We start from the raw sequence: 57,671 nt of genomic DNA on the forward strand, positions 1-57,671 counted from the left end.
ACATGCCATCTGTAACAACTTCTGTTCCGCTTGTAAAAGCAGCTCCATTTAGTTTCGCTACTCCTTCGTCGAAGCTGACCGTGACTTTATCCTTGTATATTCCACCATCCGAAACTCCGGTTACGATTGGTGCTACTTTATCAATTACAAAGTTCACCGTCGTTACATTTCCTGCTGCGTCCGTTACGACGAGCTTATACGAGCCATCCTGAAAAACTTCCGTACCGCTTGTAAAAGCAGTTCCATTCAACTTCGCTATTCCTTCGTCGAAGCTAACTGTCACTTTATCCTTGTAGACGCCACCATCCGAAACTCCGGTTACGATTGGTGCTACCTTATCAATCACAAAGTTCACTGTTGTTACATTTCCTACTGAGTCCGTTACTACGAGCTTATATACACCATCCTGATCAACTTCCGTACCGCTTGTAAAAGCAGTTCCATTCAAGGTTGCTGTTCCTTCATTAAAGCTAACTGTCACCTTATCCTTGTACATTCCACCATCCGCAACTCCGGTTACGATTGGTGCTACTTTATCAATCATAAAGTTCACTGTTGTTACATTTCCGGCTGTATCCGTTACGACGAGCTTATATACACCATCCTGATCAACTTCCGTACCGCTTGTAAAAGCATTTCCATTCAATGTTGCTGTTCCTTCATCAAAGCTAACCGTTACTTTATCCTTGTACATTCCACCATCTACAACTCCAGTTACTACTGGTGCTACTCTATCAATTACAAAGTTAACTGTTGTTACATTTCCTGCTGCATCCGTTACGATGAGAATATAGCTACCATCTGCATTGACCTCTGTACCGCTTGGAAAAGTAGTTCCATTCAAGGTTGCCGTTCCTTCATTAAAGCTAATCGTGACTTTATCCTTGTAGATTCCACCATCCGAAACTCCGGTTACGATTGGTGCTACTTTATCAATTACAAAGTTCACTGTTGTTACATTTCTGGCTGCATCCGTTACGACTAGCTTGTACGAGCCATCCTGAATAACTTCCGTTCCGCTTGTAAAAGCATCTCCGTTCAACTTCGCTGTTCCTTCATCAAAGCTAACCGTTACTTTATCCTTGTAGATTCCACCATCCGAAACTCCGGTTACGATTGGTGCTACCTTATCAATCACAAAGTTCACCGTTGTTACATTTCCTGCTGCGTCCGTTACGACGAGCTTATAGACACCATCCTGATCAACTTCCGTTCCGCTTGTAAAAGCATCTCCGTTCAACTTTGCTGTTCCTTCATTAAAGCTAATTGTCACCTTATCCTTGTAGATTCCACCATCCGAAACTCCTGTTACGATTGGTGCTACCTTATCAATCACAAAGTTCACTGTTGTTACATTTCCTACTGAGTCCGTTACTACGAGCTTGTACGAGCCATCCCGATCTACTTCCGTACCACTTGTAAAAGCAGTTCCATTCAATGTTGCTGTTCCTTCATTAAAGCTAACTGTCACTTTATCCTTGTAGACGCCACCATCCGAAACTCCGGTTACGATTGGTGCTACCTTATCAATCACAAAGTTCACTGTTGTTACATTTCCTACTGAGTCCGTTACTACGAGCTTATATACACCATCCTGATCAACTTCCGTACCGCTTGTAAAAGCAGTTCCATTCAAGGTTGCTGTTCCTTCATTAAAGATAACTGTCACTTTATCCTTGTAGATTCCACCATCCGAAACTCCGGTTACGATTGGTGCTACTTTATCAATTACAAAGTTCACTGTTGTTACATTTCCGGCTGCATCCGTTACGATGAGAATATAGCTACCATCTGCATTGACCTCTGTACCGCTTGGAAAAGTAGTTCCATTCAAGGTTGCCGTTCCTTCATTAAAGCTAATCGTGACTTTATCCTTGTAGATTCCACCATCCGAAACTCCTGTTACGATTGGTGCTACCTTATCAATTACAAAGTTCACCGTTGTTACGTTTCCTGCTGTATCCGTTACTACGAGCCTATAGACACCATCCTGATTAACTTCCGTACCGCTCGTAAAAGGATCTCCGTTCAACTTTGCCGTTCCTTCATTAAAGCTAACTGTCACTTTATCCTTGTAGATTCCACCATCCGCAACACCGGTTACGATTGGTGCTAATCTATCAATCATAAAGTTCACTGTTGTTACATTTCCGGCTGTATCCGTTACGACGAGCTTATATACACCATCCTGATCAACTTCCGTACCGCTTGTAAAAGCATTTCCATTCAATGTTGCTGTTCCTTCATTAAAGCTAACTGTCACCTTATCCTTGTACATTCCACCATCCGCAACTCCGGTTACGATTGGTGCTACCTTATCAATCACAAAGTTCACTGTTGTTACGTTTCCTGCTGCGTCCGTTACGATGAGAATATAGCTACCATCTGCATTGACCTCTGTACCGCTTGGAAAAGTAGTTCCATTCAAGGTTGCCGTTCCTTCATTAAAGCTAATCGTGACTTTATCCTTGTAGATTCCACCATCCGAAACTCCTGTTACGATTGGTGCTACTTTATCAATTACAAAGTTCACTGTTGTTACATTTCTGGCTGCATCCGTTACGACGAGCTTGTACGAGCCATCCTGGTTAACTTCAGTCCCGCTTGTAAAAGCAGTTCCATTCAAGGTTGCCGTTCCTTCATTAAAGCTAATCGTGACTTTATCCTTGTAGATTCCACCATCCGAAACTCCTGTTACGATTGGTGCTACCTTATCGATTACAAAGTTCACCGTCGTTACATTTCCTGCTGCGTCCGTTACGACGAGCTTGTACGAGCCATCCTGAATAACTTCCGTACCGCTCGTAAATGAATCTCCGTTCAACTTCGCCGTTCCTTCATCGAAGCTGACCGTTACTTTATCCTTGTACATTCCACCATCTACAACTCCGGTTACTACTGGTGCTACTCTATCAATTACAAAGTTCACGGTTGTTACATTTCCTGCTGCGTCCGTTACGACGAGCTTGTACGAGCCATCCTGAATAACTTCCGTCCCGCTTGTAAAAGCATCTCCGTTCAACTTTGCTGTTCCTTTATCAAAGCTAACCGTTACTTTATCCTTGTACATTCCACTATCCGCAACTCCCGTTACGACTGGCGCTACCTTATCAATTACAAAGTTCACGGTTGTTACGTTTCCTGCTGCATCAGTTACGACGAGCCTATAGACACCATCCTGATTAACTTCCGTACCGCTTGTAAAAGCATTTCCGTTCAACTTCGCTGTTCCTTCGTCGAAGCTAACTGTCACCTTATCCTTGTAGATTCCACCATCCCCAACTCCGGTTACGATTGGTGCTACTCTATCAATCACAAAGTTCACGGTTGTTACGTTTCCTATATCATCCGTTACCACAAGCGTATAAGTACCATCCTGATTAACTTCTGTTCCACTCGTAAATGCCGCCCCGTTCAAGGTCGCCGTTCCCTCATTGAAGGTAATCGTCACTTTTTCTTTGTATTTCCCACCATCCGTTACTCCAGTAACAGTTGGCCCTGTTTTATCAATTGTAAAGCCTACTGTTGTTACATTACCCGCTGCATCGGTTACGATAAGCGTATAATTACCATCCTCCGTTACCTGTGCCCCACTAACAAATGCCGCTCCATTCAGCGTCGACGTTCCTTCATTAAAGGAAATTGTTACATTAGTATTGTAGCTTCGACCCTGGATTACTCCGGTTACTTCTGGCGCTACAGTGTCTATCTCGAAGTCGACTATTGTATAATTCTCTGCCGCATCTCTTACAATCAACCTGTAAAAACCATCCATAGCGATCTCTGTCCCGCTAGTAAAGGGGTTACCATTTAATAGTCCACTACCTTCATTAAATGTGGGGACTATCGCCTTGTTATATGCTTGACCATCTACTACATTCTCGATAACTGGCGCTATTGTATCTACAGTGATCATGCTACTAATTGCATTACTCTCATTCCCGACCTTATCTTTATATTGTACATATACTGTTTTAGCACCTTCTCCTGCTGGAAGTGTCCAAGACAACGTTTGAAAATCAATAGTATTGAGCCAATCCGTTTGCCAAATACCGCTTATATTCGAGAATCGTACTTGCGCTACTCCCGAGCCACTCCCATCTGAATAATTCACTCTCAGTGTCACGATGTTACTACTTGTATATGCCGCATAATTATTAATAATAAGTCTACCAGTTGGTGCAGTCTGATCCAATAGTATGGTCTGGGAAGATGTATTTGAAATTCCATCTCTGGAATCCTTCACTTGCATATAGATCGTCTTAGCCCCGTCACCGCCACTTAGACTAAATGTTGCTGTATTGCTAAAAGGCAACCAAGATGCTGCCGATAAGTTCGCAGAACTATTTGCAAATCTCATATGAGTAACACTATCGCCTGCGTCAACATCCGTTCCCATTATAGATAGATTAGCAACTGACGAATTTGTAGCAGCTCCTTCATTTATCGTAAAAGAACCTGTCGGAATTGTATTTGCAGTTCCGGTCTCATAAGTCACCACTAGCTTCGGACGAAATGCAGCATTTGCGTTTTCCAGAGAATAAATTAGAAATCTACCGCTATCGGCATCTGTCTCATTACCATTCAAAACAAAGGTTATCTTACGATCATTGCCGCCCGTATATGCATCCACAGCACTTTTCACATTAAGAGTGATTGATTGATTCTGAAGATAAGTCCCCATTGGCATTTCACTATAGCTCATTGCTGTAAATTTATCCGCATAAGAGGCATTCGTATCAATAGTTGGAAAATTTACATTATTCAAATCATTCACATCTGAGCCCCTAACTTCCATATACAAAGTATGATTAGGGTTTCGTATAACAGCAGCAACAGTCAATACCAACTCTGCTGAGACAATATTTCCTTCCGGCACACCTAAATTAAACGAAGTAGCCATTCTATTTCGGACATTTATGAATCCGTCATTATTGCTCATACCAACATAAAGTAGACCGTCCCCATCATGATCATATATGCCTTCATACTCCGGTTGACCTCTCAGTTCCATCACATCCGCATTGGCAATATAACTTTTTGTAACGGTCCCCCCAGCCGCTTCTGCTCTGTTAGGTACTAGTCCGGGTGAAATAACAGATAATAATATAGCAATAACCAACAAAAATGATTGTTTCCTCATCCTTCATTCCTCCACTCTCTTGTATCAAACCATAGTTAATCATTTAAATATCATGAAGTATTTAACTATCTTCTTACCATGACTTCAACATGATCCTTTTTTTAAAAAACTTTAACATTAACTACTATAATAAAAAGGGAGGTTGTCTTATAGTGACCGTTGTCATCAATTCTGTCATGTGACAAATTTTTATTTATAATGTGGTTCAAAGTATGAGGATATTTCAACAGACGGTTCGCTATATATATGAACACAAAAAAGGCGGGCAAGAATATCTTGCACCGCCTTTTTTTTAAGTGAGCTTTATGGAAGCTCTATAGTAACCTCGCGCTTGCTTGCAGCCGAACGGAGAACACCGTCGATAATGGCTTGGTTATACAAAATTTCCGCTCCTGGAATAGGAGCTGGACGATTTTCAGAGATGGCAGCAACAAAGTCTCTTACCTTCTCATCAAATAAATTCAGTCCATGCTCGATTACTGGAATCGTAGAATGGATATGTTGATCCGCTACGTCGTGAAAAAGTGTCATACTGCCCACGCTTCCATCCCAAACACCGCTCCAAGGTCCGATACCTGCTGGAGTGACCTTGAGACCGCCGTCAGTTCCAAGGAACATCGTTGCTCCCAACGAGTCCATATGCATAGCCCAGCTGATTTTATAATTAAGTACAATATCTCCCTCAAGACGAATCATCGCTACGCCAAAATCCTCGACTTCAAAATTTGCAGCTTCTCGGTGGTATTGGGGATTCGTTCCAAAATGATTAGATGTATAAGCGGATACCGTAAGCGGCTTTGGATAACCTAGCGCATTAAGCGCCATATCGAGTGAATAGCAGCCGATATCAGCCATTGCGCCTGCCCCAGCAAGCTCCTTAGATATAAAGGTGCCGCCAGGCATGCCGCGACGTCTGCCGCCGCCTGTTTCAACAAAGTAAATGTTACCAAGTTGACCAGATTGAACAATCTTTTGAATGAGCGTCATATTGGGGTCGTATCTTGGCTGAAAGCCAACGGTCAGGATTTTCCCACTGCGCTCAGCTGCTTCGACCATGTCGATGGATTGCTGAAGCGTAACGGACATTGGTTTCTCAACGAGCACATGCTTACCAGCATTTAATGCATTTATAGACGTTTCTGAATGAGCGAAGTTTGGTGTGCAAATGCTGACACCGTCTAGGTCAAGCTCCAACAGCTTCTTATGATCTTCATAAGCAACCGCGTTAACAAGACCCTCTTGTTCGATAAAAGCTTGTGCTTTTCCAGCAATGCTGTCTGCCACAGCTACAATTTCCACATGAAGAGGCATTTTTTTATAAGCTGAAGCATGCGCTCTTGCAATCCCGCCGCTTCCTATAATTCCGATTCGGATCATTCTAGTCATTTCCATATCCCTCTTTCAATCGTAGTGATTCTACTTTAGCACAGCTTTAATAGGCATGAAATGGTGAGAAACGGACATAACATCTACAAAATCATGACATCCGCCTTGATACTCGTTTCATTAAACTAACTCCATTTAAGGATTGTCCGTCCCCAATCACTATGTCTGCAAATGTGTTCAAAAAGAATAAAAAAAACGCCTGAAAAATCAAGCGTTTTACGTTAATTCTTTATTTATATAACAAATGTCCATGCACGTAATTCAATATGTTAAACCGAAGCTTGAGATACTTCTTGAGTACGTGCATTTTTCTGAATAAGCGAAATTTGTCCGGCATGAATCCCTGTATGATACATCAGTCTGCCTACCGCTTCAATTGGTGTTGATGCACCAATGCGTGATTCTACACTCTGAGTCCAAGCTTCCTCCGGAAGCTCTCTCATCGCTTCAATTAAATTTTCATTTGAAGCTCTAAGCAGCTCAACTAACTCTTCTACAAGGTTAGAGGACTCATTGCTAACGTCTTCACCTGGGCCCTTTGTTTGCTTATGCTCCTCCGGTATGCTTCTGCCGAAGAACCACTCCGCAAACATAAATTCAACCTCCGCATTGTGACGAATCAAAGATTCGATTGACGCTGAACCAATTTGCAAGTTTAAGTCTTGTTCCGGCAATCCTTTAACCATTTTGTGGAATCGCTCTTGCGTCGCCTTCCATAGAGGCAATACAGTCGAAAAAGTCATTCGAAATCAGCTCCTTTTATACGGTTTCTTTCGTTTCCTTTTTCTTGTCGATAACCACATGATTAAATAGATTAGCATCCACATCTATATCGAATGCCATTCCGAAACCAACAACATAGCGACCTTGCAGCGGGTTCAACTCAAAAAGTGAGAAATCCAAACCGCGCAGCAAATCCATCATTTTATCACCGTGATCATTATTAAACAATGCAAAGATATCCTCATGTCCGTCGTTGCCAATGTTTGTTGCCGTACAGCTCCAACGTACACGTTCCGTTGCAAATTTATTATTCGTTGCAGACTCATCCGCTAAAAGCAGCACATCGACAAAATCATTATTTTCCGCATATCTATAATGATCAGCAATTTTACTGATATAGATATAAAGCTTGCCTTCTTTCTTCACAAACGGAGCATAACTGATAAATGGCTTTCCTTCATCATCAATTAAGCTCAAAACTAGATTTTTACGATTTGCAATAAACTGCAAGTAATTTTCTTTGTTTTTCTCTATATCAACTGGTCTTTTCAAAATAAACCCCTCCATAAAATGATTTATAATTGTCCGCGACTATTTTACCGTACTTAACAGATGAATACGAGGCTTCTTTTCTGCTGGAACATATTGAATTTCTGAGTCCATCCGATAAACCTGTCGGATCATGTCCGTTGTCATGACTTGGTTCGGTGAGCCATACATCGCCTTCTCGCCAGACTTCACAACAACAATACTGTCGCTATAGGTAGAAGCTTGATTGAGATCATGAAGCACCATGATGATCGTCATACCCATATCTTGATTTAGCTCTCGAACAAGCTCGAGAACTTCATGTTGGTGAGAAATATCCAAATAAGTTGTCGGCTCGTCAAGCAACATCACCTTTGGACGCTGCGCAAGCGCCATGGCGATCCATGCACGCTGTGATTCACCGCCGGATAAGGAAACGACCCGTCGATCCTTGTATTCTGTCAAATGTGTCTTCTCAAGTGCCCAATGAACAATATCCATATCCTCATTGTTCAATTTCTCAAACCATTTTTTATGTGGATATCTGCCGTAAGAGACAAGATCGATTACAGTCATATCAGTAGGGGCTTGATTCTTCTGACTTAACATGCACATCTTGCGCGCAACTTGTTTGGCACTCATGGCTTTTAAGTTCACGCCTTCGAGTTCTACTGTACCTGTATGATAAGGAATGAGCCGGGAAACGGCTTTGAGTAATGTCGATTTTCCAGAGCCATTCGGTCCAATTATGGACACAACTTCCCCTTCTTTTACAGAGAAGGAGAAGTTGTTAATGACGCTCTTTTGCTCATACCGAATCGAAATGGAATCAACAGTAAACATGTTAAAATGCCCTCCTTCTCATCAGGTACAGAAAGTAAGGTGCTCCTATTACAGCCATGAGAATACCCGATGGGATATCAAGCGGTGAGAACAAGGTCCGACCACCCGTATCTGCAATTAACAGGACAAGCGCTCCAAGTGCCATACTCATCGGCAACAGATATTTATAATCTGATCCAACAAGCATTTTAGCCATATGCGGTACAACAAGCCCAACAAATCCGATCATCCCAATTGCAGCTACAGAGATTGCAGTCAAGAAAACAGCTAATAAGGACAGTAAAATTCGGATTCGGTTAACATTCTCACCTAGATTAGATGCGACTTGGTCACCCAGCCGAATAATATTAGCCTTGCGTATAGCGAAGATCGATAATATCCAACCTACAATTGCGTAAGGCAATACCATCATCAAAGCACTATTACCTTTAGCTGCCAAACTACCATTAAGCCATTGAACTGCGGCAGGGAGACGATCACTGTACAAAATGGTCAGAAATCCAATAACTCCCCCGCACAAAGCATTCACTGCAACACCGGATAGAATGATGGTAATAGGTGAAATCCCATTCCTTCTCCAAGCTAGTGCATAAACAATAGATGATGCAATTAGTCCACCTACAAAAGCGGCAATCGGAATGAATTCCGTATATTGCGGTGCAGCAAGCATAATGACAAGTACACAAGCAGCCGCGCCGCTTGTTACTCCCGTAAGACCAGGATCAGCTAGCGGGTTACCCATGACTGCTTGCAAGAGTGCACCCGAAATTGCTATATTCGCCCCAATAATCATTGCCAGCATGACACGCGGCAATCGGATATCCCATATGATTGTCGCGTTCACCGCTTTAGAGGATGAGCTAAAAATCGTACTTAATATATCTTTTATCGGGATGGACACACCGCCAACTCCAATTGCTAATATTGCAGCAACGATGGCCAGTATGAACGTGAAGATAACGATGATCCTGCTTCGAGATGTATTTATCACTTGCTGTCTCCTCTATCACTCATAGAAATAATTTGCAATTTCTGTTAAGGCTTTCTCCGCGTTGATGATCGATGTTACACCGAAAACACTATAATCCAAAATATGAATTTTATCATTTTTATAAGCTGAAAGTTTTGTCCATGTGCTGTTCTTTTCTACTTCCTTCTGGAACTTATCAACGGAAGCACCATGGTCTCCTGAAGCAAGTACGAGAATGATGTCAGGATCAGCTGCAACGATGTTCTCCATATTGATTGGAGAATACGTATCTGTTACTTTCAATACGGATGTCGCGATATTATCTGCGTTAAGCTTCTTCACAAGACTGCCAAGATAAGAACGTTCACTCATAACCATGAATGAATCCGAAGTTCCAATAACCAGCATAACGCTTGGCATTTCTTTGCCTTCAGCTTGCTTAATCAACTCATTTTCTTTATCCAAAATTTTGGACAATACAGCATTCATTTCATCTACTTTATTAAAATAAGTACCCAGTACTTTAATGCTAAGCTTCAAATCATCGAAGGATTCTGTGCTTAAATATGCTTTTTCCATCTTAATACCTTCAAGTGTTTTGTCTAACGTGCTGCGAAGCGACTCTGCGCCAAGAAGCAAATCCGGTTCAAGCTTAGTTACAACTTCAATATCCGGCGACATTGGTGAGCCAATTCGCTCTACCGCATCGAATGCTGCAGGAATAGGATTAGTAGAAGTAGGAACTCCAACTGGTGTAACTCCCAGCAAGAACAGCATTTCTGTTAATGGTACAGATGTTGTTACAATTCGTTCTGGTACTTCTTTTGGAAATTGAGTTAATGCTTCATTAAACTTTGTTTCATCAACACCATCGTTTTCCAAGCTATATACTTTTGCATCATTCTCACTATTATTCGTATTACTTGTCTCATTGCTTGTGGTATTCGTTGCCGCATTTTTATCAGCTTGATTGTCCTCTTTGTTTGTGGACGAACATGCCGTCATAACACAAAATGCCGCAATAACCAAAACTACTATAAACTTTTTCAAAACCTATCCCTCCGAGTATGTATAGATGTGATAAATGCCTTATAGATTGGAATGATAATCATTTTCATTTGTATCTACGACTACCATGATAATGGTTATCATTATCGTATGTCAAGAGGTTTATTTGTCATGTCCTTCCAAGACACTCTCTTAGCTGACTTTTTATCCATTCGATTGCGTCTTATCAAACAATATGCGCTGATCCCTTCCATTCATGACTATTTAATGGAGAACAAACCCACAAAAAAAGGTACATTTTATAAACACATCCTAAAACAAAGAGCCACGTCCTTTGGACGTGGCTGGATTGTATGGTAGATAGATGCAGGTGGATGCAACTCAAACAAATCTGATCCATAAATATTTACAATAATTTAGATATTCTCATTAGCGCTATCTAGCAAAGCAGCGTTAATACCATTCAAGAAAGCCATTGCACTTGCTTTGATAATATCCGTATCCATAGCGCGGCCAGAGTATATCTTGCCTTGATATTCGATTCGGATGTTGACCCGACCAATAGCTTCTTTCCCTCTAGACAAGCTGTTTATTTTGTAATCTTTCAACTGAACGTCCAGCCCTACCAATGTTTTAATGACACTATAAAGGGCATCAATCGGTCCATCACCTACCGCGCTATCCTTATACGTCTCGTTGCCCTTCTTTAGTTTAACTGTTGCAGTAGGGTACAGATCATTGGTTACAACCTGGAACGACTCCAATTCAAACAGTTGGCTGTCACCCACATCGAGGGTACGGTGATTAGTCACTAAATAAAACACATCATGGTCATAGACTTCTTTTTTGGCATCAGCTAAAGTAATAAATTTCTGGAATAACAATTCAAAGTCTTCAGCATCGCTCGTTTCAAAACCCATCTTTTCAACTGCATTCTTGAAAGCATGTCGTCCGGAACGTGCAGTCAGTATCAATTCCATACTTTCTGCCCCAACCTCTTCAGGAGACATGATTTCATAAACCCGTTTGTCCTTCAATAGTCCATCCTGATGGATACCCGAAGAATGTGCAAAAGCATTCTCACCGGTAATCGCCTTATTAACCTGTACATCGAGTCCAGTCAAATGAGTCAGAAGCCTTGAGGTTTTGAGCAGCTCTTTCGTATTAATATTAGTATCGCATTTATAATAATTCTCCCTTACTCTGACACCCATAACAACTTCCTCTAGCGATGTGTTACCCGCACGTTCACCTAAACCGTTGATCGTACACTCAACCTTTTCGGCTCCATTTTTGATGGCACTCAGCGTATTGGCCGTTGCCAGTCCAAGATCATTATGGCAATGCACGCTGAGAATCACTTTATCATTTACATTTTTAAGACGATCATTAATTTTTCGAATCAGTTCTCCAAATTCTTCAGGTACAGCATAACCAACTGTATCCGGTACATTAATCATGTTTGCCCCTGCTTTAACAACAGCCTCGATCGTTTTCCATAAGTATTCAAAGTCCGATCTCGATGCATCCTCAGTGGAGTATTGGACATGGGGCAATAAGGTTCTCGCATATTTAACCGCGTCTACCCCCATTTGCATCACAGCTTCCTTGGAGCGATTAAATTTTTTCTCAACATGAATGTTAGATGTTCCAAGCACAATATGAATAAGAGGATTCTGCGCGAGCTTGATACTTTCGTATACCGCATCTATATCACTTTGGACTGCCCGCGCAAGCGCAGTAATCGATATCGTATCGCCTACACTTCGAGCAATCTCCTTAACGGCCTGAAAATCACCAGCGGAAGAAGCAGGAAAACCCGCTTCAATTATATCTACATTGAGCCGTTTTAACTGCTGAGCAAACTCAATTTTTTGTTGTACATTCAATTTAGCGCCGGGTACTTGCTCACCATCGCGCAGTGTAGTGTCTAGAACGATTATTTTACGGTTCATTGGGAATTCCTCCTAAGTAATGTTGAATAAATATATGTCAAGCGGGGTTGATTAAACCCGGAATTTAATCAACAAGCTCAAAGGCTATCGCCATCCTTGGCATCAAAAGCCGTTAAGCATCCTGTCCAAATAAAGTATATTTCCATAACCTATACCTCTTTTTGAACGCAAAAAACCCCGTCTCTATGTATAGAGACGGGGTATAGCCCGCGGTACCACTCTAATTCATTTCTTGCGAAATGATCTCATTCGATGGCAATTACCATCTATCCCTGTAACGGTGGAATTCCGTCTAACCCTACATTTTCGGGCAGCTGTTCATAGACGAGTTCAAAGCGATTGACGCTACCGTTTCTCACCAACCAACGGCTCTCTGAAGGGTCACTTCACTTCTACTATTTCTAATCATAACATTTATATTGTAAATTATTGCTTATTATAGGTTGCTTCAATCATTTTGTCAATTAGAGCTTTATTTGATGCTTCACTTTAGCATTTTTATGGACCTTTAGTGTATCTCGGTACTCCACGGTCCCAATTTCACAATCCGTTCCGATAATTACACTTCCACCTCTAACCATATCAGCCCTTGTATGCTGAAGCTCTATGCTGTCGCCTTCAATCAGTCCAGTATGGAAGATGGTTTTATTTGCGTCCCTAAATTTCATCAGATTCAGAAAAGCTCCGGCTTTACTTCTCTTGATCCGAATTAAACCGCCACCAACCTCCTTGACGAAGCAAGGACCGAATAGGCTAATTTCGAGGCGGTCTGCACTGAGCAATCCATCTACATTAGCTGCGCCAGAAAGCTGCAACTCCTCGGCTTCACAATCACCCTTTACATCCAGATTCCCAGTGAATTTAATTCGATCTGCTCTAAGCTCGGCAGCAGTCTTCACCTCCCCCCGTCCCCGCAGAGAGTTCCCGTCAAAACTGCCGTTAACGAAACATTCACCCGTTATCTTTATATCTTGTACTCGGAGGCTGCCAGCTATATTCAATTCTCCGGTCAAGCTCAGTCTCAGGCAATCCACATCGCTGTTAAATTGACACTCCCCAGTTATATTCACATTTTTATAAAAACCGCCCGCTGATGTTGTTTCACCTAATATTTTCAAAGGATTCCGAATCACTTCAGTCACTTATCTTCTCCTCCTTCATCACCCTTGCACCGGGATAAACAGTCAGCTTCGAGCGATATTCCACCCGACCAATCGAACAGCCTTGACCAATAATGATAACATTGCCCCTAACAATATCCGCAGTCGTAAACTCCAGATCAATAAAGTCGCCCTCAATCGTCCCAACATGAAGTTCAGGCTTTAATTTTGGAATAATTCCACTCCATAATTTACTCCAACCGCCTTTGTTTTCTTGACGAATAACGATGCTTTCTACACCAATCTCACTAGCTTTTCCTTGGCCCTGTAGACAAAATTCAAATTCACCCGCACTAAGCAAACCACCAACATTGAAGCCGCCAATCCCTGTAAAACGCTCAAGCTCACAATCGCCCTTTATACTCATCATGCCATTGAGCACACAGCTTTCTCCACTAAGCCCGCCACCAATCGTAAGCATACCGTCAGCCTTCATGCTTCCAAAGTTCAGATTACCTTTCACATTCATCACGCCATTACAATCCATTTCAGTGGCTGTAAGATCAGCATTCAATCGCATATGTCCGTTTCCATTAAAATGACGAGCTGTTATCGAGCCGCTGACTCTGCCAACCCCGTCTATTTTAACGTTATTGTAATGACCTCCGCCGGCACCGCCAACACCATTTACAATCAAGTCTGACAACAGATTTGTCTCCATTACCCAACCTCCATTATGCAAGTTTTCCTTTTAAATGCTCGATTAAATCACCAAGACTTAGTTTCGCTACAAGCCTTACACCTTCGTCAAAAATTAATTCAGCTGGCGATAACGCTAATATAAAGGAAGTGACTCCCATTTTCCTGACAAAAAAGAGATCCCAGCTCTTTCCCTCAAACTTCTTGGTCTTCTCCTCCAAGGTTCCAAAGAGCAGTCCTGCCTCTTCCAGACTCATTTCTCCTCTGCTAAGCAGATAGTCAACTGTATATAAATGAACGAGCTGTTCGAGAGTATACATCTCTTCTTCTTTTTGTGATGCCTTCCCGAACTTCTCCAAGGTTTGTAACGAAACAATGTTTCGTTCTTCAATTTCTTTAACTGTTAATGACATAAGGTTAATTGATGAAGTGTCGGATAACTTTCCTGCAAGCTCATCTAATGACAGATCATCCTTCATATTAATAATGTTATGGATACGAGCTAATATAGTTTGTTTTGGGAAGAAGGTTTCTTGACCTGTAAACGTTGATTTACGAATAAACCATTCATCCGGAATAAGCTTTTTTCGCTTCCAGCGATACAATTGTCCATACGATATGCCTGTTAAATCCAGCAGATCCTTCTTAGAAATTAAATCCTTATCCAATGTGATCACCTCTTATCGCTATCGTAACATAACACTGTTACGTTGTAAATGTAGGAATGTCTATTTGTAAAACAAACACATCCGCACGAGTGGCTCGCTAAATCTCGCTAAAGTAGCAATCTACACTTTTGGCTGAAACCGTCATTCGCCTCCTCGAGCGTGTCGCCATAAAAACAGAAATCCACGTCCTGTGGACGTGGGTTGGTTTTTGGTCTTTTGGTTTTTGGGCTTTTTGGCTTTTTGGCTTTTTGGCTTTTTGGCTCTTGGGCTCTTGGGCTCTTGGGCTCTTGGGCTCTTGGGCTCTTGGTATTTTTGGATTTTTGGATTTTTGGCTATTGATCTTTGGTAATTGGTCTTTGGTCTTTAGTCTTTAGTCTTTAGTCTTTAGTCTTTAGTCTTTAGTCTTTGGTCTTTTATCTATAATTTCGTATTGTGGACATAGGTTCCTCTATTTGTACAAATTAGCTCTTATCCTCATAGTTTCGGACATAGATTCCGCTATTTACAGTAATTACGAGGTTTAATGGGTGTTTTAGTACAATTAACGGCTCTCATATCCGCAATACGCTCCAAAACCCCTTTGGATTCTAAATTAGCGGAACTAATGTCCGTTAGCACCAGAGTTTATACAGTGAGTCAAACTTTCAGTGAGGATTGGATTGGTCTCTGGTGTGTTGTGTATTGTGTATGGTCTTTAGTCTATGTTTTATTCGTTACGGACACTAGTTCCGCTATTTGTACAACTTACCTCTTATCCTCATAGTTTTGGACATAGGTTCCGCTATTTACAGTAATTACGAGGTTTAATGGGTGTTTTAGTACAATTAACGGCTCTCATGTCCGCAATATGCTCTAAACCCCCTTGGATTCTGAATTAGCGAAACTAATGTCCGTTAGCACCAGAGTTTATACAGTGAGTCAAACTTGCAGTGAGGATTGGATTGGTCTCTGGTGTGTTGGGTATTGTCTGTTGAGTATTGTGTATGGTCTTTAGTCTATGATTTATTCGTTACGGACATTAGTTCCGCTATTTGTACAACTTACCTCTTTTCCTCATAGTTTCGGACATAGGTTCCGCTATTTGCAGTAATTATGAGGTTTAGGTGGTGTTTTAGTACAAATAACGTCTCTCATGTCCGCAATATGCTCTAAACCCCCTTGGATTCTGAATTAGCGGAACTAATGTCCGTTAGCGCCAGAGTTTATACAGTCAGTCAAACTTGCAGTGAGGATTGGATTGGTCTCTGGTGTGTTGTGTGTTGTGTGTTGTGTGTTGTGTGTTGTGTGTTGTCTGTTGTCTGTTGTCTGTTGTCTGTTGTCTGTTGTCTGTTGTCTGTTGTCTGTTGTCTGTTGTCTGTTGTCTGTTGTCTGTTGTCTGTTGTCTGTTGGCTGTTGGCTGTTGGCTGTTGGCTGTTGGCTGTTGGCTGTTGGGTGTTAGTCTTTAGTCTATGATTTATTCGTTACGGACATTAGTTCCGCTATTTGTACAACTTACCTCTTATCCTCATAGTTTTGGACATAGGTTCCGCTATTTGCAGTAATTATGAGGTTTAGGTGGTGTTTTAGTACAAATAACGTCTCTCATGTCCGTATTATTGAAATTAGGGTGTGTTTTAGCACAATTAACTGCTCTCAAGTCCGCAAATCTCTGCCGTTTAGGTTTAAAGCTTAAAAACTTCCATTTCTTCAGCTAATGCAACAAGCTTATTAAGCGTATTCCAGTTACGCACGGTAGATGGCACACCCAGCTTTTCCACTTGGGTTGAAAGCTTAGAATTGCGAATGCTTTGCCCATATAAGAGGTAGATGTCTCTTCCTGCTATTTGATATCGATCATCTTTGAGATCCAATGCTTTCAGCTTTTCGACACGATCATTCCCTGGTTCCTCCAGCAACATAGAAACGTACAGGCTGACAGCCTCCGATGTGGCTTCTGCTTCAGCAATTTGCTGTTCGGAGAAGGGACAGCTCGCTGCAATCCCTTTCAATTCCTCGGACGTTCTTATGATGACTTTGATCGATAGACCGAACCTATCCTGAATCAGCTGTTCAATCTTTTGACGCAATGTTGCCTCATCTTCATTCGATTCGAACAAAATATTACCGCTTTGAATATAAGTCTGAACCTTAGCCAAACCCAGCTCTCCCAGTCCTTCTCTTAAATCCGCCATCTTGATCTTATTGTTCCCGCCCACATTAATTCCGCGCAACAGCGCTATATGAATAGTCATTTATTCACCACTTTCTTCAAATTCAACCCTTATTTTACCCTATTTTCATTGCTAACTATTGTACAAACGCGACAACCTCAAACCTTCCTATCTCTGATAAGAATGCTGACAATTTATACAGTAAGATCCTCAAGAGGCAATTTAATCGATAAGGTAGTCCCTTTCGATAATTCACTTTCAACGGTGAGTTTACCGCCATGAGCTAAAATAAGACTTTGGGCAATTGCCATCCCTAGGCCTGTCCCTAGTTTCGAAGAGGTCGTCGACGTTCCTCGATAATACTTCTTAAACAGATTGTTCAATAAATCCTGATCCATACCTACGCCGTTATCTGAAATTATCATTTCCACAAAACCCTGATTCTTCTCTTTAATCTGAGTATGAATGCTTGTTCCCGCAGGGTTATGGATAATTGCATTCATTAGCAGGTTCTGAACCGCGCGATACAGTAATTTCTCATCAATCGGTATTTCCATATACTTTTCTTCCGAATGAAAGCTTAGATCATAGGTCGATGCTCTAGGATCATTAGCAACATCAGCAATCAAGCTCTGTGTGAATCCAATAAGATTAGAAGGTTTACGCTGAACCCGTAGTGATGCTTGATCATTATTCATTTGAAAAGAGAGATTAATGTCTTCAATAAGCTCCTCCATATGCTGCCCTTTACTTTGGACTTCCTTTAGGAAGCTTCTTTTCTCCTCCTCATTCCATACGTAGTCTTCATTTAACAATAAGGCCGAATAGCCTGTCACATATGTTAAAGGTGTCTTTAAGTCATGGGATATGCCTGCCAACCAATCCTTCTTAGTTTCTTCAAGCTTGTCTCGTTCCCGCTTAGCTTCCTGCAGATTGATGGATAAGGAATGTATATTTGAGATAAGCTCGTCATAAAGTCGATACCGCTGCTTTAACCTATCATTTCGCTTGTAAACCAAATTCCCCGTAGGGGGTGGATCAAAGCTTCCATTCGATAGATTAGCAATCCAAGTCATCATAAACCATATCGGTCCACCGAAATACCAACTGAATATTAGGCTGCACCCAATGATACTCAGAAAAAATACGATCAACACATAAAGATCATAATACTTACTCTCCTCCGTAATCCCCGCGAATGGGAGCACCAGCTCCGTGAAGAGCATGATCATTAAGCCCATTCCGACCATCCACAAGAGCAATCCGATTATAAAATGAATACTAAACCGCAGTTTTGTTCTCATCCTAGTTACCTTTGACCGGTGGGACAAACTTATAGCCGATCCCTCTCAGGTTGACGATCATTTCAGAGGCTTTGGGATTATCATCCAATTTTTTTCTTATTTTTGAAATATGCATCGTTACCGTCTTTTCTTCCCCGAGCCCTCTATTTCTCCACACATATTCATAGATTTGAGAGGTAGTATAAATGCGGTTCGGATTTCTACAAAAGAAAGCCAACAGCTCTAATTCTTTAGCTGTACAGTCAACGGATTGACCGTTAACAACAAGACTCGCATCGGCTGGCTTCAAAATAAAACGGCCATAATCGTATTCTTTATCCTCTGTTGATTCCGCCGACGACGATTGGTAAAGCTGTTTTCTCCTGAACAGGGCTTTTATTCGGGCAACGACTTCAAGAGGATTAAACGGCTTTGTAATATAGTCATCGCCGCCAATTCCTAAGCCCGTCAGTTTATCAAAATCGCTGCCGCATGAAGTAATAAAGATGATTGGCGTATTCGTATGCTTGCGTATTTCTCGACATAGATCAAAGCCATTAACGTCACCGAGCATAACATCCAGCAAAATTAAATCATAGGAATGGCTTTTTATTAACGCTAGTGTTTGTTCTCCAGTTGTACAAAGAGTGATGTCATTATAGCGTTCTTTCCTTAAGGTGATTTCCAATAAGGTTAGAATGCCTTGCTCATCATCAACCAATAAAATTTTCTCCGAATTATGCAATTCCGCTTCCCCCAACCCTTAATCCATATCCATATTTTATCATAAAAAACATGACTATTTTACGGCTTACTTCGTTTTTACATTGGTTTTACTTTGTTTTTACTTTCGTCAATTAAGCTAGTTTTACACGAACCAATCCTACATCCCAACATTAATAACGGAGGAATGAAAATGGAATTACGTATCGAACAGGTTTCAAAGCGATATGGGTCAAAACAAGCGCTAAATAACCTATCATTGACGCTTAAACCAGGAATCACAGGCTTGTTAGGTCCTAACGGTGCTGGGAAATCTACCTTGCTGCGGATGCTGGCAACGATCGAAAAGCCTACAGCAGGTACTATTACTTGGAATGGAGTGGACATCGCTAAGCACCCCCATTCATTACGAAAGGAACTTGGCTATTTACCGCAGGATTTTGGTGTATATCCGAATTTAACCCCGATTGAGTTTCTCGAATATATGGCGGCGATGAAAGGCTTATCCGTCAAATCCGCTAGAGTACGGATTGAGGAGCTGCTCGAAATTTTGAACCTGTCGAATGATCGGAAGCGAATGCTTGGGGGCTTTTCAGGTGGAATGAAGCAGCGAGTCGGTATCGCCCAAGCCTTATTAAATGATCCTTCCTTATTGATCGTGGACGAACCAACGGTTGGGCTTGATCCCGAGGAAAGAATCCATTTTCGAAATCTATTATCCAGCTTGTCATCGAATAAAATTGTTATCTTATCTACCCATATCGTTACGGATATTGAATCCATAGCACCACATATCGCCATTATGGCAAAAAGCCGTCTAGTTACGTATTCATCGCCAGAGAGTTTGCTCCAAAGTGTAATGAATAAAGTTTGGAACAGTGTAATTCCCGTCTCAGACTTAGAAGAGTTGCAGAAGAAATACACCATTAGCAACACCATTCAGCGGAGCGAGGGGATTCATGCACGGATTTTATCTAACCTCCGTCCTTTCCCACAAGCGGCTTTGCTTCCAGCAACGTTAGAAGATGCTTATTTGTATTCGGTCGCATCGCTAGGAGTCAGCTCATGAGCAGCATCCTTTCAAACTATTTTTACTTCATAAAAAATAATCTTATTAAACAAATGCGGAGCTATTCTTTTTTGCTTGTTATCGGATTGAGTCTGTTTCTAGGCTATGCTTGCGTTCCTGCTGCGTCTGCTGGCTATGAAATATTTTATATTGGCGGTGTAAGAGGTGTTTATAACTCAGCATGGTTAGGCGGTATGGCAGCCATGCTATCCACTTTATTGCTGTGGCTATTCGGCTTCTATCTGCTAAGGAGTCAAATCTCTGAAGATCAACGATTAAAGATCGGACAGATTATTGCTTCCAATCCAATTAGCAAGCTTCGGTATATTTCAAGCAAAGCACTAGCCAATTTCGTTGTTTTTATCGTCATTGCATTGCTTTTATTGGCAGCGTTTATGGTCATGCAGCTGCTTCGGGGTGAAGATTATCAGCTTCGCATTGAACATTTCGCAGTCCCTTTCTTTGCTGTATCGCTTCCCTCTCTTTTCCTACTAGCTTCCTTAACCATACTATTTGATGTATTTCCGGGGCTTAAGGGTGTCTTAGGCAATCTTCTGTTTTTCTCCATATGGGTTTGCTTAAGTGTGCTCACTATTGCCGTTCCCAATAGCTGGTGGGATCTCTTTGGACTTGACGCTATTCTGTCGAAAATGGCTCAAGATGCAGCGATCGCATTTCCTTCCCTTGCAGACATTCAAGATAGCGGAAGTTTCGGCTACTATTCCGTAGAAGGTAAGATTGCCACATTCGAATGGCTGGGTACGGAGTGGAACGATAGTATTCTAATAATCCGTTTGGTTTGGGCTCTAGCAGGGATATTGATTGTTCTATTCTCCTCACTGCTTTTCGACCGATTTAAACGAAATGATCGCAATAAAACGGTAATTCCACTAGCTAATAATGGAAACGGAGCTCAATTGCTCCTGCCCTTATCGGATCATAAAGGCTCATTTCTACTATCTCCTGTTGAGAAAGGAAAGGGATTACAACTCATAAAACGGATCAAATCCGAACTTTGGATTATGCTGAAAGGTTTGTCTATATGGTGGTATCTGATCTCTGGCGCTTTACTTGCAGGAAGTCTTTTTATTCCTCTCGATAGCATCCATAAGTGTCTGCCTATTGTAATGATTTGGCCGATAGCCATTTGGTCTCAAATGGGAACGCGGGAGCATTATTATTTTACTCGAGAATTGCTGTTATCCAGCTGTTCATCACTAAATAAGGCGATAGCCCTTTGGTTAGCCGGGATCATCATTACTCTGCTCCTGTCATCCGGCGCCATCATTCATTTCGCTTTGGAGGGGCAATGGTCTTCCTTCGCTTCATGGGGAATCTCCGCCATTTTTATTCCAACATTGGCATTGGTATTAGGAACCTTGAGCAAGTCGAGAAAGCTATTCGAAGTCATTTATATGCTTTGGTGGTATTTGGGTCCAATAAATGGTATTCCTCAACTTAATTTCTTAGCAGAGTCTACGGATTATACGACACTTTATTTGATCCTAACATGCATCTTCATCATTATCTCATTCTTTGTCCATCTGTTGAAAACGGGCAATCTATCTATGAAAAGGAGCTTATCATGAAAAATATCATTCAAATATGGATTAAAATAGTAGGAGTAGGTTTGCTTATTCTTATTTTGGCTGGATGTGGAGATAAAACAACGGAACAAGCCGCAGCGTTTCCAAGTGAGCAAGTTGAGCAAATTCAGCTTCAAACAGATGGACAGAATATAGAAGTTCGGCGGTCAAGCGGTTCAGAGGTTAAGCTCAGATTAAAAGCAAACAAGGAGCTAACCGCAACACTTCATAAGGGGATCCTTTCCCTTGACGTCGCCCCCTCCTCAGGCTTCATCAATCTGAGAACTGCCACCTTATATGTAGAAATTCCGGACAAAAACTTCAAAACAATCAGCCTCGTCACAACCTCTGGAAATATCGTTTGGGAAGATAGTAATGCGGAGACGATTAATCTAACTGCAGATTCGGGCAGCATCACAATAAGCGGCTTTGAAGGTTTAGTAGATGTGGCGGCGCAAACAGGTAAAATTAAATCCTCTATCGTATCATCAACCAACATTATTTCGAAGAACGGCGGTCAGCGTTTAAACGCAGCTATAGGAGCAAGCAAAGAGAATTCTTCCAAATTAACAGCACGAACATCTTCAGGATCTATAAAGCTGAACTAGGGAAAGAAACAGAAAAGGGGGCATCAAAGCCCCCTTTTCTTTTCTTAGATATATTTAATTAAAAGACATCCACACAGTATTCCCTACGCATTCGAAGCCTTGCTTGTACCAAAAGTTTTTCGACTTTTCAAGGGAATAGACATACATTTTTTTATTGGGATATTTATCTTTGAGCCAATTCATAAAGAATTGTGCATATCCTTTGCGTTCAAATTCCTTCAATACATCCAAAGCTTCTATAAAGATAAAGTCTGTTTTGCCTTTGATATCAATATAGAAATCTTTTTCCAGATATCTTTCATCAGCGCTAAAATAATCCTTTTCGGCTTTTTGAATCAATTGATTCCCGTTATTGTATTCCCAGAATACAGCATAACCAGCCATTTCGTCTTCAACCTCAATGAGGTAGATTTCGTTAGGTATATCCCCTTGTTCCTTTTCGCTAAGCTCCTTGGCATGATAAGTAGTTGTGATTTCACTTAATATGGTTTGCATTTCTTGATTAAATGGTTTTGCAGTAATTGTAGGCATATTCAATCTCCTTCTGTGTTGAGCGTCTTTAAGACTAACTGATTAATTTACCGCCGTCAATCCATGCTATCCTTATCATACTAAAAACCACCTTCATGGAAAAATGAAGGTGGTTTTCATTACCTTTTGTTTAATTAATAAACGAAATGGCTTGCAGAAGCTGTTTGAACATGACAGCAGCTTGTGCCCGAGTTACTGCTGCTGCGGGTGAGAAGGTTCCGTCCGTATTTCCTTTTATAATCCCTGCTTGGCGGCATGCTTCTACAGAAGCTTGCGCATATTGACTGATCACATTGGCATCCTTGAACACGCCATTCACGTTAGAATTACTTGAAGCTAAAAGTGATTTTCCAGATAGCTCGGCTGCTTTGACGATCATTACCGCCATCTGTTCACGCGTAATCGCATTGTTTGGCTGGAAGTCTCCGTCTGGGAATCCGTTGATAATGCCTGCTTTGTGAGCAGCGCCTACTCCGCATTCTGGCTCCCGCCGCCAAATATTTTGCTGATAACGATAGACTTAGCCTCTGCCGCCTGTGCAATGCTGCTGTTTAATCCGATCATCGACGCAAAGGGATTTATAACCATTGCAGCTGCTAACAGCATCGTACATTTCTTTATTAATGATTTCTTTCTTTTTACACGTAGCATACTAATCCTCCCAGAATTATAGTCTTCTAATTGTATGGTAGAAGTGTGCTCGGAAGATTTCCACAATGTAAATTCTGGTACAAATCCTTTTCTTACATATAAAAATACACCACTCAGAATAACTGCGGATAACCTTACTGGTTTTCCACCTTTTATTCTTAGCGATGTACTCTGATTCATAAATATTCTCTTGGTTATAACCCTTATACTTGCTTCATATATGATTCCTTTGCTCGGCGAATCGAAGCGCTCTACCAATAAGAGGAGCAATAATAGAAAGATGTCCTTCATCCTCGAAGCAATGATATTCAACATAGAATCCGGGAATGTCCGAAGCGCTCAAATGCTCATACATAAGCTTGGCATCACGAACCATATGAGCCTTCTCTTGGCTCCCAATTCCAATGTATAACGAGGAGGGGAGGGGAGCCACCTGCGCCGCTTCCTTTAGTCGTTCCGCATAGGGAACAATATGTTCATTTTTCCACCAGATAGACGGGCTGCCTGCCACATAATTTTGAAAAGCATCGCCTTTCATAAACAACGTGTAGAGGACAAACAATCCGCCAAGCGAGTGACCGAACAACGTTTGTCGGCTTTTGTTAATCGCATATTCTCCTTCAATTATAGGCTTGAGCTCTTGTTCTATGAACAATAGAAAGCCTTCTGCTCCCCCAGTTAGAGGCCATGTTGAATCATCCTTACGCGGTGGCAGCTCATCATCACTTGCATAGACGGTATAATCATAAAACCTTCGTTGTGTATGAAGGGGTTTATCCGTATCATAGCCGATGCCGACCACGACAGATGGCTCAATCTGATGAGGCCCCATGCTAAGTAGACGAACGGTCTCCACCATCGTACCGAAGGTCGCATTTGCATCCAACAAATAGATCACTGGAAATCCCGCTGCCGGCGCAGCTCCCTCTGGTGTCCAAACCATAATACGGTAATCATTACCGGTTCTGCTGGTCAACTTCCACTGCACCGCACCTGAAATGACAAAGGGTGAACGTCCGCCATCACTGTTCATCGGTAACCTCCCCCTCACTGAACATCCACTTCAATGCATGCATAAATCTTTGTGCGAAGAAGAAATCGTCATGAGTGCCGTCAGGATCGGTTTCAAATTTCAGCTGCTCCACTGAAAAGCCTTTGCTAAGCAATAACGCATAGGCTTCCTTTGTTAAGGCGACCATATCACGTTGTATATTTTTTTTATAAATTCCCTCTAGCTCGCCAACGTACATGTAAATGCGATGAATTGACGGCGATATGGACTCTCTACGCATATAATCAATCAGCTGATCGTACCAGAAGGATGCTGATATCAATCCGATTCTCCCAAAAATATGCGGGTATTGGTAGTAAGCAAAAAGACTTACGAGACCGCCAAAGGAACAGCCTGCTATCGCTGTATTCTCTGGTTCTGGCAGAGTTCGAAAAGTTGTATCCATATGCGGCTTCATTTGATTCACTAGTGTCTCTAAGTATCCCTTTGCTCCCCCACCGAAATCCCGCCATTCTGGTACAAGTGATGGGGCTGGCCAAGGAGTATAATCAACGTTACGATCATGCGGCTTAATCCCCACGAAAATCAATTCGGGTATCTGTTTTGTCATTACTAAATGATCAATATAGTTAAGTCCTGCATAAACTACTTCTCCCTCATCCTGGACATAGACAACTGGATAATGCTTATTCCCTTCACTATAGGACAAGGGTAAATATATCGTGAGTTCATATTCCGCCACAAGCTCAACTCTTTGTCTACCATTCACACTCGTATCCCCCTACTCATTGATGATTGAAGATGATGACAGAAAGGCTATCTTTTTTTTGCCCGATACATTTGATACAGGAAATAAGGCACTCCAATGATGGAAATAACTATGCCTACTGGGAGCTGTGAAGGGGCGAAAATGCTTTTCCCGATCAGATCCCCGATGATGACCATCAGCATACCAATTAGTCCGCAAGCCGGTACGATATACTTGTAGTGAATGCCCACTAAGCGTCTTGCAATATGCGGTGCAATCAAACCAACGAAGCCAATGCTCCCTGCGACAGCTACACAGGCGCTAACTAATCCAACACAGCAGAGCAGCAGAATCTTCCTCTCCTTCTGCACCTGAACACCTAGACCTTTCGTACTTAGATCTCCTAATTGCATGAGATCGAGAATATGCGCTTTTTTCCATATTATTGGAACCAGAACAACAAGCCATGGCAAGGTTGTCACGACGTGCTTCCAAGACGCGTTATATACACTGCCCGCTAACCACACTGTCGCTGTCTCAAAATCTTGCGGATTCATCTTCAACGAAATATAGATGGTAAGCGCGCCAAAGCCTGACCCAAGCGCAATTCCTACCAAAATCAATCGCTGGGGATCGAATTCTCCGTTATGCTTTGCGAATAGATAGAGGAAGACAATAGCCACGATGCCTCCGAGCCAACCAAACATTGGCATCGACATGACCGCCATCCAGCTCGGGCCTTTAATCGTACCATGGAGTAAAAACATCCCCAGTACAACTGATGTTCCTGCTGCCGCTTGAATGCCCAGAATACCTGGATCGGCTAGTGCATTTTTGGTAATGCCTTGAAGCACAGCACCTGATATGCCTAAACCGAAACCAACCAAAGCACCGATTAGAATGCGCGGCAGCCGAAAATCGAATACAACAAGATCATGATCACTTGTCGGATGGATTCTTAACAGCGTACGTATTACATCTATCGCCGAAAGATCGAACGTTCCATTCGTGACACTCACATATATGCTGCATATAATTAGCGCGCAAGTAATTAGAATAACGTTCCAGAATCGTCTCTCTCCAACTAATTTATTCACGATTGCTTCCTCCCCTCGTCTTAATTAAGTAGAGGAAGAAAGGTACACCGAACATTGCGGTCACAACGCCGATCGGTGTTTCAAACGGATGATTAATAAATCGACTAATCAGATCGCACCACGCAAGAAAAAGTGCTCCAAAAAGGGCTCCAACAGGGATAATCCGGCGATAATCCTGTCCCATTAAGAATCTTGTAATATGCGGAATAATTAAACCGATAAAGCCAATCTTTCCTGCGATTGCGACAGAGATTCCAGTCAATATAACGACACTAAGCATGGTTAATGCTTTGATAATATGAATATTCACACCTAATCCTGTCGCCAACTCATCGCCAAAGGACAGCGCCGTAATCCAACGGGACACCATCAACGCGATTAAAAGACCGACAACAGCAAATGGAATCGACAGCTTAATAATCGCTGGATCCATTTGATGCAGACGGGCATTGTACCAGAAGCTAATATTTTGCGACACTTGAAAATAAGTGGATAGCGCCAGTGATATAGAGCTAAGAAACGTGCCAATAATCGTACCGAGTACCGCCAGCGTAATGGGTGACATGCCGTTCGGAAGCAGCTTCGCTGCTCCAAACACAAGAAAGGCTCCCAATGCGGAACCTATTAAGGAATACATAATCATCGCCATATTCGAGCTGCTAGGCAAAAAAATCATGACCAGTGTAATGACGAACGCTGAACCATCCGACACCCCCATAATGGAAGGGGATGCAAGGAAATTCCTTGTCATCCCCTGCATTAATGCACCCGATACAGCTAGGAAAGCACCGATTAATAATGCTCCAATCACACGGGGAACTCTAGAGGTACGAATAATAAGATGATCAATATTTTCTGAATCATAATGGAATATGGCATTCCATAACGTTTCGGCATTGATCGACTTCGTTCCATAAAGCACCGATGCAATAATGGTGAAGATAATTAATACAACGCTCATTCCTGCCAACGTTAGTGTTTTGAAGCTAGAGTGCTTAACCATCATGGTTTAAGCTTTTCCATCATCGCTTTCAAAAATTGTGTCCGGCTCCAAGCTGGACCGCCTTCAGAGAGTGGATCAATGATATTAACAAAGATATGGTCTTCTTTTGAAGCCGTAATTTTTTTGATAATGGGGTTATCAAGTACATCCTTTAGCGCATTCGCGGCATCCGGATTCTCATCGGCAGAGAACTGAATAAATAAGTAGTCTGGGTTCATCACTGCCAGCTGCTCAACCGAGATAGCCTCTTGAGACTTAGAAGCTGCTATCGCTTCCGGCACACTTAGACCAAGGTCTTCGTACAAAATTGGATTCAAGAATACAGAAGGAGCATACGTGAACATTTGACCCGCTCGAACACGAATGGCAACGACCTGTTTATCCGTTAACGTGTCTGACAATGTCAATTTAGCCGATTCTAAATCCGATTTATATTTAGAAATTTCCTGCTCAGCTTGTTCTTGCTTCCCAGTCAATTCCCCCAGCAGCTGCAGATTAGCTTCCCAATTAGTAGCAACATGAGAAACACTAATTGTGGTGGCAATTTTATTTAATTGTTCTACCGTTTCAACTGGAAATTTCGTTGATCCCAGAATCACATCTGGTTTAAGCTTCAAAATAGTCTCGAAGTTAGGTTCGATCTTCTCACCTATCGATTCTGCTCCATCTGTAATGGCTGCAAAGCGTTCAGGAAACTTGCCCGAAAATGTGACCGCTCCGACAGGATGAACATCAAGGACAAGAGCATCTTCATGTGCCTCCATTGATCCTGTAATGACAATACGTTCTACTTTAGCAGGTATGGTGTAGCTCTCACCCAAATATTCAATTACTCGTTCAGTTGGTGCTTCACTTGTTGCAGCCGGCTGCTCCGTGCTTGCTGGGCTTTCAGTCGGTGCTGTGGATGATTCATTAGCTGCGTTATTGCCTCCGCATGCCGTCAAAATACCTATTACTAAAACCAAAACACTTATCATGCTAATAAACTTTTTCATCACTCTAGTAAAGCCCCTCTCATTCAATCAGCTTACGAATATCTATTCGTCGATAATGATTATCATTCTCTAAGTATAAAGTGAGGGGTTTGACTCATCCATGGACAAAATCCTGAATTGTGATGGATAATCTACCACTAACAGCGTCATTATCTGATCCAACATCCGAAGCTGTGCAAATGCAGAATATTCTCGCCAAGGATCCGAAGTAATTTGATGGACGCGCTTGCGGTGAACAGCTGTAATCACTTGCCATTGCGGGTCATTTTGCAGCTGTAACCAGTGCTCTAAGGTGTCTCCATCCTGTCGGACCAGCATGAGAATATGATCTGGATTCAGCTCGTTAAGCTCTCCGAGCGTGATTTCTTTATTATAAGTCAACGCATCGCTGTTATAAGCTGGGGTAAAACCTAAATCTTCATAGAGAATACTAGCCATTCCACTATTACAGTATAAACTCAGCTCCTTATTGATCATGCGAAGACATACAAATGTATGCTGGGAGTAGAACTGCTGCAATATTTTCCTCGCGTCCTGCACTTTTTGCTCATAGCCCGAGAGCCACGCCTCTGCTTGCCATAGCTCGCCCAACACTTCAGCAATATATCGAAGCTGCTCCCTCCAATTAAGATTTGCTTGGATAAGACAAAGGTTCGGAGATATATTTTCAAGTGCGCTTCTCTCTGACTCCTCAATATGATCTATCGCCAAAATGAGATCTACTGAAAGCTTTTGCAACTGATTAATATTTTGCTGCCAATCCTTGTTGTAGCGGAAGGCGCTCAGATGAACCGGAATTTCATTTCGATAGTCTCGGTAATAGTTTTCCGTCCATTTCGGATGAAGCGGTGCTGCATACGGCAAAATATTAAGCGCAAGCAGATAGCCAATAAGACCCGAGTGATAGGCAACCAGCTTGCGGCGACGGCGATTCATATACACTGTAGGTGCTACGCCGATCTCCTTCTTGAATTTCCGGCTGAAGTAGAACTCGTCCGCGTACCCAACCCTGTGTGCAATATCCCGCAGCTTCACATCCGATTGTCCCATTAACCGCTTCGCTTCCTGCAATCGCAGCTCAGCTACATAGTCCATCGCACTTTTTCCATATTTCTTCTTGTACAAATCAACGAAGTACTTGGGACTAAGTCTTGTTAACTGAGCCAATTGCTCAATGAATAAGGGCTCCGTAAAATGCTCCTCCATATACTGCTTCGCAGCCTCCAGCGCTGAGTACGAGCTCGTTGCCTCTTGCAGTTGATACTTATAGATATAGTACAAAATTTCCTGAAAATCGATCTGACAGCGAAACAACTCCTGCTTCTCTTTACGTTTCCATTTCCGATACAATTCATCACACAGGGCATCCAGCCCTTTTTGTGGATCAATCATAATTTTGCCCTGAGGATGAAACAGCTGTGCATCTTCAATAAGCTGCAAGCTGCCCCCATCTCCAACACTCTGCTGGAACACATCGAAATGAAAAATGTACATTTCTAGTTCCTCACAGGAGATAACTGCTCCGTAGGTACTCTCGGGCAATCCGATATATAAAGCATGCCGATTCAATTCCACATGCTGGTGGTCTAAAATAAGCTGTAATTCGCCGCTAGTTATAACAATAAGGTAATAGGACAAGGCAAGCTGTTGCTTAACTTGTTCACTGCTGAAGCCCTCCACATACTCAACCGAACGCAATTTGTACATATAATCATTCAATGTGCCTGCTTCCAAGCATCTACTTGTTAAATCCTTACCCATAAAGATCACCGCCATTATTAGTAAAATAAAATACAATTAATGAATACCTATAAGAATACAAAATAGGAAAACTGATTTGATAACCTATAGAAAGCTTCTATTCGGAATACTTATTGTAGAGAATATATGGTGAGAATATATTGAGAAAGTATAATGAAAGGATCTATTGAGATATCTATTGTGTTATTTATTGAGTTATCTATTGGGAACTCAAAAATTGGAATACCAAATACAAACCTCTACCTCAAGCACCGAATAGGAATAGTTATTGATTAGCTAATAGAACAGAAACACCTATCTCATTATATTGATAATGATTATTAATCGCAATACATAAGCAAACATGATCTGATCTAACCTTATTTTCGCGTAATCTACATACTGTTCTACATTAACGTATTCATAGTCAAAACAAAAAAACGGCATTTCTGCCGTCTGAATTGTGATTTTACATACATGGAGAAGATTCGGTGTTTTATTAATTAATAAATCATCAGTTAAATGCAAGGAGCAAATAAGCTAGGTCCATACAAGAGGGCATCCCTGGCCTATCGATTATTTAGCTCTATTGTTTCTCATGGCTGGTACGATCTTCAGCTCTTCTTCACCATTCTCGGTGAATCGAAGATATTCCTCCGATTCCAACGGAACAAGCGCCATTTTTCCAGCTGCATTAAAATGAATGCCCCATCCGTACTTTTTGAGCAGCATGGATGCGCGCATGCATGCTTTCGGCTTACCGAAAAACTCTTTTCGCAGCTCCGCGCCTTCCGATTCTCGATGCTCCGGTGTTATTTCCTTATGCCGAAGATATACCTCAAATAGCAGCTCCTCCTGAGTAAAGCCATACGGTTGTCCAGCGACAAGCTCATATTCAATACTCGGCTTCGTTCTTCCGCTCTTTTTATCCGGCGGTACAAGCCCTCTCTCAGTCGGGCAATCAGAAGACACGGTTATGAACGTATTGTAATAATTCCATTCCATCAGACTTCACTCCTTTTTGCTTTTGCTGTACTTTTTTTTACGGTACTTTTACTGTATTTTTGCTTTGCCTTTTGCTTTTACTTTATCTTTGCACTTGATCTTGCACTTGCACTTGCACTTGATCTTACACTTACACTTGCACTTGTGCTTGTGCTTGTGCTTGTGCTTGTGCTTGTGCTTGTGCTTGTGCTTGTGCTTGTGCTTGTGCTTGTGCTTGTGCTTGTGCTTGTGCTTGTGCTTGTGCTTGTGCTTGCACTTGCATTTTGTTTTTCCACTGCATTCTAACATTATAATTACATACATTTTTTACTAGTTGAGATTAGGATACCAAAGATCCAGTACAAGCTCAATATCGGCTAAGTAGTTCAATGATGGTCTATAAATTACACCATCTTCGTCTTTTTTCATTACACTTCAAGCTCTAGTTTTCTCACATGCAAGAATCATTTAGAGCTTTTACTCTTGAAACAACCTCTTCTATGACAACATGTGTTTTTAGTCGTAATTGTGCTATTTTTAGTCGGTAAGCATGCTATTCAGACCTCTCTCAAAACCTTATAGTAACCATATAGCGGAATATTTATATCAAAAAGGAGAGATCAATACATGAGATTTCGTCAGGTTCATCTCGATTTTCACACGTCAGAAGCTATTCCAGGCATAGGCAGCCGATTTGATAAGAAACAATTCCAAAATATGCTTAAGACAGGTCATGTTGATTCCATTACCGTATTTGCCAAATGCCATCATGGCTGGGCTTATCATCATACGAACGCTAATCAGATGCATCCCGGTCTTTCCTTCGATTTGCTGGAAGCTATGATTGATGCAGCACATGAAATTGATGTAAAAACACCCGTCTACCTCTCAGCAGGATTGGATGAGAAGCTTGCGCTAATCCATCCCGACTGGCTCATTCGGAATGAAAATGATAAAACATCTTGGGCAGATAGCTTTCTTAAGACGGGATACCATGAATTTTGCATGAACACACCCTATATCGATGTTCTAATCGCACAAATCGAAGAGGTTGTCCGCAATTACGATGCAGACGGCATCTTCTTGGATATCGTTAGCGTTCGACCATGTCTCTGTGGCAGTTGCATCAGAACATTGCTTGCAGAAGGCAAAAATCCCCTCGACTCCAAAGCAGTGCTTCAGTTGGCAGAACAAACTTACGCCAACTATACGACACGAGTACGAGAAGCAATCGATGGGATCAAGCCAGGACTGCCTGTGTTTCATAATGGGGGGCATATACGAAGAGGTCGACGGGATCTTGCTGTCATGAACTCGCATCTGGAGCTGGAATCACTTCCTACTGGCGGCTGGGGATATGATCACTTTCCATTATCCGCCCGCTACGTACAAGGTCTTGGCATGGACTTCTTAGGCATGACAGGGAAATTCCATACTACATGGGGTGAATTTGGAGGCTTCAAGCACCCTAACGCACTTCGCTACGAGGCGGCACTTAGCATAGCGAATGGAGCACGATGCTCGATAGGCGATCAGCTTCATCCGGAGGGCCTTATGGATCAAGCAACCTACGAACTGATTGGCGCAGCCTACGGGGAGGTAGCCAGCAAAGAAGAATGGTGCCTCGATACGAAAGCGGTAGCCGACATTGCTTTATTCTCTGTTGAAGCGCTCGAAGCGAGCAGCGATGGAAAATTAGGAGAAGGGTCAGGATCATCAGACGTGGGTGCTGTCCGCATGCTATTAGAAGGTAATTATCTGTTTGATATTGTAGATTTAGAAAGCAATTTTGATTCTTATAAAGTTATTATTTTACCGGATCGTATCCCCGTTTACGGAACGCTCAAAAGTAAACTGGATGTCTTTTTAGAAAACGGCGGTAAAATTTTTGCTAGCGGATCTTCCGGTTTGGATAAGGAGGGGCAGCATTTTACAATTGATCTGGGTATCCGGCACCTTGGTGTGAGTCCTTACAAACCAGAATATTTCCGACCTGCTTTTGAGTTGAAAAGCATTGGCACCTCTTCCTTTATTAATTATTCTGAAGGTCATCTCATTGAATTAGATCATGCTCATTCGCTTGGTTATCGGGAGTATTCCTACTTTAACCGTGAACCGTTCGCTTTCTGCTCGCATCAGCATACACCAAGCGGACTGCAAGACAATGGACCGGGAATGACACTAAGCAATAACGGCATTTATATGGCATGGCATGTATTCGAGGACTACTCAACAAAAGGCAGTCTATTTCTAAAAGAATGCGTTCACCATGCACTCGATCTACTGCTTGATGTTAACAAAACGCTGGAATCTTCTCTGCCGGCACAAGGAATCACCACCGTTATGGAACAGCCATCAAATCATCGGTATGTTGCCCATTTGCTGTATGCTTCTCCTGTAAAACGGGGTACTGACATTGAAGTCATTGAGGATATCCTTCCGATCATAAATACCGATGTGACCTTAAGATTGCCAAAGCCAATCAAAAATGTCTATCTTGCTCCACAAATGGATAAGGTGCCATTCCAAAACAATGATAACGAAGGAACAGAAATCTCCTTTACCATTCCCAAAATCGAATGCCATCAGATGGTTGTATTGGACTATTAATATTTTTCACGAAAAACCCGGAAGCGAATCTGCTCCCGGGTTTTGTTTATTTAGGTGAAAAGCATGGAAGGTAACCATTCACTCCATCTTTATTTATGTAAAATCATATTATCTCATTAGCTTAATCCCGCTGATATTCGCCGATATTGACCTGGCGATATGCCTACAATTTTACGGAACATTCTAATAAAATAATTGTAATCGGAGTATCCTGATTGCTCAGACACTTCATTTAAAGTAATAGATGACATTTTCAGCAGACGCTTCGCTTCCTCCATCCGGATGTACTGTAAGTATTGCAGCGGGCTTAGTCCCGTATACATTCTCATACAGCGCGCAGCATAATCACGATTAATATGAAGCACTTGGCTTAATTGTTCTGCATCATAATTGGCCAAGCGATGCTCCTCCAAATATGCCTTCACCTGCTCAGCAATCACTGCAGCGCGGCTCTTGTCCCCATTAATTCGTATAGTTGATTGCATTTGTCCCAGCAGCGAGGCAAATTTAATTTGAAGATCAATAGTGACCTCCATCGTTCTCTTTCTATGCATCGCAACCATCTCATCCAAAATTTTCAGCATGGGTTTGCCGGCATATGGCCCGTATTTGGGCAAATATACGTATTGGTCCGGCGGTGCGATATCGTAATCCGTGCTTTCTTTAACTACCTCCGACCATGCAACTGCTGATGCGTCAAGACGCTTCGTTGGAAGATCATGATGGAAATGTAGCCAGTACACCTCTGTCCACTCTGTACAAGCAATATGGCCATAGTGCGTTCGACCAGGCTCCAAAAGCAGACATTCACCACTCTTGATCGTATAGGGTGTATCATCTTCCATCATATATAACGTGCCCGTTTTGACTACGATAAAATCATAAACAGGGAAATTACGCTCTAAATGCTTGCGCCCAATGTCCCAAGCCCCGTGTCCAACCGTTAAAAGCTGTGGCATTGGTGGTATTTGTAATTGCAACACTTCCATCTTGTCAGCCTCCTATGTAATGATCCTAGACGCTATTATGGATTCTATAAGAAGATGTGCCATATAAACAAAAATCAGGTACCGCCTTGATTTCAAATTCATTATAGCACTCTATTGCACTCTCAAATGAGCTATAAATGCTTCTACGAAAAACCTGTCGATTCTAGAATAACGGAACGAATGTCCGTTATTCCGTTTGCGCACGCTTTTCCATCAAATCGATTGTCCCCACACACTACAGTTTGCCTCATTATCGATCTCAAATCGAAGTTGCTTCAATTCATTAATCTCCCATACAGCCAGCATATAGCCTCTTACCCTCTCGAATCATAGTTTGGTGAGTTTGATCTAAAAGAGAGTGTCTTTAAAGCACAACCTATCGGTTACGGACATACAATACGTTATTTACTCCATTTTCCTCATTTAGGCAGCTTTGCGGACATCGGTTCCGCTATTCACTCTAAAAACTGCGAATTTGCGTTGTTTTCATACCAATTAAGGCTTTCATGTCCGCAACCCTTCCAAAACACCCGCCGATTCTAGAATAACGTAACGAATGTCCGTTATTCCGTTAGCCCACGCTTTTCCATCAAATCGATTGTCTCTCCCCCACACACCGCAGTCTGCTTCATTATCGACTTAAAATCGAAGTTACTTCAATTCATTAATCTCCCATACAGCCAGCATACAGCATCTTACTTCTCTCGAATCAAAGTTTGATCAGTTCGATCTAGATGATAGTTACTTTAAAGCGCACCCCACCGGTTACGGACATACAATATGTTATTTGCTCCATTTGCCTCATTTAGGCAGCTTTGCCGACATTGGTTCCGCTATTTACTCTAATAACCGCGAATTTGTGTTGTTTTCATACCTATAACGGCTTTCATGTCCGCAACCCTTTCAAAACACCCGCCGATTCTAGAATAACGGAACGAATGTCCGTTATTCCGTTAGCGCACGCTTTTCCATCAAATCGATTGTCTCTCCCCCACACACTACTTATTGCCTCTTGTAGACCAACATAGATGGAACAATTCGATTGCTCACTCTAAAATAACGGAACGTATGTCCGTTAGAACTCTGAAGGAATCAATACTCTACCCTACACACCACAGTTTGCCTCATTATGGATCTCGAATCGAAGTTACTTCAATTCAATAGTCTCCCAATCAGTCAGCATACAGACCCATTATCGATCTCAAATCGAAGTTACTTCAATTCATTAATCTCCTATACAGCCAGCATATAGCCTCTTACTCTCTCGAATCATAGTTTGGTGAGTTTGTTCAAAAAGAGAGTTACTTTAGAGCGCAACCTATCGGTTACGGACATACAATACGCTATTTGCACCATTTTCCTCATTTGGTTCTCTCGCTAAGAATACCTCCCACTAAGGATAGCTCAACCCAAGGTTTAGCGGATAATCCGAGTTTAATGTAACCGGTAATTTGCCCTTAGGCTTGGTGCCGAATATGACTTTTACAGCAGCATCCCACGATAGCGGAATTGGTGTTATCCAGTACCAATTGTCCATCGCATACGTTGTTACATACGCCTTAACGTCCTGGTATCCCAATAGATCGCCAGGATTGCCTAGAGAAACAGCAACAACCGGCTTTCCCGTTTTCATTAATCCATTTACTAAATCGATTTGTCCCTGTGCTATTTCCTTATCGGACTCCGTAAACACAATAATGCGATCTGCTTTCTCAGCCAGTTTAATTGCCTTTTCAATAGCCGACTTTGTCGCATCAAGCGGTTCACCAGTGGCCGCAGCTGCTTGATAAGAAACCACCTTGCCCTTGCTTGCCTTTTTTACCATGTCCCCGATTTCATCCGCATAAGCCATACTTACGACTAGAGTTGTTTTATCGTCTTCAGCATTAAATGGCAAAATGTTCTCATTCTTCACCACCGTTATGGAATCGAGAGCAATTCGCTCAGACAGATCCCAATGCTCTTGTTTCCCTACAACTTCAGTTGCATTATCGACGTCTACATAGCGATGATCGAACATGTTTAGCTTAAATTTATAGGTAAGAATCCGTTCCACTGACTCATCTATACGATTTCTCTCCAGCTTGCCAGCTTGCAGCGCTTCATAGAGGGAATCTAATGTATCTATTTGGTCTTCTACCGAGCCATTTGCCATAACGATGTCTGCCCCAGCATTAATAGCCATAACAGCTGCTTCGCCTGCACCCCAATTTTCCGATATCGCTTCCATTACCATTGCATCCGTGACTATGATTCCCTTAAAGCCCATATCCTCTCTTAATAGCCCTGTTAGTACTTTTTTCGATAATGTTGCGGGCAGTTCGGGGTCAATCGCTTCAATAATAATATGTGATGTCATGATTGATTCAATCCCTTGATCGATGACAGCCTGAAATGGTGGGAGATGTACGGTTCGAAGGACGTCTTCGCTGTAAGTTACTTTGGATAATGCCGTATGCGTATCAAACCCTGTATCGCCATGCCCTGGAAAATGCTTAGCGCTGGATATGATCCCTTCACTTTGATAGCCCTTCACTTCTGCTACAGACATATCACTGACTAGCTTGGTATCCTCTCCAAAAGAACGAACGCCAATTACTGGATTCTGAAGGTTCGAGTTTACATCCACTACAGGCGAGAAGCTCCAATGATAGCCCATTGCTTTGGATTCGATAGCCGTCAAACGTGCAGCTTGTTCAGCGTAATCAATATTTTGAGTCGCCCCAATCGCCATTTGCCTAGGCAAAATTGTCGCTTCTCCAGGTACTCTTTGAGCAGCGCCATATTCCAAATCACCTGAGATAAAAAGCGGGATACCTAATCTATTTTCTGAGGCCAATTGCTGCAATCCATTGTTTAACTGGGCATTCTCTGCGGCGGTGCTCATTCGTCTGTTCAAGAGCGCACTGCCAACATAATATTGTTTGATCATTTTACTAGAAAATGAATCTGCTCTATCTGTGGGCGTATACATCACAAGCTGGCCAATCTTTTCCTTGTCATTCATTTTGGCAACAAGCTCTTTAGCCTTTGCTTCATTGGATATTTCTTTTTTAGGAACTTCAGTTGTTGGACTAATTTGCAGAGGTTCCGATACCTTATTTTGTTTCTGAAAGTCAAACGGATTAATGACCAGCAGAGCGGCTGTTGCGACTAACAAAATGGATACGAAAGAGAGTGCGACTATCCTTTTCATTGATACCTTCCTCTTCTCATTCATTTTGGATGCAATGAGTTCTTACTGCACTTACAATCTATGCATTTACTAATATTTACATCTATTAATTAGTTTAGCATGATGATTTTGAAGAGAACAATATCGCTAACTCACCATTTATGATAGTTATCCATGGTCTTTGCTTTGTGGAATACATGATCTGAGTATCAACAATGATTGATCAAATAAAACAGAAAAACACTAACCTTCAAATTGTTCACAAAGTGTTCACTTATGCGGAGGTTTTCTCTATCGATATAATAACAAAGGTAATCAGAGAGGATGATGAAAGTTGCCAGCAACTAAAAAAGAAGATTTTTATTTTGGCTTAATGATGTGCTTAGGGATGGTCATATTCATGACTTTGTATAATCTATATACAAATGACTTGTTCGGAACGATATCCTTAAAAGTAATGATTTTTCAATTTATTTTATGTTTTATCATTGCTGCCTTATTGGAAATATTTATTGTCGGTCCAGTGGCAAAGAAAGTCGCTTTTTCATTACCCTATGACAAATCTAAGAAGGTATTTGTCATTCTATCCCTTTCACTTTGCATGGTAATTGGAATGGTTCTTTGTATGTCCGTTTACGGATTAGGGACTTCTGCATATTTTAACGGTCTTAGTGGAGATTCATTATTTGAAAGCTACTTATCCTTAGTTTTTAAAAATTTTATTTTCGCTCTCCCTCTACAGCTCATCATTGTGGGACCTACAGTTCGTTTTTTATTTGTTAAATTCGTAAAAGATAAAAAAGTTCCGTTACCTGTAAGCTAAAAATTCATTCAACTGATTGAGTAAGCTAGCAAAGCAACCGCCATCAACTAACTGGCGGTTGCTTTTTTACCCGATACAACATTAAGATTTTACTAGCCAATAATAAAAAAAACTCCAAACCGCTGATGGGCTTGAAGCTCCTACTGACTCCAGATAGTATTCAACCATTGTGCAAATCGCTCTTTTTCCTCAAACTGCGGATAATGAGCTGATTTCTCAAAAACGACAAACTCTTTTACTGGCGCATCCAGCCTATCATAGTATTCTCTCGCCGCGTTTACGGAGGTCATATAATCATATTGTCCCATAACAAAATAAACGGGAATTTCTACTTTATCAACCATGCTTGTAATCGGATTATCCGATTCTTCTTTTAATAAATTTTCCTGTGTTATCGAAATCCCTTTTAAATAGCGGATGACATCTAGTAAATTATACTCTGGATGAAAGAGAAAGCCGGTGTAATAATCCATGTTATCATCTATTAATCTTGCTGCTCCGCCATATTTTCTTATCATAGCTCTAGGCGTATACGTTTCCCCTTGTTCAATCGGACCACGAAGCAGTTCAAGCTGCTCCGCATCTTTTAAATTACCGGCAAGTTTTGCTTGTTCTATAGCGTAATTCAAGCTGTCCGTTTCGCTTTTCACATGATCCGCAACCTGCCCAATACCAATGTAAGCAGCAAATTTATCAGGCGCTTTCGCAGCTGCCCTCATCCCGATGTATGTCCCGTAAGAATGCCCAATCAGCAGCACTTTCTTTTGTCCAAATCGCTCCGTAATATAATCTGTTAATGCCAACAAATCATCTACTAGCAGGTCGGATGAAAGATTCGAATAGTCCTCAAAAAAATGATAGGATTTCCCGCTTCCACGTTGATCATAATGCACGATTGTAAAATTTTTCTCAAGCAAATCTTGATACTTGGTCACATAAGGAATTTCAGAACTCCCTGGTCCGCCATGTACAAAAATCACAATCGGATTACGCTGATCCACACCTCTTATCATCACTTCATGTCCTGTGCCATTTATATCGACCTGTTCTAAAGAACTAATGTTGTTGTCGCCATCAATTGAAGGTGTCCATGTGGGAAATATCAAGCCTGCTATTACTAGCAATAGAATGGCTGCACTACTTATCTTGGCTATCTTACTTATTCTTCTTTTCAATAGTCTGCTCCTTGGATCTAGTTTCAACACACGTAGAAGACGAACCCTGTTTCACTGCGACCATCACGTCATGCGTAACTAATAAAACGGTCGTTCCTGATTGATTAATGTCCGCTAAAATTCCCATGATTTCACCAGCAGATTTGGAATTGCGTGCACCTGTTGGTTCATCACCAAAAATAATGTCAGGATTATTAATTAATGCCCTGCATATAGCTACTCTTTGCAATTGACCACCTGACGCTTGTGAGATGTCATTGTTCATAAGTTCCGCAGTACCTGCTCTCTCCATTCATTCAATAGCCCTGTTATTCACTTTTTTACGAGTGCTTTTTTTCGCAAAGTAAGCGGATAGGATGATATTATCAAAAACACATAAATTTTTCAAAAGATTATTGTAAAGCAGCGTTGATTTACCCGATCCGGAAGGACCCCTGACGGCTATAAATTCACCTTTCTTAATTTGTAAATGAATATTATTCAATACTTGCTGTTCATTTTTGGAACCAACTACATGTGTTTATGGAAAATAGTTTTTGTATATGATTTTCACACTAATTAGTACGGTATTTACGATAGGAATTCTATGTTAATTTTATAGAAAGCGCTTGCAGTTATTTTTGTTACTGCTTTTACTTTTCAACTACAATTTATTTAACTAAGGAGAATCCAATGACTATTCGAATCAACAAAGCTTTCCTATCTCTAACCATTGTCACAGCACTTCTACTCTCGTTGTTTTCATCCGTTGCTCTTGCAGCCGGCAAGGATGAGCAGCAAGTTAAAGCAGTGCCCAAAACGAAGATTCAATCCTATGTAGACGACATGCAGCCTGGGTGGAATCTCGGTAATACATTAGACGCGACTGGTGATGATGAGACATCATGGGGCAATCCGCGTGTAACGAAAGAGCTTATTAGCAAAATCGCCAAACAAGGCTATAAAAGCATTCGTATTCCTATCACATGGGATCAGCATATGGGCGAAGCACCCAGCTACGACATTGATAAAGCTTATCTCGACCGCGTAGAAGAGGTGGTAGGCTGGGCGCTGGATGCTAAGCTCTATGTGATGATTAACATCCACCACGACTCGTGGTTATGGGTAAGCCAAATGGAGAAGAAGCATGATGAAGTTCTGGCGCGTTTTAATGCAGCTTGGACCCAAATTGCTGATCGCTTCAAGAATAAATCGGATAAGCTCATGTTCGAGAGCATCAATGAGCCTCGTTTCACTGATGGAGGCAGCACAGATGAAGCGAAGATGGAAGAAATGCTGGCTGAGCTCAACACTTCCTTCCACAAAATTGTAAGAAACTCTGGTGGGAAAAATGGGGAGCGACCGTTGGTTCTGCCTTCCTTAGAAACAACGCCTTCACAAACTAGAATGAATGCGCTTTATCATACGATTACAGCTCTGAACGATCCAAATCTAATCGCAACCGTCCATTATTATGGCTACTGGCCATTTAGCGTAAACATTGCCGGTTACACCACATTTGAAAAAGATACAAAAAAAGATATCTCGGAAACTTTCGATCATGTATACAACACATTTATTGCTAAAGGTATTCCGGTTATCTTAGGCGAATTTGGTCTACTTGGCTTCGATAAGAATACGGGCGTCATTGAGCAAGGTGAGAAGCTGAAGTACTTCGAGTATCTAACCCATTACTTAAAAGAGAAAAAAATCGCAACTATGCTGTGGGATAATGGTCAGCATTTTAATCGCAAGACTTATACATGGTCAGATTCAGAGCTTCATAGCATGCTGATGTCCGGTTTAAAGCAGCGTTCAGCGACTCTAGAAAACGACCTGATCTACGTTAAAAAAGGGGTGAAAACGAAAGATACGAAAGTTAAACTAAACCTGAACGGCAATAAATTTGCCACGATTAGCGCTTTCGGAAAATATTTGAAAGCAGGTACAGACTATAGCCTTAATGGCGATGTTCTGACGCTCAAAGCCAGCCTGCTTACTAAACTCACTGCTTCCAATAAATACGGTGAAAATGCAGTATTGACGCTCAAATTCAACAAAGGTGTTGCATGGAAACTCAAGGTCATGCTAATTGATACAGCGAAATTAAGCAGTACAAAAGGAGCCACTGATTCCTTTGCTATCCCAACCTCCTTTAACGGTAACCAACTTGCTACGATGGAGGCTGTCTATGCTGCAGGCGGTAATGCAGGTCCACAAGACTGGACTTCATTCAAAGAATTCGGCTATGCCTTCATGCCTTCTTATGACACCAAAGAAATTAAGCTGCTTCCCGATTTCTTTAAGGATGTCAAGGACGGTGAGGTGGTATTGAAGTTCCACTTCTGGAACGGTGATATCATTACGTATACAATTACGAAGAACGGAACGAATGTAGTAGGTAAAGCCTCATAATCAATAAAAAAGCGTTCTCTAGAGGAGTCTCTGGAAAACGCTTTTTTGATGTTATATGTCTGCTTCAAGCTATATTATTTGTTAGAATCCGCTGTTGTGGTAATACTGATCACATTTAATTTCAAATCAAAAGTGACATCGGCTTTTATCATAGCCGCAATATCTCTAAGCTTAAAATAATTGCTCCCGTCAATATTATAGGGAATCATTTTAATCTCTTTATCATCGAAATAAACTTTTGAATTCGTCATTACAGCTTCTTTTGTGATTTGTTTTTCTGATTTTACTGGTTTTGCAGCAGGCTGCGCATCCCCCGTCTTGGATGTTAACTTAATCGCATTCGCTGCATTGTCAAAGCCAACCTCAAAGCCTTTATTCGTACCGCTGAGTGCTTCAGCAATGTCGCGGAGCTTAAAGTAATTACTGCCTGCAATATTATAGGAATCCAAAAACATTTCCTGACCGTTAACAACAAGCTTCGAGGATGTCGGCTCTGCTGTCCGCATCGTTAATTTATTCATATATCCATCTAGCAAATTGAGATTTTTATTATTTTCATCATTATTTTTATTATGTCTAGACACATAGACTCTCCCGTCCTTCTTGGCGAAGAGCATATTAATGATATTGTCATTTCCTTTACCAATCATATCCCAATCCTTATCATTAGATATACGCATAATTTTGGGATTCTCACGATCCCGTTCATAGAGATTTTCACTAAATGAATTTAATATATTTTCTACACCAAACCCCCATAGCGATCCGTCCTCTTTTATAGCAAAACTATAAACCCCTGAAGCAGATATATCTTTCCACTTCCCGCTGCTTATTTTCGTTAACAAGGCACCGCCGCTATTCTCTTTCGCACCTAATTGACCATAGTAATTCGATCCCCAACCCCATAATGATCCATCATTCTTAATTACTAATGTATGCAAATTCCCAACAGATATTTTTTTGTAGTCGAGATTATCGAATATTTTAGTCGGTTTATTTATCGTTTCTTTATTCGTTTTTATATTTAACCTCTTCTCACTTGTTGCTCCCCATGCCCAAACGCTTTTGTCTTTTTTTATCGCCATCATAGAGTATGAGCTGACATACACTTCTTTCCAATCCTTTGCGCTGGTTATTTGTGTAGGTACGCTTCGATTGGTGAGCGTCCCATCACCCAGTTCCCCAGATGTATTTAATCCCCAAGTCCACAGTGAGCCATCATCGGCAATTGCAGCAACTGAGCCGTAGTTCGCAGATACTTTACTCCACTTCTTATTTTTTCCAATTTGAGAAAGCTTGGAGTAGTTAAACTTGTTTGTTTTCGTTCCATTTCCTAATTGTCCAACATCATTGAATCCGGCAGACCACATCGTCCCATCCTGTTTAATGGCATAAATGGTAGAATCTCCTACCGCTACATCCTTCCATTTTGTATCCTTAGCTTGAATAAGAAAACCCTCTTTATCTAAAGGCTCAAGATAGCAATTATTGATTACCAGCTTGCCGCTTTGCATCAAAAATACGTGGCACTGATTTCCATTAACTATTTTTTTAATTGAATCTCCTGTTTTTGCCCATGATGATGAAGCGAAGGATCCCGTTCCTAAAATAAGTACCAGCGAAAATAACAGCCATTTTTTGATTTTCTGCATAATGCCCTCCTGTTTGATTGTAAAATTAATAGGTATCATCCATGGATTATTCTACAAAATACAAAATAATCCTTTATTCGACAACCCCCTTCTTTCTTTCCTAACCATAGAACAAAAAAAAGCCTCCAATTTATGGAGGCAAAACAGAATCAAACTATCGCTTTTCGTTTAGAATTCCAGCTTATTAAAATCAGCAAAATCAGCACTGTTAAGATTTTTTTGACAAGCCTGACATACACTTTTATAAGCAAAGGATTCCGTTCTATCCAGAATTAAGTAATGAAATTGCTCCTCTAATGATTTTATATAAAAATCATCAATCGTCCCCGCACATTGCTCACAGGTTACGGGCCATTCATCATAATCATCCCACTTTTGATTTTTATGAGCAAGATAAGCATGATCAAATGCATTGAAACCTTCTTCACCACATCGAACACATGTCATTAAAGCTCCGCTTTCATTTGGCTCCCCAAATGTAAAATGTCCGCAAGAGGCACAGGTAAATACACCAACTAATTTTAAACTACTCATTATGAGTCCCTGTCTCCCTTGATGTCATTGTAATAGCTACTGTTATTTTATACTATACGCTTGATTTTGCAAGAACCGCTTTATAAGTAAAGGAATAGGTTCCTGATCCAATCATACATGCTACATTTCCTTCTGTAGAGGTCGCTAAGGTCTCTAGTCCTTCAATCTCATTCCATACAGCTCCATCCACTGCTACTTCTGAAGATGCTGTCGCTCCTGGAAGTCGAATTTCTGCTCGCGTATTAGACGGAATCGTAACTGCTAGCGATATCTCCCCATTCTCCAGCTTCTCCCATTTGGAGCTAACCAATCCATACATCGTCTTAAGCTGTCCTTCTGCCCAAGTAAGTCCTTCTCCAAGCTGTGGAGCAATTAAAATATGCTTATAGCCTGGCGCTTCTTCAACCGTTTGAATGCCTGCTACCGTTCTGTACATCCAATCACCGATAGCGCCATAGGCATAATGATTATAGGAGTTCATATTAACATCCCAGAAGCTGCCGTCTTCCTTAATGCCATCCCAATGCTCCCAAATCGTTGTCGCGCCTTTCGTCACTGGATAGAGCCAAGACGGATATGTTTGTTGCAAAAGCAGCTTATAGGCATCATCGTTAAGACCATTTTGAGTAAGGACATGGTTCAAATAAGGGGTGCCGACAAAACCAGTCGTTAAGTGGAATTTGTTTTGCTCTAGCAGCTCATGCAGCTTATCTACAGCCCGCTTCTCTGCTAAGCTATCTAATAAACCAAACATTAATGCCAGAACATGAGCGGTTTGCGTAGGCACTGCTAGCTTGCCCGCAGGCGTGACAAATTCCGCTTGAAATGCGGAACGAATCTTGCCATAGAGCAAACGATACGCTTCCGCATCCTCATGTTTGTTCAGTACCTTTGCTGTCTTCTCCATAATCGACACAGAATACGCATAGAATGCAGTAGCAATGAAATCCCGATCCGTTGCCCCGACATAATCTCCTGGTTTCGCATCGAGCCCTAACCAATCTCCGAAATGAAAGCCGGTATTCCACAGAAATTCATTGTCTCCTTGGCTTCTTATATAGGACACCCATGCCTTCATACTTTCATATTGCTCTTCCAATATACGTATGTCGCCATAGCAGATATAGAGCGTCCAAGGACAAATAACGGCGGCATCTCCCCATGCAGCAGAAGACTTGTCATTTTCGCCCAACACATGCGGAACGACAAAGGGAACTCCTCCATCCTCCCCCTGATCTGACTCTACATCTCGCAACCATTTGGTGAAGAAGGGAGCGGCATTGGAGAGGTAGGAGGCTGTTTGAATGAACATTTGCGCGTCGCCCGTCCAGCCTAACCGCTCATCCCGCTGTGGGCAATCGGTTGGTACATCTAGAAAATTCCCTTTAAGACCCCATTTAATATTATGCTGCAGCTGATTAACGAGCGGATCAGAACAGTGGAACGTCCCTGTCTCCTCCATGTCAGAGTGAAGGACGATACCTGTAAAATCACTCAGCTCTAACGGATTCGCGAAGCCTATGACTCGCACATAGCGAAAGCCTTGAAAAGTGAATTTCGGTTCAAATGTTTCCTTTTCTCCGCCTTTCAGAATATATTTAATCGTCTGCTTCGCTTTTCGTAGGTTATCTGTGTAGAAATTCCCTTCTTGATCCAGCACCTCTGCATGAAGCAAAGTTACTTCTGTTCCCGCGTCCCCCTCTACGGAGAATCGAACCCAGCCCACCATGTTTTGTCCAAAATCAATAACCGTTTCACCCTTTGGCGTTGTTAGCAGTGCAATCGGTTTTAAGTGCTCTTGTTTTCGGACGGGCTCATTGATTTGGGGCTTTAAAATCTGCTTAGCTTGATCTATAGTCTCCACGCTGATCCAGCTGCTATCATTGTAAAGAGCTGTATCCCAACCTCTTTGCTCCAAACGTGCGTCATAGGTTTCCCCATGATAGATTTCCGACATAAGTATGGGGCTTAGAGCGGCCTTCCACGTATCATCCGATAGGATAGTCTCGAATTCGCCATTGTCATATTCGATTTGTATTTGAACCAACAAAGCTAGTCGATCACCGTATATACATTTCTTGTCATCCCATGCCAGATTGCCTTTATACCATCCATTACCGAGTAAAGCGCCAACTACATTTTCACCAGCATGTAAAAATGCTGTAATATCGTACGTTTGCGTCTGAAGCGTATGCGTATAGCTGGTCCAGCCTGGTGTAAAGTAGCTATCACCAACTCTTTCTCCATTAAGCACAAGCTCGTAAAGTCCCAAAGCGGTCGCGTATAAACGAGCTTCCTTTACTCTGCGTTTAAGAACAAAAGGCTTCCGCAGCATTGGGCTCGTTTCCGAAGATATAGGCACCAACTGCAAAGGAGCACTGATCCATTCTCCTCTCCATTCCTCAGCTGTCAAAACTCCCATTTCCCAGAATGCTGCTTCTGACCATGGGGATGCGTCATCCCTCTGATTCCATGCACGCACCCTGTAATAATAACGTTTACATGATTCTGCTGTGAATGCCTCCAGCTCGACATGAACGGACTGATCCGACATGACCTTGCCCGATTCCCAAATCATATTCTCAAAAGAAAGCTCTCTCGCAACCTCAATTTGATAGCCCTTTTGACTGACTGCCCTATCATCTGATTGCAACTGCCAGCTAATTCGCGGCTTCGTTACACCTATTCCAATTGGATTAACCTGATACTCGCATCGTAATGCAATGACCTCAAACATCCATGATTCCTCCTCTAAAAACTTTATTCTTTCGTGTTCGCTTCACATATAGCCGTAGTTACCTCTATAATTATAAGAAAATGCATCTCATATATTACTGGCAATACGGACTTCAGCATGAGGTAATACGGACATTTAAGTGGTAATGCGAGGCAGTCAGGAGTGTGTGGAATGAATCGTCCCATTGAAACGCTGCGCGGGGAGTTCTTTTTCCAAAAGGATTTGCAGCTATATGTCAATCGCTTCACGGAAAACTTTTCGAGTCCCTATCATAATCATGATTTCTTTGAATTCGCTTATGTCGCTGAAGGCTCAGGCTTTCATCATATTGGTGAGGAAGTACGCAAGGTACAAAAAGGCCAGCTGTTCTTCCTTCCAATCGGTCTTTCACATGTATTTCGGCCAACCTCTACAAATCTAAATCAATATCCCCTACATGTTTTTAATTGTGTCTTTTCACCATTGCTGCTGCAAAAAATGCAAGCGTTCGCTTCCGATATTAATTTGATACAGTTCATGAATGAAATGGAATGCGGCAAGCTTCCCTATTTCTCTTGTCTCGATTCCAATGACCAGTTCGACAAGCTCTTCCGAGCCATGCATCTCGAATATAACCTTAAACAAGCTGGATCTACCGACTATATGTACGCCTTGCTGCTTCAACTGCTTATTGTTCTTCAACGTTCAGTCGTTCAAGCAGTCCCAGCGCCTGCCCCAAAGCAAGCTGCTTTCATTGAACTTTTGCATTATATGGATAATCATTATCATCAGGAGCTCACGCTTGCATGGCTTGCCGAGATAAGTCGCTGGAGTGAACGTCATCTTCAGCGCTTATTTCATCAACATACCGGTCAGAGCTTTAATCGTTATCTGCAAAATATGCGTATTCTAAAAAGCCAGGAGCTGCTGCGCAACTCACAATCCAAGATCAGTACGATCGCTGAAATGGTGGGCTACAAGGATATTCATACTTTTAATCGCCTATTCAAGCGTTGTATAGGCGTGACACCTAGCACCTATCGGAAAGAAGCCATGACAGTGCCTCATCTTCAATAAATCCCCCCTTAAAAATAAAAAAATGGAATAACCATAGGGTTATTCCATCATATACTCCTTGCTCAAATACTACTTATACCTTAGGTACGACTCGTATCCATATTTCACAAAAGCAATGTTCATCTTTACCATCATATATTTCTAACTCAAAGTCATCGACTTTATTATATAAAGCTGTTGGCAACCATTCTGTATAGAGTCTCTTCGTCAACTCTTGAATGACCGTACTCGTTTCCGCTTGCGAATGCTCCCTTGTTCTAAAGATAGCCCAAGTTGATGCTGGAACATCCAGCACTGTATAGCCTTCCGCATTGCAATGATCTGTCATGTAATTGAATAACATATATCGAAAGGAACTATCCATCCTGCCTTCATTACTCCAGCATAGAGCGTTAATTGAACCTGGCTCACCTTTCCCGTCCTTTTGTGATGACAAGGCAAGCTTCTCTAATCTCCCATCCTGCTCGCAGTCGATCCAAAATTGCGGTATCGCAATTAAATTTTCGTCTTGCTCCGCTGTAAATACTTGATCGATTCCATAAACGGTGAAAGCTTCCTTCTTAATGATCCTGTAATCCATAGCTATACCTCCACGAATTGAGATGTGAAAAGAGAGCCTGGGATACGCTTTTAGCATGACTCCTTCTCCGCGCGCCAAGGTCGGCGTAAGGCCATGCAGCGCATGAAAAGCACGTGCGAACGCTTCTGGAGATTCGTAACCGTATTTTAATGCAATATCAATTATTTTAGCTCCGCTATGCTGAATATCGAAAGCGGCCATTGTTAATCTGCGGCGTCGAATATATTCTGCCAGCGGGATATCCGTAATAATCGAAAAAACCTTTTGGAAATGATAGACGGAGCATAAAGCCAGTTGTGCCGCCAGCTGATTGTCTATAACACCGTCAAGATTCTCCTCTATATAATCCAGTGCTCGATTCATCCTCTCCAGCCAATCCACATATCCCCCTCCTTTCATCTTTATCTTAAGGTTTACAGCTTTCGGGTGCCGTGCAATTCTTGCCTGCTGCTGCAAGGCTCCCCTAATGTTCAAACACAGACTTGAGGATTTGAATATGAGATCCAATGGTCTATTAGCATTATATCTTTCATATATATAGACAAGCTATTTTCATGCTGTAGATAAGTAAATCTTCGAAATGGATGTGATTACGGCTTATGGAGCACTCATTACCGCTTATATTAATCTATATTCTCCTGTTTGGAGTAGCTATTTTCTGGACTATCGTCTATATTCTCGTCATTTATAAAGGATTTAAGGATCAGTCCTGTGGAATGCCCTTGGCATCTATATGTGCAAACATTACTTGGGAGTTTCTATTTACTTTTTTCATTCCGTTCCATCCGCTTCAGCAAGTCGTAACGCTGATATGGTTTTTATTAGACTGCATCATACTGCTTCAATATTTCTACTATTCCAAAGGCTTATATCCCAAAGAAATACTACGTGCTTCCGTATTCGCCTTGCTCCTTATCGCTTTCACGCTTCATTATAGTATGTCGATCGAATTTCATGATAAAATGGGCATTTATTCAGCCTTTGGCATCAATCTAATGATGTCGATTCTGTTCATAAAGATGCTCTTTACCAAGGAGCTTCAAGGACAATCTCTCTCTATCGCTTATTTTAAAATGATAGGCACGCTGTTCGCATCGATCCTCTGCTATTCGCTATATCCGCTTTCCATTCTATTAACAGTCATGTATATCATGATCTTTTTGCTGGATATTCTGTACATCCTGATGGTGTATAGTAAATCAATTAAAACCGTTCACAAGATGACTAACTTAAATAAAACAATGTAATAGTAGAAACAGATGCATAAATCATAGAATAGGGAATGTCTCACAAGATCAAATGATCTGAGAGGCAGTCCCATTGTTTGAGCTATTTATTTGGAAAGGATTTTGTAAATTTTTTTGATTCTCTTCGACTGGGCTTCCGTAAGATCAGGTTCTCTTTGATTAAGCACATTGACGTAGGACGGTTTGTTGTCGTCCGTGACAGCGATCAAGGTGCTCTCCGCATGCTGGGGAACTTCTTTGGATCTGCAGGTTTCTAAGTGCTGAAGTAAAAAAGGGAAAATACGTTCATTATTGGAGCGATCCACAGATGCCAGCTTCGCCAGCGTTAGTATGCCTTGATCCACTGTTATGACAGAGCCTTCTTTAATCGTGGAAAACAATGTTTCTAAATGATCCATTATTGCAGAAGATGAGATCTCAGCAATAGCCGATAACGCTGTAAATGCTCCCCAAACCATTCGATTATCACGGCTTTTCAGTAAGCTGATAAAGATTGACACATGCGGACTGATCAGCTCTGGTTTTCGTGCACCAATCTCATATGCAACTTTGATACAGTCATGCTGTATCTTTTTATTCTTATTCATTAAATTCTCAATAACTTCTTGTACGCCGCCTATCTGATTATCGTCGATCAATTGTTGAGCCAATTCTATATTAGGCTGCTCGTCCTTGTGGTTCTGCTGCGAAGCTAGTTGATTCAATATCGTCATTGGAACCCCTCTTTTCAAAATTTCAAGTTCTTCGTCAACTCCGTGCTTACTAACCATACTTTTTCAATATTTTCACAATCACTCGCGTATTTGGGGTAACTTCCTGAGCCGAATATATTTTTCAATTGTGCAAATCCCTTTTCACTGACAGATGGCAGAACCACTTCTCTTTTATGATTAATGAGCTGGCCTGTCACATCACGAAATTCTTCCGAGGTACAAATATGAAAATAACTATCTGCCATGCCGGTTGGCAGCGGATTGGTCAGATTTTGAGCCCAAGCAAGCACTTTCCAGAAAGAACGCATTTTTTTTATGGTTTCCTTTGAAAGTTTGACACGGTTAATTTGAAGAGCATTAACCTTTATCCCTCGGCTCTTTAATTCCTCTGCCATTTTGAAGGTTAAGATCAATAGGGCCATTTTCGAATCCCCATACATCTTATATACATTATAACGACGCGTAGTTCGGAATTCACCACGTAAATTATCGAAGTCGATTGCTCTTTTCGGGTCGAAGAAGTTCTTTATATTAGTAGTGCAAGCATTAAGAATTCTTGGATCTTGTGATTTTTCAAGATGATCTGCTAATAATTTAGTCATTAAAAAGGGGCCAAAAGTATTCGTAGCAAATGATAATTCGATGTGTTCGGGGCTTAGCTTATATTCCTTTTCGCCGTGACTTAGATAAGCTGCATTATGGATCAGGATGTCCAAACGCGGGTATTTCGCTTTAAATGCTGAGCAAAAGGCGTGAATGGAATGAAAAGAAGAAATATCTAACTCCATTAGGTCCACTTTAGCATGGTTTGAAGCTTCTATTATCTCTTTTTGTACGGCTTTACTTATATCCATATTGCGGCATGCCATGACTACATGATATCCTTCATTCGCAAATCGATAAGCCGCCGCTTTACCAATCCCCGAATTTGCTCCTGTAATCATCACGATCTTATCAACCATACGGAACCTCCCATTTTTCAACCTGATTTCTGCTTTCCTGCTCCTCCCAAAAGAATGAAGCTCGTCAATATGGCATAGTCAAATAGGCTGGCGGGAATGAATAGTATAATTTTACTATTTAAGAACAAAAATGAGAACCCATTCACTTGAAAGCGAAAGGATTCTCATTTAAGATGTTTTCCATACCATTCTATATGAGCTTATGTCTGTACCATTTATCCCCTTTAAACCGCCATGCAAAAACCAATCCGCGTATGCCCCATTCTGCGACCATAGCCAGCCATACACCCATTAGCCCAAATTGAAGGGTAATGCCGAGAATATAACCGAGAATAATTCGGAACAGCCACATGGAAAGCAGCGATGAGACTGAAGTGAATTTGGAATCTCCGGCTGCGCGCAATGCCGATGGCATAATAAAGCTCAATGACCATAGGAAAGGTTGAACAATCGATATCAGCAAAATTAGCGAAAATATTGTCGGGACAATTTCTTTCGGCGGAGCGTACATACTAACGAGCATAGGGAAAAATGGCAATATGATAGCCGTTATTAGCACGAAAAACAGCGTGGATAGTCCCATAAAGGATTTTATAAACTTCCTTGCATCCTTAATGTTCCCTCCGCCCATAGATTGTCCGACTACCGTTACAACGGCAACGCTAAGTGCAGTTCCTCCGATTTGAAATAGCATCGATAAGGAGTTGCTGATCGCATTGACCGTTATCGCCAGCGTCCCTAATTGTACGATAAACGTCTGGGTTAATAATTTTCCTCCATTAAAAAACATCTGCTCTGCTGCAAAAGGAACACCGATGAACATAATCTTCTTTAATATCGAAAAATTAACTCGCAATGCATTGCTTATTTTAAAACGTAGGGTCTGATTATATTTCAACAAATAGATGAGTGAAGCTGTCATTCCCAATACTCTTGCTAGAATCAAAGAAATCGACAACCCAACGACACCCATATCAAACGCTTTAATAAGCACAATGTTCAAAATAAAATAAGATAGATTCAAAATTAACGATAAGAGCAGACAAGCCTTGGTCTCCGCAACACCCCTTAATACACCCGTCACCGCTTGGTAAATGGCAATAAACGGATAAGAAATACAACTCCCTATCAGAAAAATTTTTGCATTGCGGAATACATCCGCATCCGCATTTCCAAACAGAAGATTCAAAGCCGATGTATGAAATAGAATAACGAACACACTAATTACTATGGATACAATGGCCACAGCAGAAATCGCTTGCGATGCAGCCTTGGATACCATCTCATTGTTTCCATTACCTTTGTATTGCGCCACAATAACTGTACCGCCTGTCGCAACAGCAACAAACAGATTAATAATGAACATATTGATTGAATCTACCATACTCACAGCACTGACCGCTGCAACACCAGAAGAGCTAATCATCGCTGTATTCATCAAGCTCATCAAAACAATGAAAGCTGAATCCACAAATATCGGAATGATAATAGCGAAAATTTGCTTATAATCCATGGAGCTGCCTGTGAAATATTTGTTTAGTAAAAAAACGCTCTTTTGCCGAATAACTGATCCATACTTATGCAACGCATCATCACATCTTTTCTTGAACTCAGTAGTGAATATCTCTGATTGTTGGCCTGCTACGCATTATTATACCACTGCTCACATGAGTACAAGGTTTTCTCGCTGCTTCTTATTAAAAATAACTACCCCGTAAATGCTTCTCTTCAATCAAAAAACGCGACTTGAATTAATTTCTTCGCTTTATTCAGATTCCGCTCATCTAATTGTTGAAGCATATTAAGAATTTCACTTACAGTTAATAGCTCTTGAGGTACTTGATCCAAGCTTGTTGTTCCGGTCTGACTTTCATCATCTTTTTTAGGCTCTTCTGTAAAAGTATCCATCTGAACCCATGACGCTTCTGAAGTATCTCTCATGCACTGAACAAGAAACTGCATCTGATCTAGGTCATACCTGCTCAGGAAATGCCGCACATTCTGTTCAATATGAAGATGCAATTGCTTATGTAATTTAAAAACTTGTTGTCCTAATAAGGTTAAACGAAACAATACCTCTTTTTTATTGTCTTGAAGGTTTTCAGACTGAACCATCTGTTGCTCTACCAGTTTACGTGTGATCTTCGAGACGCTGCCTCTTGGAATGCCGAATTGCTTTGAAATTGTTATACCGTTTACCGGCTCTAACTCACCAATGGCATCTAGCACATGAAGCATGATGACTGTGGATTCCTTTAGGAAATCAACAATTTTAGCATCATTGGCTTTTGAAATCATCCAGCTCCTTTCTTCATCTTCACCTTCCGATTGAAATCGTTTTTGTAAATTTGCGACTTGCCGCATCATGTCCTGAAGCAAAAATTCTTTTTCTATGTTTTCTGACGTATTTGATTCAATTTTCGAAGAACGGGTCACCGCTATTCCTCCTTTATACAACCTGAACTCAGTATAACAATTAATCACGATGAAATAAATATTCTCAAAAACAATATTGACAACAAGGAAACAAAAAAAGTATTATTGTTTCAAAGATACTATATTGATTCATAATAAACATAATGGAAATGATTGGTTATGAACTGTGTGATCGTTTTTGATCATCCTTACGGAGCTTCTGCATCTGAGAATACACCTCACCGAAGAAGCTACTCTGCAGCCCTTCTAGCCGCTGTCACAAGAGGACTCATTACAAAAGGTCACAGTATTGATTTAATCGATTTGCATGCAGATGAATTCAACCCTGTCTTATCAGCTTCCGATCTAGCTTCATGGAGACAAAAGCAGACGAATGATCCACTCGCCGCTAATTATCAGCAACGACTCATCGCAGCGGATCATATCATTTTTATATTTCCGATATGGTGGGAGTCTATGCCCGCACTTACAAAAGGCTTCTTAGACAAAGTATTTGTAAAAGGAGTTCTCTATGATGAACCTAAACCAGGACGTCCGTTTGTCAGCCTTCTTCCAAACATAAAGGGGGTTTCTTTATTGACTGTTATGAGCACGCCCAACTTTGTGTATAAGTGGATATTCGGAAATCCGATTACAAAAATATTGTTTCGAGGCACTTTTCGTAAAATGGGGATTCACAAGCTCAAATGGTATAATTACACCGGTATGGAATCTCGCAGTTTGGAGAGACGACAACATTTTTTATTAAAAACAGAACGCATCTTTTCTAGTCTGTAACCCCAATCTATCTCGTTAATGCAGACTGAGCACCCCATCTCAACGCTTCCAGATTGCATCCATTATCACAACTACTTTGAAGCGCCACTAGGCGCTTTCTCTTTTTTTCTGTTACAATTACGGAAAAAAGAGGAGAGGGAAACCGCATGCTTGATTCTATCGATAACCATATTTTGAAGCGGCTTGCTCAGAACAGTAGAATATCTTATACCGATTTGGCTAAGGAAGTCGGATTGTCTGGCGTCGCGGTGAAGGAACGCATCGATCGGCTCGTCAATCAAGGCATTATCGAACAATTCTCGATTGTCATCAGCGCTGAAAAACTCGGAAAGAAAATTTCCGCCTATCTGGAGCTTGAGGTGGAGCCCGCCCATTTGAATAACATCGTCGAAGTATTAAAAGAAAATGAACGCGTAGCCGTGCTGTATGAAATGACGGGGCCTTGCATTCTTCACATACATATCCTCGTAGAGGATCTTGAAGAGATGGAACGTTTTATGCATGAATCCATTTACTCGCTTGATGGACTCGTTCGCGTCGAGAATCAAATTCTATTGAAGCGTCACAAAAATCAGGATGGCTTAAATATATAAAAGAAGAACCGTCTGCGGAGGACGGTTCTTCTTCTTTTCTTATCATTATCTAATAATTGCAGACTTGCCTTACTTGGTCTTCGATAGTTTAGCTTTATAGAAGCTTAAGAAATATTCACTAACCTCAGCTTTCTCATTTACCAGTTGAACCGGTGCGACAAGCTTTACTTTCTCCCCGTTATATATTCCGGTTGTCTCTCCAGCCTTTAACTCAAGTGTGTTGCCGCTGTAACTAAGGATTATCGTTTGAGTCGCTTTACTCCAACCAACCTTCGCGCCGAAGCTTTCAAAACCGCTTCGAAGACCTACTGGCTTTCGCTCTGCGTCTCCGAACTGCCCTTTGTCAATCAAGGCATGCACGCCCCAGTTGCCGTCTACCACCTGTGTTATTCCAAAATCGACCGACACTGACATAAGTGAATATGCTTCATCCTCGTTCAAATCCATTCCAGCCATTAGAAAATCTCTTGTTTTATACGCTGCATCCTTCATTGCTTTATCGATGGATGAGTTTTTGTAAATCTCTGTCTGTGCATTTGCTCCAAGCTCCTGCAAGTGGTTCGCATAGCTGAATCCGTGAACAACCCATTCATTTTCATTCTCCAGCAACGGGAAATCCAAGTCTTTCAGCTTCTTGTTCAGCGAAGCCTTCTTATGCAGGATAACTTGAATATCACCGGTTACGGATGTCTCAATGGCTGTTCCATTAATCTCCGAATCGCCTTGCCCAGCATGCGGGTCCCCTACCGATAGGAGCGCACCCGGTACAGACACAGGATAATACATTGTCGCGCCCTCAGTAATTCTCCAATCATCGATATTACCGCCATAATAAGAAGGGGGAACGGAATCGACGATATCCGCTTCTTTTGGAGCAACACCCATCGTGCCGAAATGAAGACGAACCGGAATTTTCACACCCTTCAGCACATCAAAATTCGGCTCTATTGCCTCATGATCCACGATAACACCTGGATAGTCTATCGTCGGATGCACTTTTCCATCTGGATCTGTTTGCGGCGTCCACTTGAAGCTGTAAAGAGCTTTTGCGTAATCCGTTACACCTTCCGAATCCATCTCATAGATCGTTACAACCTCGCGTTTTTTTGGCTCTTCCACCATGTCACCGTATAAATAGCCCCAATTGGCTGCTGCATTAACGCCATATGTTTTACCAGCGTACTTCACATTGCCGTTTGGCCGCAGCTTCATGTCCAAAATTTTCACTTCCAGCACATCGCCTGGCTCCGCGCCTTCCACGGCTATCGGCCCTGTCATAATATGTACACCTGGTCCGCGGAGCGCCTCATTCTTCTCTACTTCATTCCAGTGAAAAATATCCTCTACCCCGGCATCACCTTTTATCATCCGTTCATAATCATCACCTGAATGATGCGTGATCGCCTCTACCGTTACGATATCTCCAGAATTAACCGTTAAAGCCGGGTCACCTTTACCAATATTACCCCATCGAACATTTTCAGAATTTGCTGCCAAAATATGTGTCTTCGGCTTATCTCCCTTCTCGGTTGCGTCAGCATAAACAACATGAGCTGCCGAATTCAGAACTAAAAATGCCGATAACACAACACTTACCTTCCATGAAATTCTATTCTTCATACCTAAAACTCCCTTTCATTCAATTTATGTTAGATTATCTAACATAGAGTTGTTTTTGAGTATAGCAGAAGGATCGGAGATTAACAATATAAATTTTTAGACGAATATCAGTTTAATTTATTAATGAAAATAATTAATTTACTTAACATTATTAAATGATCATTGAATTAAGACAGCTTAGAGCTTGATCCTGCTCGATCCACTTACAAGAAGACTGAGAATAAACACTACTCGCAACGCAACATAAAAACCCTAAACACTTCTGTGTTTAAGGGCTTTTTGCTTTCATTTATGTAATCTAGAGGAACCTCTATCTCCTGCTTAAATACGTACTCTCTTTTTTGATTCTAATAAGCTGACGATTAGACTATATCAATCCGAGCTCACGAGCGCGT

46 protein-coding genes, 3 pseudogenes and 1 other annotated feature are annotated in these 57,671 nt (G+C 41.5%); of the genes and pseudogenes, 10 read left to right on the top strand and 39 right to left on the bottom strand.

Annotated features, from left to right (window positions below; translation table 11 throughout):
- From AC0YOD_RS24180 to AC0YOD_RS24245, 14 genes and pseudogenes are all read right to left on the bottom strand, one after another.
- Positions 1-5,143, bottom strand: a pseudogene (locus AC0YOD_RS24180) (hypothetical protein); the annotation flags it as partial.
- 303 nt (positions 5,144-5,446) lie between these two features.
- A complete protein-coding gene (locus AC0YOD_RS24185; RefSeq protein WP_475801901.1) occupies positions 5,447-6,529 on the bottom strand; it encodes a Gfo/Idh/MocA family protein in 1,083 nt (360 codons plus the stop codon).
- Positions 6,530-6,798: 269 nt separating this feature from the next.
- Positions 6,799-7,272, bottom strand: coding sequence for a DinB family protein (locus AC0YOD_RS24190; protein WP_475801902.1), 474 nt, complete (start codon positions 7,270-7,272; stop codon positions 6,799-6,801).
- 16 nt (positions 7,273-7,288) lie between these two features.
- Complete coding sequence (locus tag AC0YOD_RS24195) at positions 7,289-7,804, bottom strand: HugZ family pyridoxamine 5'-phosphate oxidase (RefSeq protein ID WP_475801903.1); 516 nt, start codon at positions 7,802-7,804, stop codon at positions 7,289-7,291.
- A gap of 39 nt (positions 7,805-7,843) precedes the next feature.
- On the bottom strand, positions 7,844-8,623 hold the full coding sequence (locus tag AC0YOD_RS24200) for an ABC transporter ATP-binding protein (protein ID WP_475801904.1): 780 nt from the start codon (positions 8,621-8,623) through the stop codon (positions 7,844-7,846).
- Between the two features lies 1 nt (position 8,624).
- On the bottom strand, positions 8,625-9,614 hold the full coding sequence (locus AC0YOD_RS24205) for a FecCD family ABC transporter permease (RefSeq protein WP_475801905.1): 990 nt from the start codon (positions 9,612-9,614) through the stop codon (positions 8,625-8,627).
- Positions 9,615-9,629: 15 nt separating this feature from the next.
- Positions 9,630-10,643 carry an ABC transporter substrate-binding protein gene (locus AC0YOD_RS24210; protein WP_475801906.1) on the bottom strand — a complete coding sequence of 338 codons (1,014 nt, stop codon included), beginning with the start codon at positions 10,641-10,643 and terminating at the stop codon, positions 9,630-9,632.
- Positions 10,644-11,017: 374 nt separating this feature from the next.
- Positions 11,018-12,556 carry a 2-isopropylmalate synthase gene (locus AC0YOD_RS24215; RefSeq protein WP_475801907.1) on the bottom strand — a complete coding sequence of 513 codons (1,539 nt, stop codon included), beginning with the start codon at positions 12,554-12,556 and terminating at the stop codon, positions 11,018-11,020.
- Between the two features lie 188 nt (positions 12,557-12,744).
- Positions 12,745-12,974 (bottom strand) — a binding site (T-box leader).
- Positions 12,975-13,020: 46 nt separating this feature from the next.
- On the bottom strand, positions 13,021-13,698 hold the full coding sequence (locus AC0YOD_RS24220; RefSeq protein ID WP_475801908.1) for a bactofilin family protein: 678 nt from the start codon (positions 13,696-13,698) through the stop codon (positions 13,021-13,023).
- Entirely contained in the window at positions 13,691-14,377 is a 687-nt protein-coding gene (locus AC0YOD_RS24225) for a hypothetical protein (RefSeq protein WP_475801909.1), read from the bottom strand. The genes AC0YOD_RS24220 and AC0YOD_RS24225 overlap by 8 nt, the downstream gene beginning before the upstream one ends.
- Positions 14,378-14,390: 13 nt before the next feature.
- Complete coding sequence (locus tag AC0YOD_RS24230; RefSeq protein WP_475801910.1) at positions 14,391-15,032, bottom strand: YhbD family protein; 642 nt, start codon at positions 15,030-15,032, stop codon at positions 14,391-14,393.
- Between the two features lie 1,652 nt (positions 15,033-16,684).
- Positions 16,685-17,254, bottom strand: coding sequence for a DUF1697 domain-containing protein (locus AC0YOD_RS24235; protein ID WP_475801911.1), 570 nt, complete (start codon positions 17,252-17,254; stop codon positions 16,685-16,687).
- 113 nt (positions 17,255-17,367) lie between these two features.
- Positions 17,368-18,477: a sensor histidine kinase gene (locus AC0YOD_RS24240; protein ID WP_475801912.1), complete on the bottom strand. Its 1,110-nt coding sequence runs from the start codon at positions 18,475-18,477 to the stop codon at positions 17,368-17,370.
- A 1-nt stretch (position 18,478) separates the two neighbouring features.
- Entirely contained in the window at positions 18,479-19,201 is a 723-nt protein-coding gene (locus tag AC0YOD_RS24245; protein WP_475801913.1) for a response regulator transcription factor, read from the bottom strand.
- Between the two features lie 171 nt (positions 19,202-19,372).
- On the opposite strand from AC0YOD_RS24245, the gene AC0YOD_RS24250 reads away from it, so the two are divergent.
- The 3 genes from AC0YOD_RS24250 to AC0YOD_RS24260 are packed head-to-tail and all read left to right on the top strand — an operon-like array spanning position 19,373 to position 22,442.
- Positions 19,373-20,248: an ABC transporter ATP-binding protein gene (locus tag AC0YOD_RS24250; RefSeq protein ID WP_475801914.1), complete on the top strand. Its 876-nt coding sequence runs from the start codon at positions 19,373-19,375 to the stop codon at positions 20,246-20,248.
- On the top strand, positions 20,245-21,837 hold the full coding sequence (locus tag AC0YOD_RS24255) for a hypothetical protein (protein WP_475801915.1): 1,593 nt from the start codon (positions 20,245-20,247) through the stop codon (positions 21,835-21,837). Before AC0YOD_RS24250 ends, AC0YOD_RS24255 begins: the two co-directional genes overlap by 4 nt.
- Complete coding sequence (locus AC0YOD_RS24260) at positions 21,834-22,442, top strand: DUF4097 family beta strand repeat-containing protein (RefSeq protein ID WP_475801916.1); 609 nt, start codon at positions 21,834-21,836, stop codon at positions 22,440-22,442. The genes AC0YOD_RS24255 and AC0YOD_RS24260 overlap by 4 nt, the downstream gene beginning before the upstream one ends.
- A 54-nt stretch (positions 22,443-22,496) precedes the next feature.
- Here AC0YOD_RS24260 and AC0YOD_RS24265 read toward each other — a convergent pair whose 3' ends face one another.
- The 12 genes and pseudogenes from AC0YOD_RS24265 to AC0YOD_RS24320 all read right to left on the bottom strand — a co-directional run bounded on the left by AC0YOD_RS24265 (position 22,497) and on the right by AC0YOD_RS24320 (position 31,486).
- On the bottom strand, positions 22,497-22,973 hold the full coding sequence (locus tag AC0YOD_RS24265) for a GNAT family N-acetyltransferase (protein ID WP_475801917.1): 477 nt from the start codon (positions 22,971-22,973) through the stop codon (positions 22,497-22,499).
- Positions 22,974-23,103: 130 nt separating this feature from the next.
- Complete coding sequence (locus tag AC0YOD_RS24270) at positions 23,104-23,352, bottom strand: S-layer homology domain-containing protein (RefSeq protein ID WP_475801918.1); 249 nt, start codon at positions 23,350-23,352, stop codon at positions 23,104-23,106.
- 45 nt (positions 23,353-23,397) lie between these two features.
- A pseudogene (locus AC0YOD_RS24275) lies at positions 23,398-23,472 on the bottom strand (hypothetical protein); the annotation flags it as partial.
- Positions 23,442-23,624 (bottom strand): hypothetical protein, encoded by a 183-nt coding sequence (locus AC0YOD_RS24280; protein ID WP_475801919.1) that lies wholly within the window; start codon positions 23,622-23,624, stop codon positions 23,442-23,444. The gene AC0YOD_RS24280 and the pseudogene AC0YOD_RS24275, both read right to left, overlap by 31 nt.
- A 214-nt stretch (positions 23,625-23,838) precedes the next feature.
- On the bottom strand, positions 23,839-24,657 hold the full coding sequence (locus AC0YOD_RS24285) for an alpha/beta hydrolase (protein ID WP_475801920.1): 819 nt from the start codon (positions 24,655-24,657) through the stop codon (positions 23,839-23,841).
- Complete coding sequence (locus tag AC0YOD_RS24290) at positions 24,647-25,405, bottom strand: alpha/beta hydrolase (RefSeq protein WP_475801921.1); 759 nt, start codon at positions 25,403-25,405, stop codon at positions 24,647-24,649. Before AC0YOD_RS24290 ends, AC0YOD_RS24285 begins: the two co-directional genes overlap by 11 nt.
- A 47-nt stretch (positions 25,406-25,452) precedes the next feature.
- Positions 25,453-26,481 carry a FecCD family ABC transporter permease gene (locus AC0YOD_RS24295; protein ID WP_475801922.1) on the bottom strand — a complete coding sequence of 343 codons (1,029 nt, stop codon included), beginning with the start codon at positions 26,479-26,481 and terminating at the stop codon, positions 25,453-25,455.
- Positions 26,474-27,487, bottom strand: coding sequence for a FecCD family ABC transporter permease (locus AC0YOD_RS24300; protein ID WP_475801923.1), 1,014 nt, complete (start codon positions 27,485-27,487; stop codon positions 26,474-26,476). Before AC0YOD_RS24300 ends, AC0YOD_RS24295 begins: the two co-directional genes overlap by 8 nt.
- Positions 27,484-28,479 (bottom strand): ABC transporter substrate-binding protein, encoded by a 996-nt coding sequence (locus AC0YOD_RS24305; protein WP_475802034.1) that lies wholly within the window; start codon positions 28,477-28,479, stop codon positions 27,484-27,486. The genes AC0YOD_RS24300 and AC0YOD_RS24305 overlap by 4 nt, the downstream gene beginning before the upstream one ends.
- Before the next feature lie 69 nt (positions 28,480-28,548).
- Entirely contained in the window at positions 28,549-30,240 is a 1,692-nt protein-coding gene (locus tag AC0YOD_RS24310) for an AraC family transcriptional regulator (RefSeq protein WP_475801924.1), read from the bottom strand.
- A 555-nt stretch (positions 30,241-30,795) separates the two neighbouring features.
- Complete coding sequence (locus AC0YOD_RS24315) at positions 30,796-31,224, bottom strand: DUF6157 family protein (protein WP_475801925.1); 429 nt, start codon at positions 31,222-31,224, stop codon at positions 30,796-30,798.
- A gap of 130 nt (positions 31,225-31,354) precedes the next feature.
- Positions 31,355-31,486, bottom strand: coding sequence for a hypothetical protein (locus AC0YOD_RS24320; protein ID WP_475801926.1), 132 nt, complete (start codon positions 31,484-31,486; stop codon positions 31,355-31,357).
- Between the two features lie 344 nt (positions 31,487-31,830).
- On the opposite strand from AC0YOD_RS24320, the gene AC0YOD_RS24325 reads away from it, so the two are divergent.
- Positions 31,831-33,813, top strand: coding sequence for an alpha-amylase family protein (locus AC0YOD_RS24325; protein ID WP_475801927.1), 1,983 nt, complete (start codon positions 31,831-31,833; stop codon positions 33,811-33,813).
- Between the two features lie 116 nt (positions 33,814-33,929).
- Here AC0YOD_RS24325 and AC0YOD_RS24330 read toward each other — a convergent pair whose 3' ends face one another.
- Together AC0YOD_RS24330 and AC0YOD_RS24335 are read right to left on the bottom strand one after the other, a co-directional pair.
- Positions 33,930-34,802 carry a helix-turn-helix transcriptional regulator gene (locus tag AC0YOD_RS24330; RefSeq protein ID WP_475801928.1) on the bottom strand — a complete coding sequence of 291 codons (873 nt, stop codon included), beginning with the start codon at positions 34,800-34,802 and terminating at the stop codon, positions 33,930-33,932.
- Positions 34,803-36,195: 1,393 nt separating this feature from the next.
- A complete protein-coding gene (locus AC0YOD_RS24335) occupies positions 36,196-37,998 on the bottom strand; it encodes a glycoside hydrolase family 3 protein (protein ID WP_475801929.1) in 1,803 nt (600 codons plus the stop codon).
- 313 nt (positions 37,999-38,311) lie between these two features.
- On the opposite strand from AC0YOD_RS24335, the gene AC0YOD_RS24340 reads away from it, so the two are divergent.
- On the top strand, positions 38,312-38,800 hold the full coding sequence (locus AC0YOD_RS24340) for a DUF2798 domain-containing protein (RefSeq protein ID WP_475801930.1): 489 nt from the start codon (positions 38,312-38,314) through the stop codon (positions 38,798-38,800).
- 140 nt (positions 38,801-38,940) lie between these two features.
- Here AC0YOD_RS24340 and AC0YOD_RS24345 read toward each other — a convergent pair whose 3' ends face one another.
- Both AC0YOD_RS24345 and AC0YOD_RS24350 read right to left on the bottom strand, forming a co-directional pair.
- Positions 38,941-39,975 (bottom strand): alpha/beta fold hydrolase, encoded by a 1,035-nt coding sequence (locus tag AC0YOD_RS24345; protein ID WP_475801931.1) that lies wholly within the window; start codon positions 39,973-39,975, stop codon positions 38,941-38,943.
- Positions 39,976-40,024: 49 nt separating this feature from the next.
- Positions 40,025-40,462, bottom strand: a pseudogene (locus AC0YOD_RS24350) (ATP-binding cassette domain-containing protein); the annotation flags it as partial.
- 185 nt (positions 40,463-40,647) lie between these two features.
- On the opposite strand from AC0YOD_RS24350, the gene AC0YOD_RS24355 reads away from it, so the two are divergent.
- On the top strand, positions 40,648-42,369 hold the full coding sequence (locus tag AC0YOD_RS24355; RefSeq protein WP_475801932.1) for a cellulase family glycosylhydrolase: 1,722 nt from the start codon (positions 40,648-40,650) through the stop codon (positions 42,367-42,369).
- A 74-nt stretch (positions 42,370-42,443) separates the two neighbouring features.
- Here AC0YOD_RS24355 and AC0YOD_RS24360 read toward each other — a convergent pair whose 3' ends face one another.
- The 3 genes from AC0YOD_RS24360 to AC0YOD_RS24370 form a co-directional block, all read right to left on the bottom strand.
- A complete protein-coding gene (locus tag AC0YOD_RS24360) occupies positions 42,444-44,021 on the bottom strand; it encodes an RCC1 domain-containing protein (protein ID WP_475801933.1) in 1,578 nt (525 codons plus the stop codon).
- Positions 44,022-44,189: 168 nt separating this feature from the next.
- Entirely contained in the window at positions 44,190-44,555 is a 366-nt protein-coding gene (locus AC0YOD_RS24365; RefSeq protein ID WP_475801934.1) for a hypothetical protein, read from the bottom strand.
- 52 nt (positions 44,556-44,607) lie between these two features.
- Complete coding sequence (locus AC0YOD_RS24370) at positions 44,608-47,292, bottom strand: family 78 glycoside hydrolase catalytic domain (RefSeq protein ID WP_475801935.1); 2,685 nt, start codon at positions 47,290-47,292, stop codon at positions 44,608-44,610.
- A 171-nt stretch (positions 47,293-47,463) separates the two neighbouring features.
- On the opposite strand from AC0YOD_RS24370, the gene AC0YOD_RS24375 reads away from it, so the two are divergent.
- Entirely contained in the window at positions 47,464-48,348 is an 885-nt protein-coding gene (locus AC0YOD_RS24375) for a helix-turn-helix domain-containing protein (RefSeq protein WP_475801936.1), read from the top strand.
- Positions 48,349-48,421: 73 nt separating this feature from the next.
- Here the strand turns inward: AC0YOD_RS24375 and AC0YOD_RS24380 are convergent, their stop codons facing one another.
- Complete coding sequence (locus AC0YOD_RS24380) at positions 48,422-49,309, bottom strand: AraC family transcriptional regulator (RefSeq protein WP_475801937.1); 888 nt, start codon at positions 49,307-49,309, stop codon at positions 48,422-48,424.
- 218 nt (positions 49,310-49,527) lie between these two features.
- Between AC0YOD_RS24380 and AC0YOD_RS24385 the strand changes: the two genes are divergently transcribed.
- On the top strand, positions 49,528-50,175 hold the full coding sequence (locus tag AC0YOD_RS24385) for a transmembrane-type terpene cyclase (protein ID WP_475801938.1): 648 nt from the start codon (positions 49,528-49,530) through the stop codon (positions 50,173-50,175).
- An 86-nt stretch (positions 50,176-50,261) separates the two neighbouring features.
- Here AC0YOD_RS24385 and AC0YOD_RS24390 read toward each other — a convergent pair whose 3' ends face one another.
- From AC0YOD_RS24390 to AC0YOD_RS24405, 4 genes are all read right to left on the bottom strand, one after another.
- Positions 50,262-50,888, bottom strand: coding sequence for a hypothetical protein (locus tag AC0YOD_RS24390; protein WP_475801939.1), 627 nt, complete (start codon positions 50,886-50,888; stop codon positions 50,262-50,264).
- A 14-nt stretch (positions 50,889-50,902) separates the two neighbouring features.
- Positions 50,903-51,850 carry an SDR family NAD(P)-dependent oxidoreductase gene (locus AC0YOD_RS24395; RefSeq protein WP_475801940.1) on the bottom strand — a complete coding sequence of 316 codons (948 nt, stop codon included), beginning with the start codon at positions 51,848-51,850 and terminating at the stop codon, positions 50,903-50,905.
- 190 nt (positions 51,851-52,040) lie between these two features.
- On the bottom strand, positions 52,041-53,363 hold the full coding sequence (locus AC0YOD_RS24400; RefSeq protein ID WP_475801941.1) for an MATE family efflux transporter: 1,323 nt from the start codon (positions 53,361-53,363) through the stop codon (positions 52,041-52,043).
- 215 nt (positions 53,364-53,578) lie between these two features.
- Positions 53,579-54,286: a MarR family transcriptional regulator gene (locus tag AC0YOD_RS24405; RefSeq protein ID WP_475801942.1), complete on the bottom strand. Its 708-nt coding sequence runs from the start codon at positions 54,284-54,286 to the stop codon at positions 53,579-53,581.
- A 159-nt stretch (positions 54,287-54,445) separates the two neighbouring features.
- Here AC0YOD_RS24405 and AC0YOD_RS24410 point away from each other — a divergent pair, with 159 nt between their 5' ends.
- Together AC0YOD_RS24410 and AC0YOD_RS24415 are read left to right on the top strand one after the other, a co-directional pair.
- The gene (locus tag AC0YOD_RS24410) at positions 54,446-55,063 is read left to right on the top strand and encodes an NAD(P)H-dependent oxidoreductase (protein ID WP_475801943.1); all 618 of its coding nucleotides are present in this window, start codon (positions 54,446-54,448) and stop codon (positions 55,061-55,063) included.
- Positions 55,064-55,209: 146 nt separating this feature from the next.
- Complete coding sequence (locus AC0YOD_RS24415; RefSeq protein WP_475801944.1) at positions 55,210-55,656, top strand: Lrp/AsnC family transcriptional regulator; 447 nt, start codon at positions 55,210-55,212, stop codon at positions 55,654-55,656.
- Between the two features lie 69 nt (positions 55,657-55,725).
- Here AC0YOD_RS24415 and AC0YOD_RS24420 read toward each other — a convergent pair whose 3' ends face one another.
- Positions 55,726-57,276, bottom strand: coding sequence for an acetamidase/formamidase family protein (locus tag AC0YOD_RS24420; protein WP_475801945.1), 1,551 nt, complete (start codon positions 57,274-57,276; stop codon positions 55,726-55,728).
- Between the last annotated feature and the right edge of the window lie 395 nt (positions 57,277-57,671).

It is taken from the genome of Paenibacillus sp. J31P13, assembly GCF_056269295.1.

What these genes read in the sequence shown, in the direction of transcription:
- AC0YOD_RS24185 (WP_475801901.1), bottom strand. Translation starts at nt 6,529, where the DNA reads ATGACTAGAATGATCCGAATCGGAATTATAGGAAGCGGCGGGATTGCA.
- AC0YOD_RS24190 (WP_475801902.1), bottom strand. Translation starts at nt 7,272, where the DNA reads ATGACTTTTTCGACTGTATTGCCTCTATGGAAGGCGACGCAAGAGCGA.
- AC0YOD_RS24200 (WP_475801904.1), bottom strand. Translation starts at nt 8,623, where the DNA reads ATGTTTACTGTTGATTCCATTTCGATTCGGTATGAGCAAAAGAGCGTC.
- AC0YOD_RS24215 (WP_475801907.1), bottom strand. Translation starts at nt 12,556, where the DNA reads ATGAACCGTAAAATAATCGTTCTAGACACTACACTGCGCGATGGTGAG.
- AC0YOD_RS24225 (WP_475801909.1), bottom strand. Translation starts at nt 14,377, where the DNA reads ATGGAGACAAATCTGTTGTCAGACTTGATTGTAAATGGTGTTGGCGGT.
- AC0YOD_RS24235 (WP_475801911.1), bottom strand. Translation starts at nt 17,254, where the DNA reads ATGACTATTCATATAGCGCTGTTGCGCGGAATTAATGTGGGCGGGAAC.
- AC0YOD_RS24240 (WP_475801912.1), bottom strand. Translation starts at nt 18,477, where the DNA reads ATGAGAACAAAACTGCGGTTTAGTATTCATTTTATAATCGGATTGCTC.
- AC0YOD_RS24250 (WP_475801914.1), top strand. Translation starts at nt 19,373, where the DNA reads ATGGAATTACGTATCGAACAGGTTTCAAAGCGATATGGGTCAAAACAA.
- AC0YOD_RS24255 (WP_475801915.1), top strand. Translation starts at nt 20,245, where the DNA reads ATGAGCAGCATCCTTTCAAACTATTTTTACTTCATAAAAAATAATCTT.
- AC0YOD_RS24260 (WP_475801916.1), top strand. Translation starts at nt 21,834, where the DNA reads ATGAAAAATATCATTCAAATATGGATTAAAATAGTAGGAGTAGGTTTG.
- AC0YOD_RS24265 (WP_475801917.1), bottom strand. Translation starts at nt 22,973, where the DNA reads ATGCCTACAATTACTGCAAAACCATTTAATCAAGAAATGCAAACCATA.
- AC0YOD_RS24270 (WP_475801918.1), bottom strand. Translation starts at nt 23,352, where the DNA reads ATGATCGTCAAAGCAGCCGAGCTATCTGGAAAATCACTTTTAGCTTCA.
- AC0YOD_RS24280 (WP_475801919.1), bottom strand. Translation starts at nt 23,624, where the DNA reads ATGCTACGTGTAAAAAGAAAGAAATCATTAATAAAGAAATGTACGATG.
- AC0YOD_RS24285 (WP_475801920.1), bottom strand. Translation starts at nt 24,657, where the DNA reads ATGAACAGTGATGGCGGACGTTCACCCTTTGTCATTTCAGGTGCGGTG.
- AC0YOD_RS24300 (WP_475801923.1), bottom strand. Translation starts at nt 27,487, where the DNA reads ATGATGGTTAAGCACTCTAGCTTCAAAACACTAACGTTGGCAGGAATG.
- AC0YOD_RS24305 (WP_475802034.1), bottom strand. Translation starts at nt 28,479, where the DNA reads ATGAAAAAGTTTATTAGCATGATAAGTGTTTTGGTTTTAGTAATAGGT.
- AC0YOD_RS24310 (WP_475801924.1), bottom strand. Translation starts at nt 30,240, where the DNA reads ATGGGTAAGGATTTAACAAGTAGATGCTTGGAAGCAGGCACATTGAAT.
- AC0YOD_RS24315 (WP_475801925.1), bottom strand. Translation starts at nt 31,224, where the DNA reads ATGGAATGGAATTATTACAATACGTTCATAACCGTGTCTTCTGATTGC.
- AC0YOD_RS24320 (WP_475801926.1), bottom strand. Translation starts at nt 31,486, where the DNA reads ATGCAAGTGCAAGCACAAGCACAAGCACAAGCACAAGCACAAGCACAA.
- AC0YOD_RS24325 (WP_475801927.1), top strand. Translation starts at nt 31,831, where the DNA reads ATGAGATTTCGTCAGGTTCATCTCGATTTTCACACGTCAGAAGCTATT.
- AC0YOD_RS24330 (WP_475801928.1), bottom strand. Translation starts at nt 34,802, where the DNA reads ATGGAAGTGTTGCAATTACAAATACCACCAATGCCACAGCTTTTAACG.
- AC0YOD_RS24335 (WP_475801929.1), bottom strand. Translation starts at nt 37,998, where the DNA reads ATGAAAAGGATAGTCGCACTCTCTTTCGTATCCATTTTGTTAGTCGCA.
- AC0YOD_RS24355 (WP_475801932.1), top strand. Translation starts at nt 40,648, where the DNA reads ATGACTATTCGAATCAACAAAGCTTTCCTATCTCTAACCATTGTCACA.
- AC0YOD_RS24360 (WP_475801933.1), bottom strand. Translation starts at nt 44,021, where the DNA reads ATGCAGAAAATCAAAAAATGGCTGTTATTTTCGCTGGTACTTATTTTA.
- AC0YOD_RS24365 (WP_475801934.1), bottom strand. Translation starts at nt 44,555, where the DNA reads ATGAGTAGTTTAAAATTAGTTGGTGTATTTACCTGTGCCTCTTGCGGA.
- AC0YOD_RS24370 (WP_475801935.1), bottom strand. Translation starts at nt 47,292, where the DNA reads ATGTTTGAGGTCATTGCATTACGATGCGAGTATCAGGTTAATCCAATT.
- AC0YOD_RS24375 (WP_475801936.1), top strand. Translation starts at nt 47,464, where the DNA reads ATGAATCGTCCCATTGAAACGCTGCGCGGGGAGTTCTTTTTCCAAAAG.
- AC0YOD_RS24385 (WP_475801938.1), top strand. Translation starts at nt 49,528, where the DNA reads ATGGAGCACTCATTACCGCTTATATTAATCTATATTCTCCTGTTTGGA.
- AC0YOD_RS24390 (WP_475801939.1), bottom strand. Translation starts at nt 50,888, where the DNA reads ATGACGATATTGAATCAACTAGCTTCGCAGCAGAACCACAAGGACGAG.
- AC0YOD_RS24395 (WP_475801940.1), bottom strand. Translation starts at nt 51,850, where the DNA reads ATGGTTGATAAGATCGTGATGATTACAGGAGCAAATTCGGGGATTGGT.
- AC0YOD_RS24400 (WP_475801941.1), bottom strand. Translation starts at nt 53,363, where the DNA reads ATGGATTATAAGCAAATTTTCGCTATTATCATTCCGATATTTGTGGAT.
- AC0YOD_RS24410 (WP_475801943.1), top strand. Translation starts at nt 54,446, where the DNA reads ATGAACTGTGTGATCGTTTTTGATCATCCTTACGGAGCTTCTGCATCT.
- AC0YOD_RS24415 (WP_475801944.1), top strand. Translation starts at nt 55,210, where the DNA reads ATGCTTGATTCTATCGATAACCATATTTTGAAGCGGCTTGCTCAGAAC.
- AC0YOD_RS24420 (WP_475801945.1), bottom strand. Translation starts at nt 57,276, where the DNA reads ATGAAGAATAGAATTTCATGGAAGGTAAGTGTTGTGTTATCGGCATTT.